51 protein-coding genes, 1 tRNA gene and 1 pseudogene (1 of these 53 running past the window's edge) are annotated in these 57671 nt (G+C 66.7%); 29 read left to right on the top strand and 24 right to left on the bottom strand.

The genetic code is table 11. The features are described 5' to 3' along the window. The 4 genes from QX121_RS25780 to QX121_RS25765 all read right to left on the bottom strand — a co-directional run. On the bottom strand, positions 1-305 hold the start of the coding sequence (locus tag QX121_RS25780; RefSeq protein WP_315775342.1) for an aspartate/glutamate racemase family protein. 424 nt of this gene lie to the left of the window's left edge; 305 of the gene's 729 nt are visible here — the first part of the coding sequence; it begins with the start codon at positions 303-305; its stop codon lies beyond the left edge, outside the window. A gap of 247 nt (positions 306-552) precedes the next feature. Continuing rightward, positions 553-1329, bottom strand: coding sequence for an ABC transporter ATP-binding protein (locus tag QX121_RS25775; protein ID WP_315775833.1), 777 nt, complete (start codon positions 1327-1329; stop codon positions 553-555). A gap of 2 nt (positions 1330-1331) precedes the next feature. After that, the gene (locus tag QX121_RS25770) at positions 1332-2141 is read right to left on the bottom strand and encodes an ABC transporter permease (RefSeq protein WP_315734084.1); all 810 of its coding nucleotides are present in this window, start codon (positions 2139-2141) and stop codon (positions 1332-1334) included. A 1-nt stretch (position 2142) separates the two neighbouring features. Then, complete coding sequence (locus QX121_RS25765; protein ID WP_315775835.1) at positions 2143-3150, bottom strand: ABC transporter substrate-binding protein; 1008 nt, start codon at positions 3148-3150, stop codon at positions 2143-2145. 200 nt (positions 3151-3350) lie between these two features. Here QX121_RS25765 and QX121_RS25760 point away from each other — a divergent pair, with 200 nt between their 5' ends. From QX121_RS25760 to QX121_RS25735, 6 genes are all read left to right on the top strand, one after another. Further along, positions 3351-4106 carry a GntR family transcriptional regulator gene (locus QX121_RS25760; RefSeq protein WP_315775343.1) on the top strand — a complete coding sequence of 252 codons (756 nt, stop codon included), beginning with the start codon at positions 3351-3353 and terminating at the stop codon, positions 4104-4106. Positions 4107-4177: 71 nt separating this feature from the next. Further along, on the top strand, positions 4178-4582 hold the full coding sequence (locus QX121_RS25755; protein ID WP_315734089.1) for a DUF350 domain-containing protein: 405 nt from the start codon (positions 4178-4180) through the stop codon (positions 4580-4582). A 2-nt stretch (positions 4583-4584) separates the two neighbouring features. Then, a complete protein-coding gene (locus tag QX121_RS25750; protein WP_315775344.1) occupies positions 4585-4977 on the top strand; it encodes a hypothetical protein in 393 nt (130 codons plus the stop codon). A 339-nt stretch (positions 4978-5316) separates the two neighbouring features. After that, entirely contained in the window at positions 5317-6480 is a 1164-nt protein-coding gene (locus QX121_RS25745) for a glutathionylspermidine synthase family protein (protein WP_315813356.1), read from the top strand. Positions 6481-6586: 106 nt separating this feature from the next. Continuing rightward, the gene (locus QX121_RS25740; RefSeq protein WP_315813355.1) at positions 6587-6823 is read left to right on the top strand and encodes a hypothetical protein; all 237 of its coding nucleotides are present in this window, start codon (positions 6587-6589) and stop codon (positions 6821-6823) included. A gap of 36 nt (positions 6824-6859) precedes the next feature. Continuing rightward, complete coding sequence (locus QX121_RS25735; protein WP_315813354.1) at positions 6860-7945, top strand: DUF2252 family protein; 1086 nt, start codon at positions 6860-6862, stop codon at positions 7943-7945. 140 nt (positions 7946-8085) lie between these two features. Here QX121_RS25735 and QX121_RS25730 read toward each other — a convergent pair whose 3' ends face one another. The 6 genes from QX121_RS25730 to chpT form a co-directional block, all read right to left on the bottom strand. Continuing rightward, positions 8086-8955, bottom strand: a complete 870-nt coding sequence (locus QX121_RS25730) for a protein-glutamate O-methyltransferase CheR (RefSeq protein ID WP_315757406.1) — start codon at positions 8953-8955, stop codon at positions 8086-8088. Further along, complete coding sequence (locus tag QX121_RS25725) at positions 8952-10142, bottom strand: chemotaxis response regulator protein-glutamate methylesterase (protein WP_315813353.1); 1191 nt, start codon at positions 10140-10142, stop codon at positions 8952-8954. The genes QX121_RS25730 and QX121_RS25725 overlap by 4 nt, the downstream gene beginning before the upstream one ends. A gap of 74 nt (positions 10143-10216) precedes the next feature. After that, complete coding sequence (locus QX121_RS25720) at positions 10217-10582, bottom strand: PleD family two-component system response regulator (protein WP_006613312.1); 366 nt, start codon at positions 10580-10582, stop codon at positions 10217-10219. Positions 10583-10650: 68 nt separating this feature from the next. Further along, the gene (locus QX121_RS25715; protein ID WP_172114528.1) at positions 10651-11121 is read right to left on the bottom strand and encodes a chemotaxis protein CheW; all 471 of its coding nucleotides are present in this window, start codon (positions 11119-11121) and stop codon (positions 10651-10653) included. Positions 11122-11147: 26 nt separating this feature from the next. After that, complete coding sequence (locus QX121_RS25710; RefSeq protein WP_315775350.1) at positions 11148-13943, bottom strand: hybrid sensor histidine kinase/response regulator; 2796 nt, start codon at positions 13941-13943, stop codon at positions 11148-11150. 242 nt (positions 13944-14185) lie between these two features. Beyond that, positions 14186-14848 (bottom strand): histidine phosphotransferase ChpT, encoded by a 663-nt coding sequence (chpT, locus tag QX121_RS25705; protein WP_315734106.1) that lies wholly within the window; start codon positions 14846-14848, stop codon positions 14186-14188. 236 nt (positions 14849-15084) lie between these two features. Here chpT and cysQ point away from each other — a divergent pair, with 236 nt between their 5' ends. Beyond that, a complete protein-coding gene (cysQ, locus tag QX121_RS25700) occupies positions 15085-15918 on the top strand; it encodes a 3'(2'),5'-bisphosphate nucleotidase CysQ (RefSeq protein WP_315757408.1) in 834 nt (277 codons plus the stop codon). Between the two features lie 14 nt (positions 15919-15932). On the opposite strand, the gene QX121_RS25695 is transcribed toward cysQ, so the two are convergent. Continuing rightward, positions 15933-16442: a YHS domain-containing (seleno)protein gene (locus QX121_RS25695; RefSeq protein ID WP_315775351.1), complete on the bottom strand. Its 510-nt coding sequence runs from the start codon at positions 16440-16442 to the stop codon at positions 15933-15935. A gap of 119 nt (positions 16443-16561) precedes the next feature. Here QX121_RS25695 and QX121_RS25690 point away from each other — a divergent pair, with 119 nt between their 5' ends. From QX121_RS25690 to QX121_RS25680, 3 genes are all read left to right on the top strand, one after another. After that, positions 16562-17206, top strand: coding sequence for a DUF1134 domain-containing protein (locus QX121_RS25690; protein WP_315734113.1), 645 nt, complete (start codon positions 16562-16564; stop codon positions 17204-17206). Positions 17207-17338: 132 nt separating this feature from the next. Next, positions 17339-18628, top strand: a complete 1290-nt coding sequence (locus tag QX121_RS25685) for a hypothetical protein (RefSeq protein ID WP_315775352.1) — start codon at positions 17339-17341, stop codon at positions 18626-18628. 242 nt (positions 18629-18870) lie between these two features. Next, positions 18871-18945, top strand: a tRNA-Val gene (locus QX121_RS25680). A gap of 130 nt (positions 18946-19075) precedes the next feature. On the opposite strand, the gene QX121_RS25675 is transcribed toward QX121_RS25680, so the two are convergent. After that, positions 19076-19393, bottom strand: coding sequence for a hypothetical protein (locus tag QX121_RS25675; RefSeq protein WP_315775353.1), 318 nt, complete (start codon positions 19391-19393; stop codon positions 19076-19078). 318 nt (positions 19394-19711) lie between these two features. On the opposite strand from QX121_RS25675, the gene QX121_RS25670 reads away from it, so the two are divergent. Beyond that, positions 19712-19912 (top strand): hypothetical protein, encoded by a 201-nt coding sequence (locus QX121_RS25670; RefSeq protein WP_315775354.1) that lies wholly within the window; start codon positions 19712-19714, stop codon positions 19910-19912. A 118-nt stretch (positions 19913-20030) separates the two neighbouring features. Here the strand turns inward: QX121_RS25670 and QX121_RS25665 are convergent, their stop codons facing one another. Continuing rightward, positions 20031-20546, bottom strand: coding sequence for a hypothetical protein (locus QX121_RS25665; protein ID WP_315734235.1), 516 nt, complete (start codon positions 20544-20546; stop codon positions 20031-20033). Between the two features lie 130 nt (positions 20547-20676). After that, a complete protein-coding gene (locus tag QX121_RS25660; protein WP_315796968.1) occupies positions 20677-22224 on the bottom strand; it encodes an acetolactate synthase large subunit in 1548 nt (515 codons plus the stop codon). A gap of 278 nt (positions 22225-22502) precedes the next feature. On the opposite strand from QX121_RS25660, the gene QX121_RS25655 reads away from it, so the two are divergent. Together QX121_RS25655 and QX121_RS25650 are read left to right on the top strand one after the other, a co-directional pair. Beyond that, complete coding sequence (locus QX121_RS25655) at positions 22503-23075, top strand: L,D-transpeptidase (RefSeq protein ID WP_315775356.1); 573 nt, start codon at positions 22503-22505, stop codon at positions 23073-23075. A gap of 122 nt (positions 23076-23197) precedes the next feature. Then, entirely contained in the window at positions 23198-23938 is a 741-nt protein-coding gene (locus QX121_RS25650) for a DUF2927 domain-containing protein (protein WP_315786067.1), read from the top strand. A gap of 212 nt (positions 23939-24150) precedes the next feature. Here QX121_RS25650 and QX121_RS25645 read toward each other — a convergent pair whose 3' ends face one another. The 3 genes from QX121_RS25645 to QX121_RS25635 form a co-directional block, all read right to left on the bottom strand. Next, positions 24151-25296, bottom strand: coding sequence for a M48 family metallopeptidase (locus QX121_RS25645; protein ID WP_315786028.1), 1146 nt, complete (start codon positions 25294-25296; stop codon positions 24151-24153). Beyond that, entirely contained in the window at positions 25271-26404 is a 1134-nt protein-coding gene (locus tag QX121_RS25640) for a DUF898 family protein (RefSeq protein WP_315786064.1), read from the bottom strand. Before QX121_RS25640 ends, QX121_RS25645 begins: the two co-directional genes overlap by 26 nt. 208 nt (positions 26405-26612) lie before the next feature. Next, on the bottom strand, positions 26613-27785 hold the full coding sequence (locus tag QX121_RS25635; RefSeq protein WP_315734243.1) for an isovaleryl-CoA dehydrogenase: 1173 nt from the start codon (positions 27783-27785) through the stop codon (positions 26613-26615). 218 nt (positions 27786-28003) lie between these two features. On the opposite strand from QX121_RS25635, the gene QX121_RS25630 reads away from it, so the two are divergent. The 10 genes from QX121_RS25630 (at position 28004) to QX121_RS25585 (ending at position 39376) form a co-directional block, all read left to right on the top strand. After that, complete coding sequence (locus QX121_RS25630; RefSeq protein WP_315786026.1) at positions 28004-29299, top strand: cytochrome P450; 1296 nt, start codon at positions 28004-28006, stop codon at positions 29297-29299. Between the two features lie 222 nt (positions 29300-29521). Further along, on the top strand, positions 29522-30793 hold the full coding sequence (locus tag QX121_RS25625) for a cytochrome P450 (RefSeq protein ID WP_315775359.1): 1272 nt from the start codon (positions 29522-29524) through the stop codon (positions 30791-30793). 288 nt (positions 30794-31081) lie between these two features. Next, on the top strand, positions 31082-31627 hold the full coding sequence (locus QX121_RS25620) for a thiamine pyrophosphate-binding protein (RefSeq protein ID WP_315786024.1): 546 nt from the start codon (positions 31082-31084) through the stop codon (positions 31625-31627). Further along, complete coding sequence (locus QX121_RS25615) at positions 31627-32208, top strand: thiamine pyrophosphate-dependent enzyme (RefSeq protein ID WP_315786021.1); 582 nt, start codon at positions 31627-31629, stop codon at positions 32206-32208. Before QX121_RS25620 ends, QX121_RS25615 begins: the two co-directional genes overlap by 1 nt. A gap of 162 nt (positions 32209-32370) precedes the next feature. After that, positions 32371-33537 (top strand): acyl-CoA dehydrogenase family protein, encoded by a 1167-nt coding sequence (locus QX121_RS25610; RefSeq protein ID WP_315786018.1) that lies wholly within the window; start codon positions 32371-32373, stop codon positions 33535-33537. Between the two features lie 9 nt (positions 33538-33546). After that, on the top strand, positions 33547-34659 hold the full coding sequence (locus QX121_RS25605) for a CaiB/BaiF CoA-transferase family protein (RefSeq protein ID WP_315813352.1): 1113 nt from the start codon (positions 33547-33549) through the stop codon (positions 34657-34659). A gap of 2 nt (positions 34660-34661) precedes the next feature. Beyond that, positions 34662-35510: a MaoC family dehydratase N-terminal domain-containing protein gene (locus QX121_RS25600; protein WP_315786014.1), complete on the top strand. Its 849-nt coding sequence runs from the start codon at positions 34662-34664 to the stop codon at positions 35508-35510. Positions 35511-35619: 109 nt separating this feature from the next. Next, a complete protein-coding gene (gene mdlC, locus QX121_RS25595; protein WP_315813351.1) occupies positions 35620-37242 on the top strand; it encodes a benzoylformate decarboxylase in 1623 nt (540 codons plus the stop codon). A gap of 33 nt (positions 37243-37275) precedes the next feature. Further along, entirely contained in the window at positions 37276-37566 is a 291-nt protein-coding gene (locus tag QX121_RS25590) for a hypothetical protein (protein WP_315775366.1), read from the top strand. A 4-nt stretch (positions 37567-37570) separates the two neighbouring features. Then, positions 37571-39376 carry a hypothetical protein gene (locus QX121_RS25585; protein ID WP_315813350.1) on the top strand — a complete coding sequence of 602 codons (1806 nt, stop codon included), beginning with the start codon at positions 37571-37573 and terminating at the stop codon, positions 39374-39376. Between the two features lie 428 nt (positions 39377-39804). On the opposite strand, the gene QX121_RS25580 is transcribed toward QX121_RS25585, so the two are convergent. Continuing rightward, positions 39805-41505, bottom strand: coding sequence for an outer membrane beta-barrel protein (locus QX121_RS25580; protein WP_315813349.1), 1701 nt, complete (start codon positions 41503-41505; stop codon positions 39805-39807). A 422-nt stretch (positions 41506-41927) separates the two neighbouring features. Continuing rightward, positions 41928-42725 carry an SDR family NAD(P)-dependent oxidoreductase gene (locus QX121_RS25575; protein ID WP_315813348.1) on the bottom strand — a complete coding sequence of 266 codons (798 nt, stop codon included), beginning with the start codon at positions 42723-42725 and terminating at the stop codon, positions 41928-41930. 86 nt (positions 42726-42811) lie between these two features. On the opposite strand from QX121_RS25575, the gene QX121_RS25570 reads away from it, so the two are divergent. Next, entirely contained in the window at positions 42812-43285 is a 474-nt protein-coding gene (locus tag QX121_RS25570; RefSeq protein ID WP_315734268.1) for a MarR family winged helix-turn-helix transcriptional regulator, read from the top strand. A gap of 786 nt (positions 43286-44071) precedes the next feature. On the opposite strand, the gene QX121_RS25565 is transcribed toward QX121_RS25570, so the two are convergent. Together QX121_RS25565 and trhA are read right to left on the bottom strand one after the other, a co-directional pair. Continuing rightward, positions 44072-44863, bottom strand: coding sequence for an SDR family oxidoreductase (locus QX121_RS25565; protein WP_315734269.1), 792 nt, complete (start codon positions 44861-44863; stop codon positions 44072-44074). A 24-nt stretch (positions 44864-44887) separates the two neighbouring features. After that, positions 44888-45583 carry a PAQR family membrane homeostasis protein TrhA gene (trhA, locus tag QX121_RS25560; RefSeq protein WP_315734270.1) on the bottom strand — a complete coding sequence of 232 codons (696 nt, stop codon included), beginning with the start codon at positions 45581-45583 and terminating at the stop codon, positions 44888-44890. Positions 45584-45774: 191 nt separating this feature from the next. Here trhA and QX121_RS25555 point away from each other — a divergent pair, with 191 nt between their 5' ends. Together QX121_RS25555 and QX121_RS25550 are read left to right on the top strand one after the other, a co-directional pair. Further along, entirely contained in the window at positions 45775-47238 is a 1464-nt protein-coding gene (locus QX121_RS25555; protein WP_315813347.1) for a YcjX family protein, read from the top strand. Then, positions 47235-48263: a TIGR01620 family protein gene (locus tag QX121_RS25550; RefSeq protein ID WP_315813346.1), complete on the top strand. Its 1029-nt coding sequence runs from the start codon at positions 47235-47237 to the stop codon at positions 48261-48263. Before QX121_RS25555 ends, QX121_RS25550 begins: the two co-directional genes overlap by 4 nt. 3 nt (positions 48264-48266) lie before the next feature. Here the strand turns inward: QX121_RS25550 and QX121_RS25545 are convergent, their stop codons facing one another. Beyond that, a complete protein-coding gene (locus QX121_RS25545; protein WP_315813345.1) occupies positions 48267-49772 on the bottom strand; it encodes a glycosyltransferase family 39 protein in 1506 nt (501 codons plus the stop codon). A 226-nt stretch (positions 49773-49998) separates the two neighbouring features. Between QX121_RS25545 and QX121_RS25540 the strand changes: the two genes are divergently transcribed. The 3 genes from QX121_RS25540 to QX121_RS25530 all read left to right on the top strand — a co-directional run bounded on the left by QX121_RS25540 (position 49999) and on the right by QX121_RS25530 (position 53641). Beyond that, entirely contained in the window at positions 49999-51726 is a 1728-nt protein-coding gene (locus QX121_RS25540; RefSeq protein ID WP_315813344.1) for an adenylate/guanylate cyclase domain-containing protein, read from the top strand. 253 nt (positions 51727-51979) lie between these two features. Next, a complete protein-coding gene (locus tag QX121_RS25535; protein WP_315734280.1) occupies positions 51980-52180 on the top strand; it encodes a cold-shock protein in 201 nt (66 codons plus the stop codon). Positions 52181-52432: 252 nt separating this feature from the next. Then, on the top strand, positions 52433-53641 hold the full coding sequence (locus QX121_RS25530) for a CoA transferase (RefSeq protein WP_315734282.1): 1209 nt from the start codon (positions 52433-52435) through the stop codon (positions 53639-53641). Between the two features lies 1 nt (position 53642). Here the strand turns inward: QX121_RS25530 and QX121_RS25525 are convergent, their stop codons facing one another. Continuing rightward, the gene (locus QX121_RS25525; RefSeq protein WP_315813387.1) at positions 53643-55163 is read right to left on the bottom strand and encodes a hypothetical protein; all 1521 of its coding nucleotides are present in this window, start codon (positions 55161-55163) and stop codon (positions 53643-53645) included. A 181-nt stretch (positions 55164-55344) separates the two neighbouring features. Next, positions 55345-55527: pseudogene (locus QX121_RS31685) on the bottom strand (hypothetical protein); the annotation flags it as partial. Positions 55528-57671 lie beyond the last annotated feature (2144 nt).

The raw sequence follows: 57671 nt of genomic DNA, 5'->3' as shown, positions 1-57671 counted from the left end.
ATGCCGGTCGCCGCGGTGATCTGCTCGCACAGCTTGACGTCGGCCTCGAAGCCGAGCCAGCCCGAGGAGGTGCCGTTCCAGCCGATCACGTCGACCCTGGCATGCGCGAGCAATTCTGCCGCGCGCAGGATGTTCGATGTGTCGAACTGCGCCAGCGCGTCGGTCGACAACGCGATCTCAGTGACCTTGAAGCGCGAGAAATGCGCTGACACGTTCGGCAGCCCGGCGACCATGGCCGAGGTGATCGGCTCCAGCGCGGTGTTCGACGACGGCGTCAGCATGCCGAGGAGAGTGCGTTTGGTCATTGGTGGTTTGCCTCTCTCGGCGCGGGCAGTTGGAGGTGGTCGGCGGGAAGACCTCTCCCGCTTGCGGGGGAGGTCGGATCGCATCGCAGATGCGATCCGGGTGGGGGAACTCTCTCCTCACGGGCAGCGTGCCGTGGAGCGCCCCCACCCCAGCCCTCCCCCGCAAGCGGGAGAGGGGGCGCACTGCGCATATCGAGCTGTCTCGGCTTCAACATGCATCGTTTGTGCGGGAGCAATCGGGCCATCCTCACACCCGCTCCCCCTGCTCCGCCCGCTCGCCGCGCAGCAGCGCCAGGATGTGGCGCTTCAGCGCGTTGAACTGCGGCGAGGTAATATCCCGTGGACGCGGCAGGTCGATCGGGATGATCTCGACGAGGCGGCCGGGACGTGCGCTCATCACCGCGACATGGGTGCCGAGCGTCAGCGCCTCGTCGATGCCGTGGGTGACGAACACGATCGTGCCCTGGTGCTGCTGCCAGATCCTGACAAGCTCGGTCTGCATGTCCATGCGGGTCTGCTCGTCGAGCGCGCCGAACGGCTCGTCCATCAGAATCACTTGAGGATTCATCAGCAGCGCCCGCGCGATGCCGACGCGCTGGTTCATGCCGCCCGACAGCTCCGACGGATAGTGGTTCTCGAAGCCGGTCAGCCCGACCATGTCGATATAGACCTGCGCCCGCGCGCGGCGCTCGGCCTTCTGGCCGCCGCCTAGCAGCAGATGAAAGGCGACGTTCTCCCACACCGGCAGCCACGGCATCAGATTGGCGTGCTGGAAGACGACGCCGCGATCGGCGCCGGGCGCCGTCACCGTCTCGCCGTCGACGGCGATGCGGCCCGCGCTCGGCTGCTCGAATCCGGCGATCATGTTGAGAAGGGTCGACTTACCGCAGCCGGACGGGCCGAGCAGGCAGACGAACTCGTTGCGCGCGATGCTGAGGCTGATGTCGGCGAGCGCCGTCACCTCGGCGTTGCGCTTCCTGTCGGTGAAGATCTTGGAGACGCTGGCGATCTCGATCGCGACCATGCTCATTCCCCGCCGCCCAAGGTGGTGTTGCGCTGCCAGTGCAGCACGCGCGCCATCACGAAGCGAATGGCGAGATCGCTGCAGAAGCCGAGCAGGCCGATGCTCGCCATCGCCGCCAGCACCAGATCGTAACGCAGGAAGTAGTAGGAATCCCACAGCACGTAGCCGAGCCCGCTCTTCACCGCGACCATCTCGGCCGTCACGGTGAGCATCCAGGCCGAGCCGATGCCGATGCGAAGCCCGGCAAAGATGCTCGGCATCGCCGCGGGCACGACGATGTAGCGCAACAGCTTGCGCTCGCTGCCGCCGACCATGGCGCCGGCGCGAATGAGATTGCGGTCGCAGGTCTTCACGCCGTGGATGGTGTTGAGCAGGATCGGGAAGAAGGCGCCGAGAAACACCAGGAAGATCGCCGGCTTGTTGGCGATGCCGAACCAGATGATGGCGAGCGGGATCCACGACACCGGCGGGATCGGCCTGAGCATCTGCAAGGTCGGCTCGATCACGATCTCGGTCTTGCGCGACCAGCCGATCGCGACCCCGAGGCCGACGCCGAGCAAAGTGGCGATGGCAAAGCCCGCCGCGACGCGCGACAGGCTCGCCAGCATGTCGGCGAGCCAATGCGCGCTGTAGGTCTGGGTGTTGCCGTCGGTGCCGACCAGCCAGTCCGCCCACGCCCACAGCACCGTCGACGGCGCCGGCAGCAGCGCCGCCGGCAGCGCGCCGGAGCGCGAGAACGCCTCCCAGCCCGCGAGCACCAGCACGGGCACGATGGTGCGGTCGAGCTTCCTGAGCTGGGCGAGCGCGGCCATCTCAGTAGCCGAGCTCGCTCTTCGGCTTGCCGGTCGCCGCTTCCAGGAAGCGGTAGTCGAGGTTCTTCTCGACCGCCGCCGAGACGTCCGAGTTGATGTATTTGAGGTCGCGCATCATCGTGGCGATGGCGAGCGCGGAAGCGCGGTACATCTTCGGATCGGGATCGAGATTCTCGACCGCGCCGGTGGCGATCGCCTTGTCCAGGCCGGTGATCTTGGAGATCACCTCGATCAGCGCCGGCTTGTCGGCCGCGATGTGCGCGTCGACCTTCACGACCGCGCGCACCACGCCCTCCAGCGCCTTCGGGTTGGATGCGATGACGTCGGAGCGGGTCAGGATCAGATTGGTCAGCTTGCCGGCGGCCTGGTCATAGGGGAAGCCGAAGAACTTCGCCGCCTTGGCCTGCATGATCTGGGTCGCGAACGGCTCGACGGTGCAGATCAGCTCGACCTCGCCACGGCGCAGCGCCTGCAGATGATCCGACGGGTTCGGGATGTTGATGAACTGCACGTCCTTATTGATGTCGATGCCCTGCTTGGCGAAGGCACCGCGCATGTGAATGTCCTGCGCATTACCGCGCGAGGCGGCGACGCGGAACGGCTTGCCGTCGGCCTTGAACTTGGCGATGACAGCCTTCAGCGCGGTCCAGTCGCCCGGCGCGATCTCAAGATCATTGCCGAGCAGGATCGCCGAGCCGCCATTGACCTGGCCGGAGATGGCGACGACATCGAAGCCTTTGTCGAGCGCGATGGCGTAGTGCAGATAAGTGACTTGCGCGACGTCGATGTTCTTCGACACCAGCGCGGTCAGCGCATCAGTGCCGGTGTTGAAGCTGACGGCGTCGATCGCGACGCCCTCCGCGAATTGCGGCGTCAGCGACATCGGCGTGCAATGCGCGCATTTGGCGTAGCCGAGTTTGATCTTGGCGGCGTCGTCGGCGAAGCTGAGCGAGGGCAGCGCGAGCGCGAGCAGGGCGAGAATGGGCAGCACGAAACGTTTCACATCCATCTCCAGGGCAGGTCGATCCACGGGATTGTCACGGCTTGTCCTCTCATTAGCAAACGACATGCCAACTGGATGCGATATGCAATATTGATTTTATATAATAAAATCAGTATGAAACAGCATATCAAACTTGGAGAACCTGCCTGATCCGCGGGCGCATCGCCCGAATTTCAGGCATCTCGCAGCGGAGCAGCCGCGCCCACATGACCCCACCAGCACCCCGGCCCAGACTGAAGACGCGCTTCAAGCCGGCGCGGCTGAAGCTGTCGTCCGACCACTCCCAGCGGCCGCTCGATCGGCTGTCGCTGCACGATCAGCTCGTCGCCAGGGTGCGCGAGATGATCGTGGACGGCGAGCTCGCCGCCGGCGCTGCCTTGCCCGAGCGCATGCTGTGCGAGACCTTCGGCGTCTCGCGCACGCCGCTGCGCGAGGCCTTCAAGATCCTCGCCGCCGAGGGCCTGATCGAGCTGCGGCCGCATCGCACGCCCGTGGTGACGCCGATCGACGCCCGCGAGATCGCCGAGATCTTCGACGTGATGGTGTCGCTCGATGCCACCGCGGGCCGCGCCGCGGCCGCGCGTGCGACGGCGGACGACCTCGCCAGGCTCGACGCCATGCATGCCGAGCTGGTGGCGCTGCATCGCGTCGCCGAGCGCGCCGCCTATTTCCGGCTCAACCAGCAGATCCATGCCGAGATCACCAAGCTCGCCGGCAACGCCGTGCTGCTCAACATGTGGAGCACCCTGCATGCGAGCGTGTTCCGCGCGCGGGCGGTCGCCAATTACGACGCGCGGCGCTGGGACGAGTCGATCGGCGAGCACGAGGCCTTCATGGCGTTGCTGCGGGCCCGAGACGGCGACGGCTTCGCCGAGGCGCTCTCCGAGCACACCCGCAAGACGGGCGATTCCGTGCTGCAGATGCTGGACCAGGCCAGGCTGGATCCGGCGAAAGACGGATAGACTTTGTTCACGTCGAACCGGGCATGCTGGCATCGCGACAGATGAGAGCTTCCACGCGTCGGGCCTGATCCATGATCCTGCAATCGCTCGCCGGCCTGCCGGCCTTTCTGGTGTACTTCTGTACCGCGCTGGTCGCGGTGACGGCCTACCTGTTCATCTACACCCGCGTCACGCCCTACAATGAATTCCAGCTGATCCGGGACAACCATCCGTCGGCTGCGATCGCGCTCGGCCTCAGCCTGCTCGGCTTCACCCTGCCGCTGGTCAGCGCCATCGCCCATTCCGCCAACGTGCTTGACTGCCTGATCTGGGCGCTGGTCGCGCTGATCGTCCAGGTGATCGTCTATTACCTCGTGCGCATCCCGGTGCCGGATCTCGCCCAGCGCATCGTCGCCGGCGAGCTGGCCTCCGCAATCTGGCTCGGTCTCGCGTCGCTCTCCGCCGGCGCACTCAACGCCGCCTCGATGATCATCTGACCATGTCCAAGCAACGCCGCGAATTCGGCAAGCGCCGGCCGATGCCGCCCCCGCCCGCGACGCCGCCGGTGAAGCGCTCCGGCCACGTCGCGCTGCTGCTGATGGGCACGCTCGCCGTCGGCAGCACCGCCTATGCGCTGATGCCGCGGCAGCAGAGCTGCCCGCAGCAGGGCACCGAGACGCCGACGATGGCCGGCCAGCCGCAGACGAGCGAATGCACGACGCGCCGCTCGAGCGGCGGTGGCGGCGGCAGCGGCTCCGGTCGCTGGGGATTTTCCAGCGGCGACAGCGATTCCAGAAGCAGCGGCTCGAGCCATGTCGCCGAGGCGTCCTCCGCGCATGTCTCGCGCGGCGGCTTCGGCTCGTTCGGACACGGCTTCGGAGGCGGCGGCTGATTTTCGTCGCGCCGGCGCCGTGAAAACACCGCGTTTGTGATGTTTCCTTGGATTCGGATCTTTGACACAGACTCAAAATCATAAAAAACTGGCCTACCGACTCATCGGAAGCGATCCGATGCAACGTCCGCACCCTAGGGTGCCGACGACTATGACGGCTGCGGTGGCCGCCGCCACCTCGCCGCGCTTTGGTAGCAAACAATCGTACGGTGCCGGGCGCGAGCTTGCGCCTGGACCGCGCGGACGACGTCATGGCCGCATCAGCGATGAGGGCCTCGGCTGTGCTGCGCCCCGTTGCCACGGGCACGGCATGATCGCCGCTGCGTTAGGCTGACGCCGATGCAGCGCATCCCATGCCCCGAGCGTGACGACTGGCGCGAGACCGCGGCACGATGCGGATTCGCCTTCTACGAACTCGACGGCGAGCGCTATTGGGACGAGCGCGCCTACTACGCGTTCACGATCGCCGAGATCGAGCTCGGCATCGAGGAGCCGACGGCCGAGCTCGAGCAGATGTGCCTCGCGCTGGTCGCACGCGTCATCGGCGACGAGGCGCTGCTGCGCCGGCTGAAGATCCCGCAAGCGGTCTGGCCGCTGCTGGCGGAGAGCTGGCAGCGAAGGGACGGCAGCCTCTACGGACGGTTCGACCTCAGCTATCAGGGCGGCCGCGCGCCGGCGAAGCTGCTCGAATACAACGCGGACACGCCGACCTCGATCTTCGAGGCTGCGGTGTTCCAATGGACCTGGCTGGAGCAGGCGATCGAACGTCGCATCCTGCCGGGGCGTGCGGACCAGTACAACTCGATCCATGAGCGCCTGATCGAGCGCTGGCGCGCCCTCGGCAGGCAGCGCCGCGTGCATCTGGCCGGCCTCACCGGCAACGCCGAGGACGCCGCGACCCTGGCCTATCTGGCCGACACGGCAGCCCAAGCGGGCCTGTCGACAACCATCCTTGATGTCGCCGACATCGGCTGGCGCGAGACCGGCGGCGGCTTCGTCGATCTCGACGACGGCGACATCGCGCTCGCCTTCAAGCTCTATCCCTGGGAATGGATGTTCCGCGATGCGTTCGGCGCCAAGCTCGCGCAAGCGCCGACGCAATGGATCGAGCCGCCCTGGAAGGCCATCCTGTCCAACAAGGGCATCCTGCCGCTGCTCTGGCAGATGCACGAAGGCCATCCGAACCTGCTGCCGGCCTATTTCGAGGACGATCCGAAAGCCGCCAGCCTCGGCTCGAGCTTCGTGCGCAAGCCGATCTACTCGCGCGAGGGCGCCAATGTCAGCCTAGTGTCCGACGGCGTCGCCGTCTCCGTGCAGGACGGGCCCTACGGCGCCGAGGGCTACATCCGCCAGGCGGTGGCGCCGCTGCCGGATTTCGGCGGCGCGTTCCCGGTGATCGGCAGCTGGCTCGTCGACCACGAGCCATGCGGCCTGTCGATCCGCGAGGACACGAGCCCGATCACCGGCAACCGCTCGCGCTTTTTGCCGCATGCAATCCTGTAGGATCTTGACGACAGCCAGCGAAAGCGCCTCGACACGCGGTTCCGGAGCACTAGATAGGACCGAGGGGAATTCCCTGCCGGATCGGCGCGCATAGTCGGGATGAGGCATGGCGACGGACAACTCCGAACTCGAAGGCCTGCGGATCCTGGTCGCCGAGGACGAGGGCCTGATTGCGCTCGAGCTGAAGATCGTCACTACCTCGGGCCATGACGATGCGACGCTGTTTCCGCCGGATATCCGCGGCCTGCCCCGGCTCGCCAAGCCGTTCGACAAGCCGTTCGACAAGCGCGCGCTGCGCGCGATGTGCGAGGCCACGTTCGTTCGGCATCAGCGCAACTCATAAGGCTTCGCTCGGGCCCGGCACATCCGGAGGCATCGCGTGTCCATCATCGAAGATACCGCGGCCTACGAGGCCTGGCTTCGCAGCCAATGCGCAGTGGTCGAGGACGACCTCCTCACCAAGCACGAGCGGATGCGAAAGAGCCCCTTCATCTTCCTGCGGGCGACGTACTACCGCTGGGCGCGGCGCATCGCCGAGACCAGCCCCGAGCTCACCGACGCACCAGCTGCGCTCTGCGTCGGCGACATCCATCTGGAGAATTTCGGCACGTGGCGCGACGCCGACGGGCGCTGGGTGTGGGGCGTCAATGATTTCGACGAGGCCGCGGTGATGCCCTACGTCCTCGATCTGGTCCGACTCACGACCAGCGTCGAGCTCGCGCCGAAAATGGAGATCGGCAACCGCGATGCGGCAGACGCGATCCTGGAAGGCTATCGCCACGGACTTCAAAGGCCAGGGCCGGCGCTGCTCGACGACCATGAGATGTGGATCCGCTCCTACGTCAAATGCTCGGATCAGTGCCGGCGAAAATTCTGGGACGAGATCGACGGATTGGCGCCGGCGGATGCAATTCCTTCCGCCGTCCATAAGTTGCTCCTCGGCAGCCTTCCCGGGACAGGCGAGACGCCGAGATTCTTCCGCCGCGCCGCGGGCGGCGGCAGCCTGGGACGTCCACGCTTCGTCGTCGTCGCAACATGGCGCGGCGGCCGTGTCGTGCGCGAAGCGAAGGCGTTGGTCCCTTCGGCCTGGACCTGGGCGAAGGACAAGCCGCAACGGAAGCCGGCGCCTCAGCACAGGTTCATTGAACTCTCGAATGGAGCCCATCGCGCGCCCGATCCATTCCTCCGCGTTTACCGGACCGACGAGGGGGACTACGTCGTTCGGCGATTGTCGGCCGATGCGCGCAAGATCGACCTCGGCAAGGAGGCCGGCGCCGACCTCAAGCTCGTCCTTCTGCGCGGCATGGGCGCGGAGCTCGCCTCCGTCCATGCGGCTGACGGTCGCGTCAGCAGCACCATCGCGGCGGATCTCAGGAAACGCGGTTCGGGCTGGCTGCGCAGAGCTTCCCGCGCCGCACGCGAGGCGACGGAGAGGGACTACGACGTGTGGTGCCGACGGGCCTGAGTTCAGCGCTCGACGTGAGGGCCGATACGGCGAGGACGAGGAAGCACCGACCGGAGCGCGACCTTCACCACGCACCGGTCAGTCCGGCCGCGCGGCCGACGCCGGCGGTTCCGACGATGTCTCCGCGCCCAGCGCAAACGTCAGCGAGCCGCGACCACCTTGAGGCCGGGCAGCAGCGCAGCGCCACCGCGCGGACTGCGCACCGGATTGATCTGGTACAGACCCCGCCGCTCCTGGTTGGGCCTGAACGCGTCGGTGATGCCGACGACCGATTCGGCGGCTCCCAGCAACAGCGTGCCGTCCGGCTCCATCACCTTGGCCATCCGCTCGAAGATCGAGGCCTTGGTCTCCTGGTCGAAATAGATCAGCACGTTGCGGCAGAAGATGACATCGAACTTGCCGAGATGCGAGAAGTCCTGCAGCAGATTGAGCTGGCGATGCTGGACCATGCCGCGGATGTCGGCGCTGAGCTGCCAGAGCTCGCCGAGCTGCGTGAAATATTTCACCAGCAGCTGGATCGGCAATCCACGCTGCACCTCGAACTGGCTATAGAGGCCGGCCTTCGATTTCTCCAGCACCTCCTGCGACAGGTCGGTGGCAATGATCTCGATGCGCCAGCCCGCCAGAGCGGGACCGAATTCGCGCAGGCACATCGCGATCGAATACGGCTCCTGTCCGGTCGAGCAGGCGGCCGACCAGATGCGCAGGGAACGACGATTGGCGCGCGACTGGATCAGCGCCGGCAGGATGCCCTCACGGAGATGATCGAACGGAATCTTGTCGCGGAAGAAGAACGTCTCGTTGGTGGTCATCGCCTCGACCACCTGGGTCGTGAGCTGCTCCGCGCCGCTCCTGATCTTCTGCACCAGCTCCGGGATGCCCGGCAGGTTGGCGCGGCGGGCCAGCGGCAGCAACCGGCTTTCGACCAGGTACTGCTTGTCGGCCGACAGGTCGAGGCCGGAGCGATCCTTCAGGACCTTACGCAAGAACTCATAGTCCAGGGGTGTCACGAACGGTCTCCAGCAAACAGACGGACCAGCTTCGGTCCGATCTGGTTCAAGGGAAGGACGGCCGCGCAGATGCCGGCATTGGCGGCTGAGCCCGGCATGCCCCAGACCACGCTGGTCGCCTCGTCCTGCGCGATCACGCTGCCACCGGCGGCGACGATGTCCTTGCCGCCGCGCATGCCGTCGGAACCCATGCCCGTCAGGATCACGGCCAGGGTCGAGCCCTGCCAGACCTCGATCGCCGACATGAACAAGGGATCGACGGCGGGCTTGCAGAAATTGATCGGAGGACCGTTGTCGAGCGCGATCACCACATCGGCGCCATGGCGCGCCACACGCATGTGGCGGCCGCCGGGGGCAAGGTAGATCTGACCCGGCTTCACCACCTCACCGTCGACGGCCTCGTGGGCCGGTCGGCGACTCGAGCGCGCCAGATGCTCGGCGAGGATGGTGGTGAAGGTCGGCGGCATATGCTGGGTGATCAGCACCGGAAAGCGGTCGATCACGGGACCGAGCTCGGTCACCAGCGACATCAGCGCCTGCGGGCCGCCGGTCGACGATCCGATCAGCAGCACCTTCGGCATCTGCGTGCTGAAGGAGCGGCGCGCCAGCTGGGTCGGCACGGCGGGCGCCACGGGGGCGACAATCGACCGCGATGCAAGCGCAGGCCGGAGCCCCTGGACTTGCGGAACGATCGGCGATGCGGCCGGCGCATGCGGAGCAGGAGCGGCGCGGCGCGCCTTGGCGCCAAGATTGCGGATCTTCTGAATCAAATCGTAGTGGAAATTGTCGGCCGCCGAGGCCTCGCGCGTGCTCTCGGGCTTCGGGATGTAGTCGGCCGCGCCGAGCGACAACGCCTTGAAGCTGATCTCCGCGTTGCGGCGGGTCAGCGTCGACGCCATGATGACGGCGAGGTTCTTCTTCTTGGCAAGCAGCTTCGGCAGGGCGGCAATGCCGTCGAGCTCGGGCATCTCGATGTCGAGCACGGCGACGTCGGGATTGACGCGATCGATCTGGTTCACGGCTTCCAGGCCGGTGCGCAGCGACGCCGCCACGACCATGTCGGGCTCAGACGCGATCCAACGCGAGATCATGCCGCGGATGACGACGGAGTCGTCCACGACCATCACCCGGAGAGGTTCCTGCCTGATCGAACTCGGGATCGAAGAACTGGCCAACGCGACGCTCATAGTTCACCAACAGGACAGAGGCACGGGGTGACGGCAAGCCCGGACGACCACGGGACCGCCGCACGCAACGGAGATCAGATCAGCCCGACTTCCTGAAACTTCGCGGTCACGATGTCCTTGTCGAAGGGCTTCATGATGTACTCGTTGGCGCCGGCGTGCAGCGCGCGCGCGATGTGCGCGACATCGTTCTCGGTCGTGCAGAACACCACCTTCGGCGCGTCGCCACCGGGCATGCGCCGGAGATTGCCGAGAAACTCATAGCCGTCCATGACGGGCATGTTCCAGTCGAGCAACACCGCATCGGGAAGGCCCCGCTTGCAGATCTCCAGAGCCTGCTCGCCGTCCTCCGCTTCCACGATCTGGAAATCCAGACCTTCCAGAATGCGTCGCGCCACCTTTCGAATGACGCTGGAATCGTCAACTACCAGACACGTTCTCATATCAGCCTCACGAGGTCAGGATCCAATGCAACGACGCCTGATGCGCCGCCGCCCTCAAATTGCAGTGTTCAGGCCGCCATCTTGTCTGCTGCGAGCTCGAGCACGCGATCGACATCGAGGATGACCATCAGCTGACCGTCGAGGCGGTGCACGCCGCCGGCGAGCTTCGCCATGCGCGGGTCGAGATTGACCGGGTTCTCCTCCCGGCTCTCCTCGGGCAGCCGCAGCACCTCGCCGATCTGATCGATCAGGAGACCATAGGACTCGCCACGCAGATCGACGCCGACCGCCATCGGCGGCTTGCCGTCCTCGGCGCGGGCGAGGCCGAGCCGCGCCCGCATGTCGACGACGGTCACGATGCGGCCGCGCAGGTTGAGGACGCCGGCGATCTCCGCCGACGACAGCGGCACCCGCGTCACCCGCTCCGGCATGAACACGTCCTGCACCCGGGAGATGGGCAGGCCGAACAGCTGGCCGCCGATCATCGCAGTGACGTATTCGACGGCGGCGCCTTCGGTGGTTTCGATCTTGCTGCTCATCGCACGCTGCTCCTGTCCGCTTGCTGTCACGCGGCCCGCCGGTTGGCTTCGGCGCGCGCCCGTTCCTCGATCTGTTCCTTCAGCGCCGCGATCAGGCCGGGCCGGTCGAACTTGGCGATGTAGTCGTAGAGCCCGGCCTGGCGGCCGCGCTCGATCGCCGCCGGCGACACCAGCGACGACACCGCGATGACCGGCATCTGGTTCAGGTTCTGGTCGGCGCGGATCGCCTCGGTGAACTCGAAGCCGTTCATCTCCGGCATCTCGATGTCGGTGACGACGATGTCGAAGCTGTGCCCGGAACGCAGCGTGGCGAGGCCCTCGATCGCCGACGCCGCCGTGCGCACCTTGTAGCCGGCCGACTTCAACACCGGCGCCAGCATGTTGCGGAAGAACGGCGAGTCGTCGACCAAGAGCACCGACTGCGTCTGCGACTCGGTCGCCATCTCCTTGCGGATGAACCAGTCGGCGAACGCCATCGGCAGGAAGTGGCCGACGTCGATCACTTCCGTCGCCTGGCCCTTGATCACCGCCGAGCCGAGGATGCCGTCCTTGGCGCCGGAGACCTGGATGTTGAGCCGCTCCTCGACGATGTCGATGATCTCGTCGACCACGAGGCCCATCGCCCGGGTCTCGTCGGCGAACACCAGGATCGGCTGCGAGCCCGACGTCTGCACCGACACGCCTTCCATCTGCACCAAGGGCATCAGCTGGTCGCGGTACTGCACCATGTAGCGGCCGTTGGAGATCTCGATCTTGTCGGCCGCGATCTCCTCCAGGCGCGTGACCAGCGCCAGCGGCACCGCCTTGGGCTGCGCCGTGCCGGCGCGGAACACCAGCAGCGAGGTGAGCTGCTCGCCACCGATCGCGTGATGCGCGGCGTGTTCGTCGGATACCGCCTGCGAGGCCGAGCCGGCGGCGCCGAGCGCCTTGGCAATGCCGTTCGGATCGATGATCATGATCACGGCGCCGTCGCCCAGGATGGTGTTGCCCGAGAACATGTCGATGTGACGCAGCTTGGTCGACATCGGCTTGACCACGATTTCCTCGGTGTGGAACACGCAGTCGACCACGATGCCGAAGGTCTGGTTGCCGACCTGCGTCACCACGATGAAGCCGTTCTCCGGATCGGTCGACGAGCCGTCGTCGATCTTCAAGAGCTTCTTCAGATGCATCAGCGGCAGCAGCTTGTTGCGCAAGCGCAGCACCGCGGTGTCCTTGATGCGCTCGATGCGGTGCTCGGAGTTGGCGCGCGCGCGCACCAGCTCGACGACCGACAATTGCGGGATCGCGAAGCGGTCGCCACCGGCTTCGACGATCAGCGCCGAGACGATCGCGAGCGTCAGCGGGATCTTGATGGTGACCGAGGTGCCCTCGCCGAGCACCGACTTGATGTCGATGGTGCCGCCGATCTGGTCGATGTTGGTGCGCACCACGTCCATGCCGACGCCGCGGCCCGAGACCGAGGTGACGGCGGCCGCGGTCGAGAAGCCCGGCTCGAAGATGAACTTGTGGATCTGCGCTTCCGTCATCTTCTCGAGCTCGGCCTCGGTGACGAGGCCGTTCGCCAAGGCCTTGGCCTTGATGCGCTCGGTGTTGAGGCCGCGGCCGTTGTCGGCGATGCAGATGATGATGTGGCCGCCTTCATGATAGGCGGACAGCCGGATGGTGCCCTGCTCGGCCTTGCCGGCCGCGGCGCGCTCGGCCATCGTCTCCAGGCCGTGATCGGCGGAGTTGCGCACCATGTGGGTGAGCGGGTCCTTGATCAGGTCGAGCACCTGGCGGTCGAGTTCGGTGTCGGCGCCGTGCATCTCGAGCTCGATCTGCTTGCCGAGCTCGGTGGCGAGGTCGCGGACGATGCGCGGCAGCTTCTGCCAGGCATTGCCGATCGGCTGCATGCGCGTCTTCATGACGCCCTCCTGCAGCTCGGCGGTGACGTTGGACAGCCGCTGCAGCGGCACCTTGAACTCAGTGTCCTCGTTGCGGCGGGCGATCTCGAGCAGCTGGTTGCGGGTCAGCACCAGCTCCGAGACCATCGTCATCAGATGTTCGAGCGTGTCGACGTTGACGCGGATCGACTGGTTGGCGACCTTGTCGTTCTCGTGCACCTCGCCATCGGCATTGGCCTTGGCGCGCGCCGCCTTCTTCGGCGCCTCGGCCTTGGCCTCTGCTTCCGCCTTGGCAGGCCCGGCCTTGGCGACCGGCGCCGGGGCAGCGGCTTTGGGCTCAGGCGCCTTCTCATGCGCGGGCGGCAACTCGATCGCGGTCTCGCGGAAGGCGCGCTCGAGCTCGTCGAGCGACACTTCGCCCGGACGCAGCGGACGCTCCAGCGTCTGGTCGATCAGCGAGCCGTGCGTGACCGCGGGCGCGGCCGGCGCTGCAGGCGCAAGCGGTGGCGCGGTCTCGCCGGCTATCGCGATCGGCTCCGCCGACGCGGCCATTGCCGCCATGCCGCGCTCGACCATGGCTTCGAGCTCGCTGATGAGATCGCGGTCCTCGCCCTCGGGCTCGGCCTCGTTGGCCTCGAGCTGTCCGAGGATGTCCTTGATGCGGTCGATGGTGGTGAGGATCAGCGTCACGGCCTCGCCGGTGACCGGCATGCCGTCGCGGAACTTGCCCATCAGGGTCTCGGCGGCATGCGCCAGCGCTTCGAGCCGCGGCAGGCCGAGGAAGCCGCAGGTCCCCTTGATCGTGTGCACCAGCCGGAAGATGTTATCGAGGATCTTGGCGTTGTTCGGCTCCTGCTCGAACCGCACCAATTGATTATCGACGGTGTCCAGGCTCTCGCTGGTCTCCGTCAGAAACTCACGCAACAGGTCATCCATGAAACTGGCCTTCGCACGCAACGGAACGCGACATGACGCGCCCTTCAAACCGCGGCCAGTTTCGGTGCAAAGCGTTTAATATTAGTTGAGTAAGCGCAAATGAACGGACTCAACAAAGAGATAAGATGCATCCGGACAAATTCGGACCCATCGGCAAGGCTTGATTAACCATGGTGAACGGATTGTTGCGCCTGTCCCACGACACGAGGTCGCAGGACTGACGCGGCAGGACGTCTGCCAGATCAGGCCGCCTGCACGACCATCGCGTTGCCGTCGGCGGTGAGCGTCACCTTGAGGCCGCAGGCATCGGCGAGCAGACGGGTGTAGTAGGGCTGCACCGCGTGGGCATCGATGGTCGACTGCAATTCGCCGCCAAGCAGATTGACGATGTTCTGCGGCAGGCGGGCATTGAGCCCGGTGGCAGCGACGCGGAAGCTCATGGACTCGCCGTCGCCGATCGGGTCGACGGTCAGCATGCCGCCGCGCGGGATCGTCTGCTGCGCCACCACCATCATGTTGAGCAGCAGCTTGACCCGGTTCTTGGGCAACAGCAGCCGCGGCAGATTCCAGGTGATCGAGGTCTTGGCGTCCTCGATGTGGCCGCGCGCCATGGTCTGGGCGTCGCCGAGATCGATCTGCGCGCCCGCAGAGCCGGCCGCACCAAAGGCGAGGCGGCAGAACTGCAGCCGCGCAGACGCCGTCTTGGCGCTCTTGCGGATCAGCTCCAGCGCGAAGTCGCGATCCTCCGGCTTCGGATTGTCGTCGAGCACCTCGAGCCCATTGACGATCGCGCCGACCGGACTAATCAGGTCGTGGCAGACCTTCGAGCAGAGCAGAGCGGCAAGTTCGAGCGTATCGGGAGCGGGAATCGGATTGGCGATCTCGGGAGAGGACGTGCCGGACATTCGATGTTCCTGAAATCCGCGAACCTGGGCGAATCATGCTTGCGTTAACGCTTGATACACTGCGAAAGCATGGACCGCCACCGGACTGAGGGCGGGACACGGGAAAGTACGTAGCGGTTTTCCCGGCAGCCGCAGCTCAATGAACGTGCGAACGGCCGTACCCGGATGCGCCGGCGCCAGAACAAGGATACGATGATGCAAGCTGCGTACGGAACGGCCGGAAGGAGCACCGCGCAATGACGACGGCACCGACTGCAGGAACCGTCGAGGTCGAGGCCGCCGCCGCGCTGATGACGCCCCTGACGGAGCTCGTCGTCGAGGCGGCCTACGCGATCCTCGCCGTCAACCGCCGCGCCATGGCTGTCACCGACAAATCCGACGGCTCGCCGGTCACCGAGGCCGATCTTGCCGCCGACAGGGTCATTGCCGAAGGGCTGGCACGGCTGGCGCCCGCGATTCCCGCGCTGTCGGAGGAGCGGGTCGGGGCGAGCGCAGGACCGTTCAATGGCAGCTTCTTCCTGATCGATCCGCTCGACGGCACCAAGGAGTTCGTCGCCGGGCGCGGCGAGTTCACGGTCAATCTGGCGCTGGTCACCGGCGGCAGCCCGCTGCTCGGCATCGTCTGCGCGCCGGCCATCGGCCAGATCTGGCGCGGCCTGGTCGGCCGTGGCGCCGAGCGGCTGTCGTTCACCGAGGCGGGTTTGGCGGCCGCCGAGCCGATCCGCACCCGGCCGATGCCGCCGCAGGGCGCGGCATGGGTCGCCGCAGTCAGCCGGTCGCATGGCGATGCCCGCACCGAAGCCTTCATTGCGGCCCGTCCAGGCGCGGTGCGCCTGCCGCTCGGCTCGGCCGTGAAGTTCGGCCGGCTCGCCGAAGGTCTGGCCGACATCTATCCGCGGCTCGGCCCGACCTCGGAATGGGACGTGGCGGCAGGCCATGCCGTGGTCGCAGCCGCCGGCGGCACCGTCACCAGCGAGACCGGCGCGCCGTTGCGCTATGGCGAGCGCCCCGACGGCTTCATCGTGCCGTCCTTCATCGCCTGGGGCGACCCGGCTGCGGTGAGGATTTGAGACAGCCCTGCCGCCTACTGCGGCAGATCCTCCTCGAGCGCCGGCCAACGAGCTTCCGCCCGCGGCAGATAGCGGCTCGGGTCGGCCGCGAAGGCGTCGCGGCTTTCCTCGCGGTTGAACAGGAACAGCCGTTCCTCGACCACGACGAAGAAGCGCGGGTTGCCGGCCACCGTCACGCCGCGAGCCACATCGGTCGGGTCGTAGCCGCCGAATTGCGGGCCGTAGACCTTCGGATGGGCCAGGAAGGAGGCGCGATTGCCCTCGTTGCGAAACCGCCAGACCACCCCACCCTGGGACGCCTCGAAATCCGGCAGTCCCAGCAGGGCCTTGCCATCCACGAAATAGGAAACAGGGTCGAAGCCGTCGATCGCCAGCCCGCTGAAGCGGTCGGAGATGATGCGCTGCGTCGTGGCCGCCGGCGCGCCGACCGGCAGCAGCAGCGCAGCGAGCGCGATAGCGGCAATTACAGGGCGAAACAGCGACTTTGATCCGGTCTGGTTCGGTTGTTGCCGTTGTGCGGTCATAGTTGGTGCCGATAACATGGGAGTCGCAGGGGCATCGCCCCTCGCTCGACAATCGCCCGATGGGGTTGGCGTCAGGTTAAGGCGAGGCTCGGGCAGCCGATAGCAGGGGATTTCCATCGATGAGTTTCGCATCACGCCTTGCCGCCGCCACGCTAGCGGCCGTGCTGGCCATGACCGCGTCGGTCGCCGCGCAGCAGGCGCCCCCGCCTGCTGCGCCGCCCTACCAGGCTGCGCAGCCGTATCAGCAGCCCGCACCGCCGCCGCGCCCTGCGCCGAGCCCGGACAGCTTCAATCCGGACGAGCTCGTCAATGCCGGCCACCGCTTCTTCGGCAACGTCTCGCGCGGCCTCGCCTCGGTCATCGAGCGCGCCGTCAGCCAATGGGGCCTGCCGAACGGCTATATCCTGGGCGAGGAAGGCGCCGGTGCTTTCGTCGCCGGTCTCCGTTACGGCGAGGGCACGCTCTACACCAAGAACGCCGGCGACCTCCGCGTCTACTGGCAGGGCCCCTCGCTCGGCTTCGACTGGGGCGGCGACGGCGCCCGCACCATGACGCTGGTCTACAACCTGCCGGCCACCAGCGCGATCTATCAGCGCTTCGTCGGCATCGACGGCTCGGCCTATATCGTCGGCGGCTTCGGCATGACGGCGCTGACCGCCAACAACATCGTGCTGGTGCCGATCCGATCCGGGATCGGCCTGCGGCTCGGCGCCAATGTCGGCTACCTCAAGTTCACCCCAAGTGCGACCTGGAACCCTTTCTGAGGTCGCCGGCTGGTACCGCTAGGACACGTTCTCCCGCGACGGATCAAGGTTAACACGGCATTGGGCTGGCGTTGAATCAGCCCGCCGTGCATTGTGATTCCGTTAATCATTTTGGACCGGGAGTTGTGCGTCATGGTCGAGCCGATCATGTATTTTGCGATCGGTTTTCTGATCGCCATGCTCTGTGCGCTGATGATCGTGCCGCTGGTGCACAATCGTGCGGTGCGGCTGACGACGCGCCGGCTCGAGGCGGCGACGCCGCTGTCGATGGCCGAGATCCAGGCCGACAAGGACCAGCTGCGCGCGGAGTTCGCGATGTCGGCGCGGCGGCTGGAGATGAGCGTCGACGCGCTCAAGAACAAGGCCACCGGCCAGCTCGCCGACCTCGGCAAGAAGACCGACGCCATCAACCGCATGAAGATCGAGCTCGGCGAGAAGAACGCTGCGATCTTCGCGCTGGAGGCGCGCGAGAAGGCGCTCAAGGACCAGCTCCGCGCCACGGAAGAGGAGTTCGCCGCCAAGACCGAGGCGCTGCGCGCCGCCGAGCAGGCGCTGAAGGAGAAGCAGGCCGAGCTGGTCCGGCTGAGCACCGAGCTGAACGACAAGGCGCTGCTGGCGGACAGCCGCCAGGTCGAGTTGGTGTCGGTCAGGACCCAGGTCGAGGAGCTGCGCAGCCGCGTGGCCGACGCCGAGAAGGAATTCTCCGCGACCCAGACGCGGCTGGCGCTGGAGCGCGACGAATCCGACACCGCGACCAAGGCGCTCAACGACGCCCGCGCGCGGGTCGAGAATCTCAGCCAGCGCGTCACCGAGCTCGACCGCCAGCTGATCGTCCAGGTCAAGGAAGCCGAGATGCTGGCGACCCGCGTCGCCGACCTCGAGAGCCGGCTGTCGACCCAGGGCAAGCTGCTTGCCGAACGTGATTTCGAGAACAACCAGTTGCGCGAGGCCAACGTGGCCGCCGACCGCGCCTTGAAGGAGCTGCGCGAGGAGCTGGCCGGCTTCGGCAGCGGCAAGTCGGCCGCATTCGAGCGGCTCAAATCCGAGAAGGCCGCCCTCGAAGAGCAATTGCAGGCCGCCCGCGACGAGCGCACCAAGCTGCAGCGCGAGATGAACGCGATCCAGCAGCAGGCCGAGAGCACCTGGGCCCAGGAGCGGATGGAGAACGCGCTCTTGCGTGAGCGCATCAACGACATCGCCGCCGAAGTGGCCAAGCTCGCAATGCAGATCGAGGGCCCGAACTCGACCATCGAAGCCATGCTGGCCGCCGAGCCGACCCCCGCCAAGCCGGCCAACGCCAATGGCGTCGCCGCGGCTCCGGCCGCTGCAGCCGGCGCAGGCGGTCCGCAAGGCGGCACCCTGGCCGACCGCATCCGCGCGCTGCAGTCTCATGCCTCGCGAGCACGGCAGCTCGGGGCCTGAGGCCGCCGGATCGGCGCCGAGTGCGGCGGATATCTGCCCCTCGCTTCAGCATGGAGGCCGGCCCGCGAGAGGGCCGGTTTCGGCCCCTATCGAGGACGGGCCACCGCACCCCGGCAGTTTTCCTCGCCAGCGGCGCCGCAAATCCTTGACACCCCCTGCCCGCGCTTCGTAAATCGCGGGCTCCGACGGACTGCTTCGGCAGCTGCCTCTTACGGCCCCACGGCCGGCAGCCACCAGGATCCGGGCGCATAGCTCAGCGGGAGAGCGTTCCCTTCACACGGGAGAGGTCCAAGGTTCGATCCCTTGTGCGCCCACCATTGACCTCTGAATTTGCGCGTCAGTTCCGTGTTTACTACCGTCCATCTGGGGCCCATACCGCCATCGCATGATGACGATCGGGGCACCGCCAGCGGACGCTCGGCGAGCTTGACCTTGCATTGGCCGAGTTCACATTCCGGCAGGCTGAAGCGGCCGATGTCGACCGGTAGTCCGAGCTGCTTCCCTGGCGAGAATGTCGGCGTCCTCGTCGTGAGATCGCGCGATCTCCATGAGAATCCCGGCCGCGACGTCCCGCGGCAGGCAGATATGATCGACCACCCACAGCAGCACCATGGCCGCTTCGCGCTGACAGGTCTGCGCCTTCCGCAACGGCGCGAGCTTCTGCAACGCCTGCTCGCGACGCTCCGCCCGAGCGTCGGCGACTGCATCGCGCGCGAGCGTCTCGATCTCCTCGGAAGAGCGGACCGCGCTCAGGTTGTTCGACATTCCGTTCTCCCCCCATGAAGCCCGAAGCTATTCCATTTGGACCAGAGGCCGACGTCGCAGCAACGGCCGCGGCTACGCATCGAATGTGCATCGAGGCAATTGGATCGCCGCACCCGGCCATTTTGACCTCGTTCGTCCGCGCATGGGCGCCCTGCATCCAGCACATCAGTCACAGAATGCACCTGCTACCTCCGCGGGGACGGCGCAAGGCGGCTTTTGCGGGGCGGAGCTCTCACGTTTTCCTGATTCCTGCGTCAGAACGCCGCGCTCGAATTCGCCTATGGTCCGGCGCGTTTCCAACCCTCGGAGGTTTTCCGCATGCGTAAACTGATCATCGCCACCGCCGCCCTCGCGTTCGTCTCGACGGCCGCTCTTGCCCAGTCCACGGAGAAGCCGATGACGACCACCGGCCAGTCGGCGAAGAGCGGCGACGCCATGGGCGGGGGCGACGACATGAAGATGAGCAAGACGAAGAAGAAGTCGGCGAAGAAGTCGTCCGGCGACGCCATGTCGAAGTAGGGCGTGGGCGCGCCTGTCCGCAGGCTCCACATGCGCGACGAGATCGGGCCGCTCCTCTCCGGGGCGGCCCTTGTTCATTCGCGTCGACCGCGATCGCGCACCTCTTCTGCGAGATGTCTCAGCCGGCGGCGAGTCCCATCTGCTGCAATCGCCCCGCGAACCAGGCCGACAGTCCCGGATCGATCCGGGCGCCGACATAGACCTCCGGCGTGATCACGCTGCGGCGGTCGAGAATCACCAGCACGCCGATCCAATAGGCGAACCACAGATGCGGATCGGTCAGCGCCATCAGCTTGTGGCGGTCATGCGCCAGCGGCTGGTGGTTGCCGGCCTTGCGGACCTCGATCGCCAGCAGATTGTCGGGCACGGCACGCTTGTGCACGACGATGTCCGGGTAGACCGATTTTCCCAGCTCATCGTCGGTCGAGACGATGGTGCCACGCGGCAGCAGCATGGCGCGGTCGCCGAGCCGATTGTAATCGCAATCGACGTCCCACCCCAGGAAGTTGCGTTCGAGATGCACCGCCAGCCGATGCGTCAAGGCGCGCTCGCCGAGATCACGGTCGAGGATGAAGCGCTCGCGCGCATAGAACTCCTGCAGCGCAGAGATCAGCCGGTTCAATTCACTGTGCATGCCGTTCAGATACAGGAGAGAAGGACACCTCACCATCAACACGCGATCGGCGTGAGTCGCCAACCCCATAAATGAGGCGATGCGCCTTCCCTCGGCCCGCGGCCGTTTTGCGGCCGCCAGCGTTGCGGATTTACATCTGCACTTCGATCAGGCGCGGGCCATATTCGGCATTGGCCTCGGCCAGCGCGGCATTGAACTCGTCAGCCGAGGTGACGGCGCGGCCGGGGACGCCCATGCCCTTCGCCATGGCGACGAAGTCGAGCGTCGGACGGTCGATCTTGAGCATGTCCTGGGCGCGCTGGCCCGGCTCGCCGGCGCCGACGCCGTCGAACTCGCCGCGCAGGATCTGATAGATCCTGTTGGCGAACACCACCGTGACGACGTTGAGGTTCTCGCGCGCCTGGGTCCACAGCGACTGGATCGTGTACATCGCGCTGCCGTCGCCCACGAGGCACATGACCTTGCGGTCCGGGCAGGCCACCGCGGCGCCGGTCGCGACCGGGGTCGAGAAGCCGATCGAGCCGCCCATGTTCTGCAGCCAGTCATGCGGCTTGGCGGCCGCCGTCGGCGGGAAGAAGCCGCGGCCCGTGGTGATGGATTCGTCGACCACGATCGCATTCTCGGGGATCGCATAGGCGATCGCCTGGGCGATGGTGGTATGGTTCAGCCCGCCGGTGGGCTTGATCAGCTCGGCGAGCGGCTGCGGCTTGACGTCGGCGGCCTTGGCGCCGAGATGGCCGGCGAGCGCCTCGAGGGCGGCGGCCGAGTTCTCGCCCCAGGCGGTCATGCGGTGCACCTCGGTGCCCTCGGCCTTGAGCATGCTCGGCTTGTTCGGATAGGCGAAGAAGGCGACGGGGTCGTTGGCCTCGACCAGCACGATATGCTTGTAGTTCTTCAGGATCGGCAGCGCCTGCTCGATCACGTAGGGGATGCGGTCGATCGAGAACCGTCCGGCGCCGCGCGCCATGCGCGGGTGATAGGTCTGGCCCATCACGCGGCAGCCGGTCTTGCCGGCGATCTGCTGGGCGAAGGTCAGAGCCTGCTCGGTCAATGCGCCCGCTGTCATCAGCACCAGCGTCTCGGGGCCGTGGGCGTGCAGGATCTTCGCGGCCTTCTCGACCGCGTCAGCCGAATAGCTCGGGCGCTGCGCCTCTCCCGGAACCTGGGCAATGCCGTCGGCCTCGTTCCAGGCGGTGTCGGCGGGCAGGATCAGGGTGGCGATCTGCGGCGGCGCGCTCTTGGCGGCGGCGATCGCGGCGGCGCCGTCGGCGGCCACGGCCTTGGCGCTCGGCGAGGTCCGCACCCAGTCGGACATTGGCCGCGCCAGGCCCTCGATGTCCGAGGTCAGCGGCGCATTGAAGCCGATGTGGTAGGTCGCGTGCTGGCCGACGATGTTGACGATGCCCGAGCGCGCCTTCTTGGCGTTGTGCAAATTGGCAAGGCCGTTGGCGAGGCCGGGGCCGAGATGGAGAAGCGTCGAGGCCGGCGTGCCCTTCATGCGGAAATAGCCGTCGGCGGCGCCGGTCACCACGCCCTCGAACAGGCCGAGCACGCAGCGCATGCCCTCGACCCGATCGAGCGCGGCGACGAAGTGCATTTCGGAGGTGCCCGGATTGGTAAAGCAGACGTCAACGCCCCCTGCGACCAGGGTCCGTACCAGGCTTTCCGCACCGTTCATCATCTTCTCCTGCTGATTCCGCGCGCCATTTGCAATGCCGGGCAGATCAATCATTGTTCGCCCGCGGCGTCAAAGGGGCTGGCCGCATTGCTGCCATCGCCACGGTGCTCATGCGCGGGCTTGGCTAACAGGATGTTGGTCCAGGACGCGCGCGATTGTCCGTGGGATTTGGGTCACGGACCGTCGCCACATACCGGCCTCACGCCGCCGTGGGTTGCGTAGTGCAACCGTTTATGGCCTGTCTGCGAACGGAATTTGATGTTTGCCAGGGGACGGAAATGAAGCGCTGTTTGGCTTTGGGAATTGCTGCGGTCGCGTCGGTGGCAAGCGCCGGGATGGCGCGGGCGGAAATGTTCGACACCAGGGACCTCTTCGGCGGCGGGCCGAACTTCTATCAGAGCGGTGTCAGCCCGATTCCGCGCCAGACCGTGATGTTCCAGAGCCAGTATGCGCCAGGCACCATCGTCGTGAGCACCAGTGAGCGCCGGCTCTATCTGGTCCTGCCGGGCGGCCAGGCGCTGCGCTACGGCATCGGCGTCGGCCGTGACGGGTTCCGCTGGAGCGGCGTGCACCGCATCACCGCCAAGAAGGAATGGCCGGCCTGGACCCCGCCGTCGCAGATGCTGCGGCGCCGGCCCGACCTGCCGCGCCACATGGCCGGCGGCATCGAGAACCCGCTCGGCGCGCGCGCAATGTATCTCGGTTCAACGCTGTACCGAATCCACGGCTCGAACGAGCCCGAGACGATCGGCCAGGCGGTATCGTCGGGCTGCTTCCGCATGACCAATGACGACGTCGCCGACCTCTACGACCGCGTCTCGGTTGGCACGACCGTGATCGTCAAGAACTAGAGCCGCACTCGACCACGACGATGAGGCAATGTCACAGCGCGCATCCTCGCCACGAGCATCCGTGCTCCTGGCGCCCCCTGCGGAGCGCGGTGGCGGCCGCGCTGGCTGCGCTTGTGACCGCGATGGTCCCGCTGCCGGCGTCGACCACCGAAATTCCGGCGATCGCCGCCCGCCAGCGCATCGAGAAGAAGAGCTTCACCGACGCCGAGATCACCGACGGCTTCTTCAAGACCGCGTTCGGCGCCGAGTATCACCTGGCGGGCCGGGTCGACCGCATCCGGAAGTACAGCGCACCGGTGCGGGTGTTCGCCGATGGCCGCCGCGCCGATCGCAAGGCGCAGCTCGCCAAGGTCGTCAGCGACATCGCCGCGCGCATCCGCAACCTCGACATTGCGATGACCGACACCGACGGCGACGCCAATGTCCGCGTCAAGCTGGTGCGCGACCGCGATCTCTACCACACCATCAGCCAATCCTATGGCAGCGAGCGCGCGCGCGAGATCAAGACCTCGCTGGATCCGCAATGCCTGTCCGGCTTCCGCAAGAACGAGGCGTTCGAGATCGAGCATTCCGACGTCATCCTCACCGTCGACAACGGCGATTTCGTCTTTCTCGACTGCGCCTATGAGGAGCTCCTGCAGTCGCTCGGGCCGATCAACGACACTTCGAGCGTGCCCTGGACCATGTTCAACGACAACGTCTCGATGGGCTATTTCGACGTCTACGACCAGTACATCCTCAATCTGCTGTACGATCCGCGCGTCAAGGCCGGCATGACGCTCGCCGAGGTCAAGGCCGTGCTGCCGGACGTGCTGACGGATGTCCGCGCCTGGGTGAGGAAGACGAACAATCTGGCGGAATAGGTGTCGGCGCTGCCATCTCACCAGCAGTACCGTCGCTCACCCCGCATCGAAGCTGACGCGCACCATTCTCACCCCGTCATTGCGAGCGCAGCGAAGCAATCCAGAATCTTGCCGCCGCGGACCTCTGGATTGCTTCGCTGCGCTCGCAATGACGGATGAGAGAGGGTCGATCGTCCCGACCAGCCGTGCGTGAGGCGCCGGATCGCCGGCGGCTACTTGCAAATCCCCTTCAGCGCCCGCCACTCCTCCGCACTCAGCAGCGGCGGGCCGCTCGGCGGCCGGTCCTCGGCGCGCATGCGGGCGAGACGGTCCTCGCTGAGCGGATGGCTGGCCCACAGCGACGGGCGCTTGCCGTCCTCCTTGCCGGTGATGCGAAACAGCAATTCGCCCATCGGGCGCGTCGGCCGTCCGAGCTTGTGCATCACGTCGATCGCGAAACCGTCCGCCGCCGCCTCCGCCTCGCGCGAATAGGACGCATTGATCATGGCCCGCGAGGCGAAGATCGCCGCGCCCGCGCCGGTGACGTCGCCGAACAGCAGGCCGATCAGGAATGAGCTGCCGCCATTGTGGATCAGCTGCCGCAGGTTGTCGCGGTGCTTGAGGTGGCCGAGCTCATGCGCCAGCACACCGGCGACCTCGTCGGGGTCATTGGCCTTGTCGAGCAGCCCCCTGAACAGGAAGAATTGCCCGCCCGGCAACGCGAAGGCGTTGGGGATCGGCGTATCCAGCACCTGCGACGCGATGCTGTCGTCGAGGCCGGCGGGGCGGCGCAGCGCCGACACCAGCTTGGCGAACGCGGCCTGCCCGGCCGCCTCGCCGCAAAGCTTGTCACCGAACACGGTCTGGATCTGCACCACGGCGGCCTCGCCGAGATGCCGCTCCATGGTCGGCGGCACCAGGGGCGTCAGCCGATCGGATGCGAACGGAATCACCACCAGCACGACGGCGACGATCGAGGCGACGGCGGCCAGCGACCAGCCGACGATGCGCGCGATGGCGCCGCGGGTCATCCTGTTCTGGTCGATATGGCTGCAGCGCGCGATCAGCTCGGCCGACAACGCCGCGTCGCGGATCTCCAGCCGTGCCAGCGGCGATGCCGACAGGCAGCTCACGCGCAGCGTGCCGCTCGGGCCGTCGACGCGGCGGATGTCGGCATAGGGCCAGGAGACGAAATTGTCGGCGCTGCGCATCACGAGCTGATTGGCGAAGCCGATCGTGACCGTCTGCCGCCGGTTGGACAGGCCGTCGAAATAGACCGCAGGGCCGCCGAGCGGAGCGGCCGGCTCGACCGGCGTGGCGGCGGCCGGCGCAGCAGCGGCCACCTGCCCGGGATCAGAATCCGGCGACGTCGAGTCCATCGGCAAATCCTTCGCCGAGCGCGCTGGCCAGATCGCCCCTGGCGGCGACATTGGCCATGGCCTCGATGCCATGCACTTGAACCGACTGCAGCACGGTCGCCCACATGTCGCGCACCAGATAGAGCCGCATCACGACGTTGAGCGCCAGGATCCAGGCGATGTAGCCCAATCCGACCAGCACCAGCATCGGCACGTTGTCGGACAGCGCCTGCGCCTGAGGCCGGCCGTCACTCCCCGGCCCCAGCAATCTGAGCATCAGCGCGGCGACACCGCCGAAATAGGCGCTGGAGGCGATCGACAGCAGAAACCACCAGCCGATCACCTTCCAATAGAGACCATAGAACGCATTGCCGGGCAGGTCCGATTCCAGACGCACGCCGCCGAAGCGAATGCCCGACAGCCACCAGCGCCACTCGATCGCTTTGAACTGCGCATAGACGAACGGAAACAACGGAAACAGCACGAGCGCAAACGGCGCGATGACCCACAGATACCAGGCGCGCTTGAAGAACTCCCAGCCGCGTCCCTCGAAGTCGCCGCTGAGATCGCCATAGTGCGAATGTCGCATCTTGTAGCGCTCGAGCGCGGCGGCGCGCCACGGCCAGGCCAGCCCGAGCGTGACCACCGTCAACAAGGTCCACAGCATGGCGCGCCCGGCATAGGCCCAGCCCGAACCCGTCATCCAGAACCGAATGCCGCGCCAGACCGTGCGCGTCAGCCGGTAGCGGCGCGCGCGGAAGATGGCGAACTGGCCGAAGGCGTAGAAGGCGATCACCAGCGGCACGCTGGCGAAGCCCTGGTAGCGCTCGGCCTCGACGCCGATGAGGAAATAGGCGAGATAGATCGGGACCAGGATCGCCATCGCGAACAGGAAGCCGATCAGGAGCTCCTTGCCGCGCCCGGTATATTCTGCGGCATCACCGTCGACAGCCGTGTTGACCCAGAGATGCCGGCGGATGTCGGTCGCGAGCCAGAACCGGTAGAAGCCCAGTGTGATCAGTTCGATGGCCGCCCCGCGGCTGACCAGCCGGAAGAACTCGCCACGCGCACCTGAGAAGGTGGCGGTGAGAGGCGGAAGCGGCGGCAGCTGCTCCGGAACGTAACTCATCTGGTTCACGGCTCAGGGCCTCCGACACACGCAAAAGATCTACAATATACCTCGATTGTTCGTCGCCGGGACGACTCCGAGGTTCGACGTATTTTCTACGCAAGTCGGCCGGAAAAAAACACCGGCCTCGACGAGGATGACTAAAATATCTGCATCCGGCCGGTTGGCGAACGCATGTCCCGCATGCGCCAACCGCTTGGTCGGCACCTCAAGACGTCTTGTCGAACAATTCCCGCCCGATCAGCATGCGCCGGATCTCGCTGGTGCCGGCGCCGATCTCGTAGAGCTTGGCGTCGCGCAGCAGCCGCCCGGTCGCATAGTCGTTGATGTAGCCGTTGCCGCCGAGCAGCTGGATCGCATCGAGCGCACATTGCGTCGCCTTTTCGGCGGCGAACAGAATCGCGCCCGCCGCGTCCTCGCGCGTGGTCTCGCCGCGATCGCAGGCCTTGGCCACCGCATAGACATAGGCGCGCGCGGCGTTCATCGTCGTGTACATGTCGGCGACCTTGCCCTGCACGAGCTGGAAGGTGCCGATCGGCTGGCCGAACTGCTTGCGCTCATGCACGTAAGGCAGCACAGCGTCCATGCAGGCCTGCATGATGCCGAGCGGACCTGCGGCGAGCACCGCGCGCTCGTAGTCGAGGCCACTCATCAGCACGTTGACGCCGCGGCCGACCTGCCCCAGCACGTTCTCCTCCGGCACCTCGCAATCCTCGAACACCAGCTCGCAGGTGTCGGAGCCGCGCATTCCGAGCTTGTCGAGCTTCTGCGCGGTCGAGAAGCCCTTCATGCCCTTCTCGATGATGAAGGCAGTGATGCCGCGCGGCCCGCCCTGCGGATCAGTCTTGGCATAGACCACCAGCGTTTCCGCGATCGGACCGTTGGTGATCCACATCTTGTTGCCGTTGAGGACGAAGCGATCACCCTTTTTGTCGGCGCGCGTCTTCATCGACACCACGTCGGAGCCGGCCTGCGGCTCGGACATCGCCAGCGACCCGACATGCTCGCCCGAGATCAGCTTGGGCAGATATTTGCGCTTCTGCGCCTCGTTGCCGTTGCGGCGGATCTGGTTGACGCAGAGATTGGAGTGGGCGCCGTAGGACAGGCCGACCGAGGCCGAGGCGCGCGAGATCTCCTCCATGGCGATGCAGTGCTCGAGATAGCCGAGACCCGCCCCGCCATACTCCTCCTCGACGGTGATGCCGTGCAGGCCGAGCTCGCCGATGCGGGGCCAGAGGTCGCGCGGAAACTGGTTGGAGCGGTCGATCTCGGCGGCGCGCGGCGCGATCTGCTCCTGCGAAAAGCTCGCCACCGTCTCGCGGATTGCGTCCGCAGTCTCGCCGAGATCGAAATTGAACATGCGCTGCGCGTTGGCGATCATGGGGCGGCCTCCTGCTAGTCTTCTGCTTTGCAACAATCGCTCAAAGCCATATTCCGTGACGTGGCGCTTGTCACGCCCGACGTCCGGACAAATACCAGCGTTGCGACGCAAGACCGGCCCGGCGGCCCAAACTCCGCGCTTGCCCCGCGCTCCCGGGCAGGATGTAATCGCGCCCGACATCGCCGGACAGCTAGAATCCGGCCATCAGGGAGACGTCCATGCACGGGACCACCACGACGGCCGAGGCACAGCGACACGCCGCAGCAGGCGAGCGCGTCAACGACGCGGCCGCCAGTCGCGCCGCATCGTTGCCGCTCGCCGAATTCGACCCCGGTCATCCGGAGTTGTTCCGTACCGACACGCACTGGCCCTATTTCGACCGGCTGCGTCGCGAGGATCCGGTGCACTACTGCAAGGAGTCCATGTTCGGCCCCTACTGGTCGATCACCCGCTACGACGACATCATGGAGATCGAGACCAACCACGCGGTGTTCTCCTCGGCGTCCGCGCTCGGCGGCATCACCATTCGCGACGTCGACCCCGACCTGCGCCGTGAGAGCTTCATCGCGATGGATCCGCCGCGCCATGCCGCGCAGCGCAAGACCGTGGCGCCGATGTTCACGCCGACACATCTCGACGAGCTCGCGATCAACATCCGCAAGCGCTCCGCCGAATGCCTGGACAATCTGCCTGTTGGCGAGGTGTTCGACTGGGTCGATCGTGTCTCGATCGAGCTGACCACGCAGATGCTGGCGGTGCTGTTCGACTTCCCCTGGGAGGACCGCCGCAAGCTGACGCGCTGGTCGGATATCGCGACCACCATCCCGGGTCCGGACGGGCTGGTCGCGACCGAGGATGAAAGGCAGGCCGAGCTGATGGACTGCGCGCGCTATTTCGCGCGGCTCTGGCAGGAGCGCGTCAACCAGCCGCCGAAGAGCGACCTGCTGTCGATGATGGCCCACAGCGAGGCGACGCGGAACATGGATCCGAAGAACTTCCTCGGCAATCTCGTGCTCCTGATTGTCGGCGGCAACGACACCACGCGCAACACCATGTCCGGCAGCATCTATGCGCTCAGCCAGAACCCGGATCAGTACCGCAAGCTCAAGGATAACCCCGCGCTGATCGACAGCTTCGTCCCCGAGGTCATCCGCTGGCAGACCCCGCTCGCCCACATGCGCCGCACAGCGCTTTTCGACATCGAGTTCCGTGGCAAGCAGATCAAGAAAGGCGACAAGGTCGTGATGTGGTATGTCTCGGGCAACCGCGACGAGGCCGCCATCGAACGCCCCTACGACTTCATCATCGACCGTATCAGACCGCGTCAGCATCTGTCGTTCGGCTTCGGCATCCACCGCTGCGTTGGCTTGCGATTGGCCGAACTGCAACTCAAGATCATCTGGGAGGAAATCCTGAAGCGATTCGATCATATCGACGTGATGGAGGAGCCAAAGCGGGTCTATTCGAGCTTCGTGAAGGGATATGAGGCATTGCCGGTCAGGATTGCGGCTTAAGTTGTATTGAAGACGAATCGGGTCCGACACGAACGGTCCCGTAGGGTGGGCAAAGGCGGTCGCGCATAGCGCGAACGCTGTGCCCACCATCTTTCGATTGGCGCGAAACGCGGTGGGCACGCTTCGCTTTGCCCACCCTACGCGTCCTGCTCGCGACGACAGGCGAGCAGACTTATGACTTGTCTCGATTGTCGAGCGACTGTTTAGCAAAGGACGCCCCCCATGACCGCCCAGGCCGCGCTTCGCTCCGATAAGGCCGATCTGCTGCGCGACGCGCGCCTCGAGGCCTATTCCACCCCGATCGAGGACTTCCATCCTGGCGCACCACGGCTGTTCCAGAACGACACGATCTGGCCGTGGTTCGAGCGGCTGCGCAAGGAGGCGCCGGTGCACTACTGCACCAAGGCGCCAATCGAGCCCTATTGGTCGGTGACGCGCTATCACGACATCATGCATGTCGACACCAACCACGCGATCTTCTCCTCGGACGTCAGCAATGGCGGGATCATGATCCGAGACGTGCCGCCCGGATACGAATGGCCGAGCTTCATCGCGATGGACGAGCCTGTTCATGGCGAGCAGCGCAAGACGGTGTCGCCGATGTTCACGCCCGACCATCTCGACCAGATGGCGGTGCTGATCCGCGAGCGCTCGGCCAAGGTGCTGGATTCGCTGCCGCGCAACGAGACCTTCAACTGGGTCGAGAAGGTCTCGATCGAGCTGACCACGCAGATGCTGGCGACCCTGTTCGATTTCCCGTTCGAGGAACGCCGCAAGCTGACGCGCTGGTCCGACGTCTCGACCGCGCTGCCCAAAAGCGGCATCGTCTCGTCGGAGGAGGAGCGCCGCCGCGAGCTCGGCGAATGCGCCGAGACCTTCGGCCGGATGTGGAAGGCGCGCCAGGCCGAGCCTGGCCGCGACCTGATCTCGATGATGGCGCATAGCGAGGCGACGCGGCACATGACGCCGGACAATCTGATGGGCAACCTGATCCTGCTCATCGTCGGCGGCAACGACACCACGCGCAACACCATGACGGCATCGGTGCTGGCGCTGAACGAGAACCCGGCCGAGTATCAGAAGCTGCGCGACAATCCGGCGCTGATCGAGACCATGGTGCCTGAGGTGATCCGCTGGCAGACGCCGCTCGCCCACATGCGCCGCACCGCGCTGGTCGATACCGAGCTCGGCGGGAAGACGATCAAGAAGGGCGACCGCGTCGTGATGTGGTACGTCTCGGGCAACCGCGACGGGGAGGTGATCGAGAATCCGGACGCCTTCATCATCGACCGCAAGCGGCCGCGCATCCATTTGTCATTCGGCTTCGGCATCCATCGCTGCGTCGGCATGCGGCTCGCCGAGCTGCAGCTGCGCATCGTCTGGCAGGAGATCCTCAAGCGCTTCGACCGTATCGAGGTCGTGGGCGAGCCGAAGCGGGTCTATTCCAGCTTCGTGCGCGGCTACGAGAGCCTGCCGGTGCGGATTCCCGGGTGAGCTCCAGTCGACCTCTTCCAAATGGACACTCGTTCAGTCGACCGAATTCGGGCCTCATGGTTCGAGACGCCGCTACGCGGCTCCTCACCATGAGGGTGAAGGCCCGCCTGGATGAGCGAGGCTCCAGACCCTCATGGTGAGGAGCGCCGCTTGCGGCGCGTCTCGAACCGTGGGGCCTTAGCTGCCTATAACGGCATGGCTGGGTCCACCGGGATTCAATGGGCTTCGACGGTCGTTTCTGGCTAAATCATCCGCTGCACCACGGGTGCACACGAACCACAGGACGCCATGGCCGCTTCCGATACACCAAGCCCCAGCCCCGACTGGCCGCTCGCCATCTACCAGGCACTGAAGGCGGCTGACGTCCGGCAGCTCTGCTACGTCCCCGATGCCGGCCATTCCCGCCTGATCAGCCTCGCCCATGACGATCCCGCGATCGCCACCACGGTCCTCACCACCGAGGAGGAAGGTATCGCGCTCTCCGCCGGCGCCTGGCTCGGCGGCCAGCGCGCAGTGCTCCTGATGCAGTCGAGCGGCGTCGGCAATTGCGTCAACATGCTGTCGCTGCTGGCGAGCTGCCGCTTCCCGTTCCTCAGCTTCGTGACCATGCGCGGCGAATGGGCCGAGTTCAATCCGTGGCAGGTGCCGATGGGCAAAGCGACGCAGGCGGCTTTCGAGATCATGGGCGTCACGGTGTTCCGGCTCGGGCGTCCCGAGGACGCCGGCGAGATGGCGGCCGCTGCAGCGAGGCTCGCGTTCGACAGCGACCAGCCGATCGCGGTGCTGATCTCCCAGCGCATGATCGGCGCCAAGAAATGGACGGAGAGCAAGTGATGAGCGCACCGCTCGATCGTCGCGCCGCGGTGACGGCCCTGCTCGCTGACCGCGGCGACCTGCTGGTCGTCAGCGGTCTCGGCTCGTCTTCCTACGACGTGTTCGCCGCCGGCGATCATCCGGCGAACTTCTATCTCTGGGGCGCAATGGGCGGCGCCGTCATGATCGGCCTTGGCCTTGCGCTGGCGCAGCCGTCGCGGCCGGTCGTCGTGATCACCGGCGATGGCGAGCAACTGATGGGGCTCGGCAGCCTCGCGACCTCGGCGGCGAAGCAGCCGAAGAACCTCTCGATCGTCGTGCTCGACAACGCCCATTTCGGCGAGACCGGGATGCAGATGAGTCATTCCGGGCTCGGCGCGAAGCTGGAGCTGATTGCCGCGGGCGCCGGCTTTCCCTCGGTGAGCACGATCGAAACGCGTGCCGCACTCGACGCCTTCCGGCCGAAGCTGCGCGATCGGCAGGGTCCGCATTTCGCCCGCGTGACGATCTCGACCGATCATGTCGACCGCGCGTTGCCGCCGCGCGACGGCGTTTTCCTGAAGAACCGCTTTCGCGGCCATCTCGGATTTCCCGTCAGCTAGAACGCCATCGCGGCGCGGGCGCGCCATGCCGCTGTGGCGGGGCCGGACGCGCGCGGCGTGGTCATTCCCTGCTTGCCAAGGCTGGCATGCTTCGTCATAGGCTATGACGAACAAGCATAGGGAGACCGCGGGGCCGCGCGACAGCGGTCCGCGGAGCAGCGCATGACCGAACACCATCCGCACGACGATTATGCCGACATCCGCGACGCGGTGGCAAAGCTCTGCGCCCAGTTCCCCGGTGAGTATTGGCGCAAGCTCGATCGCGAGATGGCCTACCCGTCCGCCTTCGTGGATGCGCTGACACAGGCCGGCTATCTCTCCGTGCTGATCCCCGAGGAATATGGCGGCGCCGGCCTGAAGCTGTCGGCGGCGGCGGCGATCCTCGAAGAGATCCAGCGCGCCGGCTGCAATGGCGGCGGCTGTCATGCCCAGATGTACACGATGGGCACGGTGCTGCGTCATGGCAATGCCGAGCAGAAGGCCAAGTGGCTGCCAAAAGTCGCGAGCGGCGAATTGCGGCTGCAGGCGTTCGGCGTGACCGAGCCGACCTCGGGCACCGACACATCGTCGCTGAAGACCTTCGCCAGGCGCGACGGCGACAGCTACGTCGTCAACGGCCAGAAGATCTGGACCAGCCGCGCCGAATATTCCGACCTGATGATCCTCTTGGCGCGCACCACGCCGAAGGACCAGGCGCAGAAGCGCACCGACGGCCTCTCCGTCTTCATCGTCGACATGCGCGAGGCCAAGAAGGCCGGGCTCGCCATCCGCCCCATCCGGACCATGATGAACCACGCCACGACGGAAGTCTTCTTCACCGACATGCGGGTGCCGGCGGAGAACCTGATCGGCGAGGAAGGCAAGGGCTTCCGCTACATCCTCTCCGGCATGAACGCCGAGCGCATCCTGATCGCGGCCGAATGCGTCGGCGATGCCAAATGGTTCATCGCCAAGGCCACCGCCTATGCCAAGGAGCGCGTCGTGTTCGGCCGCCCGATCGGCCAGAACCAGGGCATCCAGTTCCCGATCGCCAAGGCCTATGCGTCGATGCGCGCGGCCGAGCTGATGGTCAAGGAAGCGACCCGCAAATACGAGGCGGGGCTCGATTGCGGCGCCGAGGCCAATATGGCCAAGATGCTGGCGGCCGATGCGTCGTTCGAGGCGGCCAATGCCTGCATCCAGACCCATGGCGGCTTCGGCTTCGCCGAGGAATACGACGTGGAGCGCAAATTCCGCGAGACGCGGCTATATCAGGTGGCGCCGATCTCGACCAACCTCATCCTGTCCTACGTCGCCGAGCACGTGCTCGGCATGCCCAGGTCGTATTGAGGTCCTGCCATGCTGCCGCTTGAAGGGATCATTGTCGTCGCCGTCGAGCAGGCGGTGGCCGCGCCGTTCTGCTCGTCGCGCCTCGCCGATGCCGGCGCCCATGTCATCAAGATCGAACGGCCCGAGGGCGATTTCGCCCGAGGCTACGACGCCGCCGCCAAGGGCCAGAGCAGCTACTTCGTCTGGCTCAACCGCGGCAAGGACTCCGTCATCGTCGACCTTTCAAAACCGGAAGGTCGCGCCGAGCTGGAGAAGCTGATCGCCGGCGCCGACGTTCTCTTGCAGAACCTCAAGCCCGGCTCGATGGACAGAATGGGCTTCGCCCGCGAGCGGCTGCGCCAGGACTATCCGAAGCTGATCTGCTGCACCATCACCGGCTACGGCGACTCCGGTCCCTATGCCGACCGCAAGGCCTATGACCTGCTGATCCAGGCCGAGAGCGGACTGGCCTCGATCACCGGCGGCCCCGACGGTCCGTCGCGGGTCGGCATGTCGATCGTCGACGTCGCGACCGGCGCGACGGCGCATGCCGCGATCCTGGAGGCGCTGATCAGGCGCGGCCGCACCAATGAGGGCGCCGATATCAGGATCTCGATGTTCGACGTGATGGCCGACTGGCTCACCGTGCCGCTGCTCAACGCGGAAGCCGGCAACGCGCCGAAGCGCATCGGCCTCGCCCATCCCTCGATCGCGCCCTATGGCGTGTTCACCTCGAAAGACGGCAAGGACATCCTGATCTCGATCCAGAGCGAGCGCGAGTGGAAGACGCTGTGCGCCAAGGTGCTGGACCAGCCGGCCCTGCCCGACGACCCGCGCTTCGCCAACATGGTCGAACGCGTGCGCAATCGTGCGCTGACCGACGGCATCGTCGCCGAGCGCTTCGCGGCATTGTCGCGCGACGCGCTGCTGGCCAAGCTCGCCGCGGCCGACATCGCCTTCGCCGAGGTCAATAGCATGGCGGATCTCTCGGTCCATCCGCATCTGCGGCGCATCGAGGTGAACACGCCGAACGGCGTCGTCAGCTATCCCGCGCCGGCGGCGATCGTGGTCGGCGAGGACAGGCATTACGGCGCCGTGCCCGCGATCGGCGAGGCCGCTTCGCCCCATCAGCGCAAGGGATGATCATGACGGACACGCTCGATCTCGACCATCTCCGGCAATGGGTCGGCCGCAGCGCCGAGGCGACCGACATCGTCACCGCGCAGCTCACCAAGGGCCTGCGCGCGACGCTGTTCCAGGACATCGGCGAGCCGACAACCGGCGACATCGCGCCCTACACGGTGCATTGGTGCCTGGGCCAGCCCGTGTTTCCGCACGATCAGCTCGGCCCCGACGGCCATCCCACCCGCGGCGGCTTCCTGCCGCCGGTACCCTTGCCGCGCCGCATGTGGGCGGGCGGCGAGGTGCAGTTCATCGATCCCTTGCGCGTCGGCGATGTCGCCACCCGCGTCTCGACGATCTCAGACGTCACCCTGAAGAGCGGTTCGACCGGCCAGCTCTGCTTCGTCGCCGTCGAGCACGTCGTGACCACGCCGCGCGGCGTCGCGATCCGCGAGCGCCAGGACATCGTCTATCGCGACATGGGCGGCGCGCAGGCTGCGCCGGCAAAAGCGCCGCCGCCTCCACCGGTCGCGCAGCACAGCGAGACGCGTATCTCCGATGCCGTGCTGCTGTTTCGCTATTCCGCCCTGACCTTCAACGGCCATCGCATCCATTACGACCGCGACTACGTCACCAGGGTCGAAGGCTATCCGGGCCTGATCTTCCACGGACCTTTGCAGGCCGCGCTGCTGGTCGAGTTCGCCGCTAGGCTCAAGGGCAAGCCGCCGGCCAAGTTCGCCTATCGCGGCGTGCAGCCTTTGTTCGAGGGCAGCGCGTTCTCGGTGAATGCGAATGACAAGGATGGCGGCCTGGAGCTGTGGACCGCCAACGCCGAGCGCCAGCCGACGATGAAGGGCACCGCGAATTGGTGAAGTCGGTCTCGTCATTGCGAGCGAAGCGACGCAATCCAGAGTTCCACCCGCGACTCTGGATTGCTTCGTCGCTTCGCTCCTCGCAATGACGGTCATTCGAGGAAACGCCGTGCCAAAAACCACAAGAACAACAACCAAACCCGTCACCGTCAAGCAGGCCACGTTCGAACTGCTGCGCGCGTTCGGCATCAAAAAAGTCTTCGGCAATCCCGGCTCGACCGAGCTGCCCTTCCTCAGCGACTGGCCCGACGACATCGACTACGTGCTCGGCCTGCAGGAGGCCTCGGTGGTCGGCATGGCCGACGGCTATGCCCAGGCGACGCGCAATGCCGGCTTCGTCAATCTGCATTCGGCGGCCGGCGTCGGCAACGCGCTCGGCAACATCTACACCGCGCATCGCAACCAGACGCCGCTGGTGATCACCGCCGGCCAGCAGGCGCGCGCGATCCTGCCGCTGCAGGCCTTTCTCTATGCCGAGCGTCCGTCCGAATTCCCGCGCCCCTACGTCAAATACAGCGTCGAGCCGGCGCGGCCGCAGGACGTGCCCGCTGCGATCGCCCGCGCCTACTACACCGCGATGCAGCCGCCCTGCGGGCCGACCTTCGTCTCGATCCCGATCGACGACTGGATGCATCCGGCGCAGCCCGTTGCCGCGCGCAAGGTCAGCCGTGAGCTCGGCCCCGATCGCGCCGCGATGGACGAACTGGCGGGCGCGCTCGCCGCCGCGAAGAATCCCGCGCTCGTGGTCGGCCCCGGCATCGACCGCGCCGGCTGCGTCGAACTGATGGTCGAGGTCGCCGAGAAGGCCAAGGCCGCGGTCTGGGTCAGCCCGTTCTCGGCGCGCTGCGCGTTTCCCGAGCGCCATCCGCAATTCCAGGGCTTTCTGCACGCCTCGCCCGGACAATTGTCCGACGCCCTGAAGCCGCACGACCTCGTCGTCGTGATCGGCGCCCCGGTGTTCACCTTCCATGTCGAGGGCCATGCCGCGATCTTCGACGGCGCCACCACGCTCTATCAGGTCACCGACGATGCCGAAGGCGCCGCCGTGCCGCCGATCGGCACCAGCATCATTGCCACCATGCGGCCGGCGCTGGAGCTGTTGCTGGAGTTGCTGCCGGAGACCAGGCGCGCGGCGCCGAAGGGCCGCGTGCTGCCGGCCGCGCCGAAGCGGGCCGATCCGATCCCGGTCGACTATCTCCTGCATACGCTGGCGCAGGCGCTTCCGGCGGGCAGCGCCGTGGTCGAGGAGATCCCCTCGCATCGGCCGCTGATGCACAATTACATGCCGATGCCCGGCGCGGATTCGTTCTACACGATGGCGAGCGGCGGGCTCGGCTACAGCCTGCCGGCGGCGGTCGGTATGGCGCTGGGGCGCACCGCGGGCCGCACGGTGTGCCTGATCGGCGACGGCTCGGCGATGTATTCGCTGCAGGCGCTGTGGACCGCCACGCAGCGCAGGCTGCCGCTGACGGTCGTCGTCATCAACAATTCCGGCTATGGCGCGATGCGCTCGTTCAGCCAGGTCATGCAGGTGCGCAACGTGCCCGGGCTCGAGCTGCCCGGCCTCGATTTCGTCAAGCTCGCGGAAGGCATGGGCTGCGATGCAGTGCGCGTGAGCAATGCCGCCGAGCTCGCCAGTGCGCTGACGCGAGCCCTCGCACATGCCGGCACGAGCCTCGTCGAGGTGATGGTCGACGCCGCGGTCCCGCTGCTCTACGCCCGGAAGGGCTGATCCGACGTTCGCACAGCGGACGACTTGTCAATCATGACATATGCGACAATGCGTCGCATCTTCAATGGCGGCAGCATGGCTCGCCGCGAAATGCTCATCGGCCCGCCGCAACCGTGCAACCGGCGTACCGACGGCAACCGCTTGTTTCAAAAGCTTTCTGTTCCCCTGCGCCATCTCGTCGCGGCCGGCTCGCCGCAAACATCGCGAAATCCTGCCGTCAGCTTGCAGGCGGACGCCTTGCTGCTTGCAAGGTCCGACCATGCTGCAAGCCAAAATCATTTTCAAAAGGTTCCATCATCCAATCCAGCGTACCAAGGGAGTTGAGCTGATGGCGGACAAGAAGAACCTTCAAACCGCAGCGTCGAGGACCGATCTCTATCGCCATGTCAGCGTGCTGGCCCTGATGACCGCCCTGACGATGATGGCGCTGCCGCATCAGGCCAATGCGCAGGCCATGACCACCGCCCTTGCCACTTCGGCCACCACGAACGCCGCCGCGAAGGCGGCGCAGGATGCGGCGGCGAAGGCCGCAGCCGCTGCCGCCGCCAAGGCGGCGCAGGACGCCGCTGCCAAGGCTGCGGCGAAGGCGGCGAGCGATGCCGCTGCAAAGGCGGCAGCTAACGCCGCTGCAAAGGCTGCAACCAACGCCGCCGCCAAGGCCGCAGCCGACGCCGCTTCAAAGGCCGCCGCCAACGCCGCCGCAAAGGCCGCGACCAGCGCCGCCGCCAAGGCGGCCACCACGGCCGCAGCAACGGCAGCCGCCACCGCAGCGAGCACGGCAGCCAAGACCGCCGCCGCAACCCCGACGGCCACGGTTGCAACGGCCAGCACCGCGGCCAAGCCCGTCGCGGCCACCACTACGGCGGCCAGCACAGCCAAGCCCGCCGCGGCCGCCACCGCGGCAACGACGACGACTGGCACGGCCAAGACTGCAACCGCGACCACCACGGGCACGAGCACGAGCGCTGCCAAGCCGGCCGCGGCCGCCGCAGCGGCGGCAACCACCACTGTCGCCCTCGCAAAGGCCACCGCCACGCCTGCCGCCGCAGCAACCCCGGCCAAGGCGGCTGCCGCGGCGTCGAGCAGCACCGATGCCGTCGCCAAGGCCAACGCGGCGGCCGCGGCCGCCGCGCAGACCGCCGCCGCCGCCGAGGCGCAGGTCGCCGCCGACCGCAAGGCGATCGATGTCGCGCGTCAGGCCGAGCAGAACGCACGAGGCGCCGCGATCGAGGCCCAGGAGCAGGCCGAGAAGAACCCAACCGCGGCCAACCAGGCGGCGGCGACGGCGAATGCCGCGAAGCTGACGGCCGCCTCGGCCGCGCTGCAGGCGGCCTTCCAGAAGCTCGACAAGGACATCGACGTCTCCAACGAGGCCAAGGAAGCCGCCAACGCCGCCAAGGACACGGCGCGCGAGACCGCCGAGGCCGCCGCGAAGGCGGCCCAGCAGGCCGGCCAGGCCGCCGGAAACGCCAACAATGGTGGCAACGCCAACAATGGCGGCAATGCCAACAATGGCGGAGCGGCGGCCGGCAACGGCGGCAACAACAACAATAACAACAACCAGCAGAACCAGGCGGCCCAGGAAGCCGCCGAGCAGGCCGCGCTGCAGGCGGCGTTGAAGACCGGCGAGCAGGCCCGCGCGGTCGCCCAGCAGAAGACCCAGGCCGCGCAGGCGGCTGCGACCCAGAACCAGAAGACGGTCGAGGCCGCGCTGAACCAGAAGATCGGCACGATCGATGCGACGGTGGAAGCGGCCGAGCAGAAGGTGAATGCCGACCGGCAGGCCCTGGAGCAGGCGCGTCAGGCGGCACAGCAGGCCAAGCAGGATGCGCAGGAGGCCGCCGAGGTCCTCGAGCGTGCCAACAATGCGGCCAACCAGGCCGCGCTGGCGGCGGCCCAGGCCAAGGCGCAGACCACCGCCAACGCCTTCAACCAGGCCAATGCGACGCTGAACGCCGACAACCAGGCCCTGACCCAGGCGCGCGAAACCGGCGAGCAGCAGGAGGGGGCGCTGCGCGCGACGGCTCAACAGCAGATCCAGGCCGGCTACACCGCCGCTCAGCAGGCGACCCAGGCCGCCTGGGCCGAGGCGCAGCAGATCGGCAACGCTGCGCTGGCCGCGCTCGAGCAGTAACGCGATTGCGGTCCGCGTCGCCGACCGGCAGCGCGGACCCGCTCATAACAACAAGACCATCACCAGCCACATGCCGAACCGATCGGGGACGGCGCACGCGTCGGCGACCTGACCTCACCCCGCCGCGTGAGACGCGCCCCGGTCCCCCCCACCGCCCGGCATGCCGTGCCTTGAGCCCCGCCCCCCTGCGGGGCTTTTTTTGTGCGCGACCGAGCGATCATGTCGCGGCCATCCTTCGAGCGCCGGTATCGGAGCCAGACCTCATGGTAAGGAGCGCCGCTCTTCGGCGCGTTCAGGCGATGCTCTGCATCGCCCTGAGAACCATGAGGCCCGGGACGGCGCCGCCATGGGAAGGCCATCTGCAATAGCCCTGTGGGTCGGCGGTGGTGTTGGCGACGACGGTCAGCCAAACGACCCCCATCACACGCTCAGTACTGGACACGCACGCCGACGACGCCGACCACCGCCATGAAGTTGTTGAGCGCGATGTTGGAGCGGGTCCATTCGGTGCGGACCTCGCTCTTCAGCTGAACGTTGCGGCTCATCTTGTAGGTGCCGCCGGCGGCGACGAACATGCGCTGGTCGACGCGGCCGATGCCGACGAACTGATCCTGGCCATAGCCGCCGCGCAGCGTTCCGATCAGCCACGGCTCGAACTGATGATCCATCTGCAGGATCACGTCGCGGGACAGGATGCCCGAGACGTTCATCGCCGGCGTCTCCGAGGCCTGCGAGCGCGCCACCAGCACGAAGGTCGTGGTGTCGGTCGCGGCCCATGCGAGCGTCGCATCCGCGATCACGCCGCTGACGTTCGGCATCAGCGGCGAGTCCATGCGGCGCGTGAGATAGCCGACCGAGGCTTCGCCGGTCAGCGATCCCATGTTGACGACGGCGCCGCCACGCGCGGTGATGCCGCTGGAATCGCGGCGCTGGCCGTTGAAGTCGACCTGCAGATCGTGGTTGCGCCGATCGAAGCTCATGTCGACGAACGGCGAGATGTTCGGCGTCAGCACATAGGTGACGCGGACCTGCGCGCCCGGCTGGGTGTAGTTGCGGTCCTGCGTCCGCAGCGGCACGTTGGCCGTGATGACAGCATCGTTGAAGACGACCCGGTCGGCCGATCCCTTGAACGCGATCTCGGCGGGACCGATCTTCTGCAGCACGCCGGCGCTGCCGCCGAAGCTGGTGGCCCGCGGCAGCTTGAGCGCGCCCGGAAGCGTCAAGGCGTCGTTGACGAAACGCGCCTCGCCGGTGACGGCCGTGCCCTCGGTGACGTCGTAACGCCCTTGCGCCCGCGCCTCGAAGGTCGGATGGCTGATGGAGCGGACGTTGGTGTCCTCGGTATAGGCGCCGCGGAAATCGGCGTTGAGCTGATGCCGCTCCCATTGCGAGCGGACCGCGACCTCCGTCGCCACGATCGCGACCGGCGAGCCCTGCCCACCGTTTCGCCGGGTGGGATTGGTGTCATAGCCGGCCTGGATCTCGACGGCCGGCTTCACCAGGAACGACCCGACCGTCATCCCCGTCGGATCGTAGGGCTTCGCATCGGCGGTCACCGGTTGCGGCTTCACCGTGTTCAGATTGCGATCGGGAAGAACGTCGCGGTTGCGCAGCACGGCCGCGGGCTGGGCGGCTGCCACGGTCTCGTCCGGCTTGGCCGGCGGCGCCTCGGCGGCTGCAGCGGGCTTTGCCGCGATCTGCCGTGCGGCCGGTTGCGGCGCGGCGCGTTGAGCGTCTCGCGCCGGCTCGGCCGTGGCCACGAGCCTGCCACGGGCTGGCTGAACCGCCGCGAATCCAAATCCGAAGCTGCCGACCGGAGCGCCGGGCTTGCCTGGCGCGGCCAGCGACGGCGCGCCGGCCTCCCGCACCGGACGCAACAATGCGCTCACGCCACGCGGGTCCTGGCGCATCATCAGCGTCCGGCTGTCGTTGGTGATCCGCGGAACGTTGTAGTAGATGCTGCGCGCCGTCACGTGACGGAAGAACAGCCGATCGGCGCGTCCCGGGACGACGTCCGTCGGCTTGGCCTTGATGGTCTGCTGTCCGGACGCGGCATCCACCACCATCACGGTCAAGAGCAGCACCTCGACGAGCGCGAGCGTGACCCCGCGGTGGGATCGCGTCACCATGAGCCGCTTGGTCCGCACCGCGAACGCGCCGGTCTTTTGTCGTGAATGAGCCTGCAAAGCAATGCCGGAGAGTATGCCAATATCACGCGACGACGTCAGGTCGGGGCGCCGCCGCAACGACTACGCAGCGCATGCTCGCGACGAGCTCCCCTTGCCTTGCAGATAGCCGGCAAACGTCGGCGGAAGTTTTGCCGAGCTGGGACGATTTCAGGCGAGATTGAGAGGTGTTCGCAATGAACCGCCGCGAAGCGGCGCCGCGGCATCTCCGCGTTCGCAGACAGCACTAATTAGTTGAAACGAGGACGATCGTTGCGCGGCTTCGCCAAAGTCGGCGAAATTCGGACTTCGGCATGATGTCGTTTCGACGATCATTCGCCCGAGACCGGCTTCGGCGATCGCGGGTCTTGCGCCGTTGCCGCCGTTCAGGAAGCCAAGAAGCCGCCATCGGCCGCCAGAACGTGGCCTACGACGTAGGACGACGCGTCCGACAACAACCACAGCACGGCCTCGGCGATGTCCTCAGGCTGCCCCATCCGGCGCAGCGGCAGGCCGGCGGCGACGGTCGCGACGTCGCCGACACCGGCGCGCAGCATCATGTCGGTGACGACACGTCCGGGCGCAATCGCGTTGATCCGGACGCCGCGCGGTGCCGCCTCCATCGCGGCCGATCGCGTCAGCGAAATGACGGCGGCTTTCGAGGCCGAATAGAGCGCAAGCCCCGCATTCGGATTGCGCACGCCGCTCACGGAGGCGTTGACCACGATGCATCCCCGGCCGCGCGCGTACATGATCGGCAACTGCGCGCGCAGGCACAGAAACACCGAGCGCACATTGGCGTCGAACACGTCCGCATAGACGCCGTTGCCCTGCTGCTCGATCGGCGCCCGGCGCTCCTGGACACCGGCATTGTTGAAGGCCGCATCCAGCCGGCCGTAGCGCTCCAGCACTGCCTGTACCAGGCTCGCCACGTCGTCCTCGCGCGTGACGTCGGCTTTCACCGCGAGGGCCTCGGCCCCGAGCGCCCGGCATCGTGCCGCCGTATCGGCCAGCTCGGCCTCGCGCCGCCCGGCGACGACGACCGCCTCCGCGCCGTCGGCGGCGAGCTTCAAGGCGGCGGCGCGGCCGATGCCGGAGCCGCCCCCGGTGACGAGGCAGACCTGCCCCTGCATGCGCGACGCCGCGGTCAAGCGTGCCTCGGCCGTGAGCTGCGTATCACCCATCTCCGACCCTCCGGCGATATGGCGTCGTCGATGCCACGTTGCATCGGCTATTTGTTGTATGATACAACTATATGGCAGGAGTCAAGATGCCGGATCCCGATCTCACGCTCGTCGACGACATCCGCGCCGCCTCGCGCCTGATGGTGCGCGAGCTCGGCTTCATGGAATCGACGCTGGCCGCCACCGACCTTCCGCCGTCGGCGGTCCACACCATCCTGGAGATCGGCCTGCGCGGCCCGCTGACCGCGATGCAGCTCGGCACGATCCTGCATCTCGAGAAATCCAGCATCAGCCGCATGGTCCGCAAGCTGATCGACAGCGGCGAGTTGCAGGAGACAATCGATTCCGGCGACGCCCGCATCAAGCCGCTCTGCCTCACCGCGAAGGGACGGAAGACGCTCGGCACGTTGCACGCCTTCGGCCGCCAACAGGTTCGCGGCGCCCTGTCGTCGCTGTCGAAAGCCGAGCAGCGCACGGTGTGCGAGGGCCTGTTGCTGTACGCCCGCGCGCTCGAAGCCTGGCGCGCGGCAGAGCAGGACATGCAGCCGTCGGAGCCATGAGCGCGCCCGACGGGCAGATTGCGCATACGCACCATGACGAAACTGCCCGTCGTGTTGAAATGCCGCAGCATGCGGCCTTGCGTCGTCGGGCAAATCAGGACGATCTTTCCGCGCATCCCGCCTCACCACGGAGGGGCGTTGCGCGCGATCGTCACGACACGCGAGGCGGGATGCGATGGCCGTGGCCATGCCGCAGCGTAGCTTGCTACGCGGACGAACGGCGTGGCCGCGGACGTGAAGTCGCAGCGTCCTGACACCCCGATGCTGGTGTTACGTTCGCGATGGCGCTGATGCGCCGCGCGGACAATGGTGGCCAACAGCCCGGCGCACCAGGGAGACTGCGTATAAGCGTGAAGACCATCGCGCAGGGAATGCCGGTGATCGGCTGCACCTGTGGTACCTGCCGCCTGCATTTTTTGCTGCAGGCGGGCCATGGGTGAGGCCTTCACCCGGCATTCCCTGCGCCCTCCCATGTGTTGGAGGGTCGTGTCGACCGAACCACTCGGGCGTGATCCGCCGCGAGGCCGTAAGGTCGTGTCAGAAGCTGTTTGAGATGTGAATCGGGCGAGCCTGAGCGACACTGCCGTAGGGTGGGCAAAGCAGCCGCCCGCAGGGCGGTCGCGTGCCCAGCGTCGATCTCCGCACGCGGAGCAAATGGTGGGCACGGCGCGCGAGGGAGCGCGGCATGATGCACACAGTATCGCCCGCGCGCCTTTGCCCACCCTACACGCTTAGAATTCGCAAGCTTATGCGCGGTGCAAGTGAATGCGCCCTCTCCCCTTGGACCTACTTAAATTCCTCGCGCATCTTCGCCTGGATCTTGGCCATGCCGCCGAGCCAGCGGTCGTAGTTCTCGGTCTTCTTGCGCATGTAGCCGAGCACCTGCGGATGCGGCAGGATCAGGAAGCTCTCCTCGGCAAGGCCCTTCAGCACGTCCTGCGCGACCTGCTCCGGCGTCAGATCGCCGTCGCCGGATTGCGGGCCCTTCGGGATCGCGCGCAGCATGTCGGTGTCGACGCCCTGCGGACACAGGATCGAGACCTTGATGTTGTCAGCCTTGTGCGAGATCGCGAGGTTCTCGGCAAATCCCACCGCGGCATGCTTGGTGGTGGAGTAAGGCGCGCTGCCGACCTGCGACAACAGGCCGGCCGCCGAGATCGTGTTGAGGAAATAGCCGCCGCCGCGCGCCTTGTAGCGCGGGATCAGATGCCGCGCCGCATAGACATGAGCCATCACGTGGATGGCCCAACTGCGCGCCCACGGCTCGTCGGAGGTGCCGCCGGCATTCACCGACAACGGGTCGAAGCCGCCGCCGATGCCGGCATTGGAGCAGAACAGCGCAATGGGTCCGAACTGCCGCTCGGTCTCCTCGATCACGTGCCGGATGTCGGCTTCCTGGGAGACGTCGCATCTGAAGGCTGCGCCGCCGATGCCATCAGCGACGGCCTTGGCTCCGGCTTCGTCGAGATCGGCCACGATCACCTTGGCGGCACCGGCCTTCGCAAAGGCCTCGCACAGCGCCTTGCCGATGCCGCGGGCTCCGCCGGTGACCACAACAATCTTGCCGGTCACCTGCATGCAAAGCCCTCCTCGTGGAATTTTCTAGGTCAAGACCAGATCGAGCACCGCGGTATAGTGAAAGCCGGCGCCCAGCAACACGAAACCATGCCAGATCGCGTTCTGGAAGCGCAAGCGCCGCCACGAGTGGAAGATGACGCCGAGGCTGTAGAGGATGCCGCCGGTGAGCACGCAGGCCAGGACCGAGGCCGGCATCACCGAGATCACCCGGTCGTACATCATCACGCCGCTCCAGCCGAGCGCGAGATACAGGCCGATCGAGAGCGCATCGAAGCGCCCGGGCCAACGCAGCTTCAGCACGATGCCGAAGATGGCGACGCCCCAGACACCGAGCAGCAGCGCCGCAGAGAATACCGTATCCTTCAGGGCGGCGATGAACGGCGTATAGGTGGCTGCGATCAGGACGTAGATGGCGGAGTGGTCGAAGCGGCGCAGCACCCATTTGGTCGGCGACACCGGCCACAGATTATAGGTTGCCGACAGCGTCAGCATCGAGAGCAGTCCCGCGACGTAGATCGACACCACCACGATGTCGACGGCGCTGGCATAGATCGAGGTCAGCACGACGAGCACGGTTGCGGCGACCAGCCCGGCGGCGATGCCGACGACGTGGACGACGCCGTCCGCGATCATCTCGACCCTGTCGTAGTTCCAGCGCATTGCGCCGGTGGCGGCATGGACGGAGGTCGAGGCGAACTGCTTCAGTTGAAATACGGTCATGTCAGAACCTGGTGCCGGTTTTCCGGGACAATTGTGCCGGAAGGATTATGGTTTCCAGTGGTCAACGTTCCGTTCAAAGTCTGGTTCTATCCGGAAACGGGCCGGAATTGTGAGCTTGAATCCGGCGTTTTGCATCGCCACCTGTCAAAAATCGCTCACGCCCTTTTCAACTGCGAATTCCCCCTCCTCCCATGGTGACCTTTTCCGAACTCGTCGAGGAAGCGCGGCTCTCGGCCCGTGCCCTGCTCGATTATGGCGAGAGCTTCCTCAACCCGACCATCCGCCTCGGCGTCACCGGGCTGTCACGGGCCGGCAAGACCGTGTTCATCACGGCGCTGATCCACGACCTCGTTCGCGGCGGGCGCATGCCGGTGTTCGAGGCCTTGGCATCGGGCCGCATCGCCCGCGCCTATCTGACGCCGCAACCCGACGACGGCGTGCCGCGCTTTGCCTATGAGAGTCATTTGCGGGCGCTGGTCGCCGAGCGGCGCTGGCCGAGTTCGACCGTCGACATCAGCGAGCTCAGGCTGGTGATCGAATTCCAGCGCGCCAACGGCGCCGAGCGGACGCTCACGCTCGACATCGTCGACTATCCCGGCGAATGGCTGCTCGACCTGCCGCTGCTGAACAAGAGCTATGAGCAGTGGGCGCAAGAAAGCCTCGCGCTGTCGCGCAGCGAGCCGCGCGCGCATGTCGCCAAGGACTGGCACGCGCATCTGGCGACGCTCGCCCCCGAAGGCCAGGAGGACGAGCCGGCGACGCTGGAGGCGGCGCGGCTGTTCACCGAATATCTGCGCACCTGCCGCGACGAGCGCTTCGCCATGAGCCTGCTGCCGCCCGGCCGCTTCCTGATGCCGGGCAATCTCGCGGGCTCGCCGGCGCTCACCTTCGCGCCCCTCGACGTGCCGGCCGAAGGCCAGGCGCCGAGCGGATCGCTGTGGGCGATGATGGCGCGGCGCTACGAGTCCTACAAGGACATCGTTGTCAGGCCGTTCTTCCGCGACCACTTCGCCCGGCTCGACCGCCAGATCGTGCTGGTCGACGCGCTGGCGGCGTTCAATGCCGGCCCCGAGGCGCTGCATGATCTCGAAGCCGCGCTGACCGGCATTCTCGATTGCTTCCGCGTCGGGCGCGGAAACATGCTGACGGCGCTGTTCCGGCCGCGCATCGACCGCATCCTGTTCGCGGCGACCAAGGCCGACCATCTGCATCACACCAGCCACGACCGGCTCGAAGCGGTGCTGCGGCGTGCCGTCAACCATGCCGTCGCGCGCGCCGAGAGCACGGGCGCTGCGATCGACGTCGTGGCGCTGGCCGCGGTCAGGGCGACGCGCGAGGCGCTGGTCGCCCGCGGCCGCGACAAGCTCCCCTCGCTGCTCGGCACCCCCGCCGCCGGCGAGAGCGCCAATGGCGAGATCTTCGACGGCAACACCGAGGTCGCCACTTTTCCGGGCGAGCTGCCGGCCGATCCGGAGGAGCTGTTCAAGGGGGGCGCCTATCGCGGCCTGTCGAGCGCCGCCGCCGACGGGACCGATTTCCGCTTTCTTCGCTTCCGCCCGCCTTTGCTGACCCCAGATGCTGGCGCCGAGCCCGCTTTGCCCCATATCCGCATGGACCGCGCCCTTCAGTTCCTGATCGGAGACCGGCTGCAATGAGCGAACGCGCCAAGCCACGTCGTCCCCAGACCTTCCGGCTCGACGATCCCGACGTCGTCGTGGTCGATGCCGAAGAGGCCACCCGGCCGGGCCGCGGCACCATCCAGATCACGCCGGAGGCCGATCCGGCGCAATTGCCGGTGCCGGTCGAGACCGTCCTGCCGGCGCGGCGCGGCTTCGGCTGGGGCGCGCTTTTTTGGGGCTCGGTCGCCGGCCTCGTCCTGCTCGGACTCGGCCTCGGCGTCGTCAGACTGATCGAGGATCTGTTCGCCCGCAGCGAAGCCCTCGGCTATGTCGGCGCGGGGTTCGCGGCCGCAGCCGCGATTGCATTGGCGGCCGTCGTTGCCCGTGAGACCTACGGGCTGGTGCGTCTCGCCACCATCGAGAAGCTGCATCAGCGCGCGGCCGCGGTGCTGCTGTCCGACGATCGCGCCGAGAGCCGCGAGGTGGTCGCCGAGCTGCTGCGGATCGCACATGCCAATCCCCGGCTGGCGCGTCCGCGTGCCGCGCTTGCCGGCCACGCCGACGACATCATCGACGGCGGTGACATGATCAAGCTCGCCGAGCGCGAGCTGATGGCGCCGCTCGACATCGAGGCACGGCGGCTGGTGTCGGTCGCGGCGCAACGGGTTTCCGTGGTCACGGCCGTGAGCCCGCGCGCGCTGATCGACGTGCTGTTCGTCTTCGTGGCAAGCTTGCGGATGATCCGTCAGCTGGCGCGGCTCTATGGCGGCCGTCCCGGCGCGCTCGGCATGATCAGCCTGTTGCGCCACGTCGTCGCGCATCTCGCCATCACCGGCGGCATGGCCGCGAGCGACAGCCTGATCCAGCAGGTGCTGGGGCATGGCATCGCGGCCAAACTGTCGCAGCGGCTCGGCGAAGGCGTGCTCAACGGACTGCTCACGGCGCGGCTCGGCCTCGCGGCCATCGACGTGACGCGGCCGATGCCGTTCGCCGCGCTGCCGCGGCCGGCGCTGGCGGATCTCGCCAAGGATCTCCTGCGCAAGCAGGAGGACCAGGCATGAAGCTCAGGCCCGCGGCGTGTGATCGGGGTCACCGGCGAGCCAGCGCCATGGGTACAATGGCGAGTCCGGTGGCGGCGCCAGCTCCGGCGTCCAGCCCGTCAGCTTGCCGAACGCGTAAGTGTCCATGACGTGGCCGCGCCAGCTCCGCTCGACATGTCCGAGCGGCTCGCGGTGCGCGGTCGTGTCCGCCAGCAGCGGGCCGGCATTGTCCGGCTCGCGCACGACATAGAGGCCGGCATGTCCTGCGATCAGGTCCATGCCGGGATCACGGAAGCCGATGAAGCGGGCACGCTCGTTGATCTGGACCACCGGCACGCGGCCTCTGAAGAACCACCGCATCATTGCGTAGGTGCGGTAGTCGGAGGTTGCGATCCAGGTGGCGCCGGTGTTTGCCAGTTCCTGCTCAACGCGCGCCGCAACCTGCTGATAGCCCGCCTCGGCGCCGATCGGATCGGCTCGTCCGAGGAAATTCCAGGGCGCTGCGACGTAGTAGAGGAAGATCAGGACCACCATGGCAATGCCGCTGACGACGGCGATGCGCGCCCAGCGCATCGTCGATCGGACGAACCAGGCGGGCGCGCCGTCCTGCGGCATCTTGACGATGTTGATCGCGACCGCCGCAAACCCGATCGGCCACATGAACATCGGCCAGGTGTCACCGATCCGCAAAGTGAGCGACTTCCAGAGGAAGTAGAGGAACGGCACCAGCACCGCCGTCGACAGCAGAATCGCGACCGGCTCACGCGTGCGACAGCCGCGCCAGGCCTTGAGCGTCAGCGCCGACAGCGTGACCGGCAGCAGGACGAAGCCGACCTGTCCGAATTGCAGTCCGATGTAATCGCCCAGCGTCCGCAACGAAAAATCATGCGGCGCCGTGGCGCGAACGAACTGGAAGCGGAACGAGGCCCAGTCGTGCTGAACGTTCCAGATCAGCACCGGCGAGAACACGGCGAGCGCGATCAGCGCCCCGCACCATGGATAGGGACTGAGAAGCCAACGGCTGCGCCAGGCCGGAACGAGCAGGAACGCCGCCACGCCCGGCAGCAGCATGACCACCGTGAATTTGGACAACAGCGCCAGTCCACCGAACAGTCCGGCGGCGAGCCACCAGCGGCCATCGTCGCTCTCGGCGAGGCGAACCAGCGCCCAGATCATCGCGAGCGCAAACGGGATCGCCGCGACATCCGGCGCCACCTTGGCCATCAGCAGGCCATAGTAGAGCGCCGCCTCGGGCAGCAGCACCGCGAGGATCACGGCCCGCATATCGTGAGTGGTACGGCGAACGATGTCGGCGAGCAGGAGCTGCGTCACCCCCATCGCGAGGATGCCGGCAAAGCGAACACCGAGATTGGTATCGCCGAACAGGGCAGTGCCCAGCCGGATGAACCAGGCGATCATGGGCGGATGATCGAGGAAGCAGAGCTGCAGCTCCTTCGACCAGGTCCAGTAATAGGCCTCGTCGGTGCGCAGATCGAGCGTCCCGGCATAGACGATGCGGATGATCGTCATGCTTGCGATCACGGCCGCAGCCATCAGCCACGCAGCGCGCGTGGACCGAGACTCTGGGCTGTCGATGCCTGGGGAAATGGCCGTCACGCGGTGCTTTTCCCCGACTCCGCCGGGCGAGTCAACGTTCCCGCGCACAGCTCGCGCCGCCGGATGACCGCCGTCACCAGCCCTCTAGGACAACAGGGAATAAATCTCTAGCATTGCCGCTCCAGATCATACGGACCACATGACCATTTCGATTTACCATCGTTTGCAGTCCGCCTGTCGCGGCATCGGTGTGCGGCAGGTGCGGCTGATCTGCGGCTTCATACTCTTCAGCTACCTGCTCAGTCACTTTCTCAACCATGCGCTCGGCAACATCTCGCTGCAGGCGCTCGCCGAGGGCGTGTCCTATCATGTGGCGTTCTGGCAGTTTCTTCCGATCGCCGTGCTGTTCTATGCGGCCGTTCTTACCCATGGCGGGCTCGGCGTGTGGGCGCTTTATCAGCGCCGGCAATTCAGCCGCAGCACGATGGAGCCGCTGCAACTGCTGCTCGGCCTGAGCATTCCGGCGCTGATCTTCAGCCACATCGCCGGCGTCCGCATCGGGCAGACCCTGTACGGACAGGAGAAGCTGTACCCGCAGGTCCTGTACTCGTATTGGACCGGCCCGTCCTGGCGGATCTGGTTGATGTCGGCAGCCCTGCTGACGTCATGGGCGCATGGCTGCATCGGGCTGCACTTCTGGCTGCGGCTCAAGCCGTTCTACAAGCGCGCGGCGCCGTGGCTGCTCGCCTGCGCCGTGCTGCTCCCGGCGCTGGCGCTGCTCGGCTTCTACCGTGGAGGCCGAGACGTCATCGCCGCCAACGCAACACCGCAGTGGCGTGCCGAAAATCTTTCATTGAAGCAGACCGGCACGCCATCTGAACAGGCGGCGCTGGAGACCATCATGAACGGCTTTCTGGTCGGCTATGGCGGCCTGATCGGCTTGGCGCTCGCCGCGCGCGGCGTGCGAGCGGTCCATGAGCGACGTGGCGGCATGGTCACGCTGTCCTACAACAATGGCCGCTCCATCCGGGTGCCAAAGGGTTTGTCCGTGCTCGAGGCCAGTCTGCGCAACAACGTACCGCATGCCAGCATGTGCGGCGGCCGCGCGCGCTGCTCGACCTGCCGCATCAGGGTGATCGGAGATCCCGGCGCGCTGCCGCCCCCCTCGCCTCGCGAGGCCTTCGTGCTCGCGCAGATCGGCGCGGCGGACCCGTCGGTCAGGCTGGCCTGTCAGTTGCGCCCCACCGACGATCTTTCATTCTTTCAACTGTTCATGCCGAACCCGACACCCGGCGAGCGCGGCAGCTCGCGTGCCGGAATCGGGCAGGAGCGCTACCTCGTCAGCCTGTTCGTCGACATGCGCGGATCGACCGGCCTCGCTGAGAAACGGCTGCCGTTCGACGTGGTGTTCATCGTCAACCGCTTCCTCAGCGCCGTCTCCCAGGCCGTGCTGGCGAATGGCGGGCAGCCCAATCAGTTCGTCGGCGACGGTATGCTCGCGCTGTTCGGACTAGCCGCCGATTCACATGTCGCCTGCGGCCAGGCGATCCAGGCGGCGCGTGACATCGCGGCCAACATCGCCGAGCTGAACGCGTTCCTCAGCCATGATCTGCATGAGCCGATCCGCTTCGGCATCGGCATTCACGGCGGCGAGGTGATCGTCGGCGAGATCGGCTATCGCGACCACATGGTGTTCACCGCGCTGGGCGACGCCGTCAACGTCGCATCACGACTGCAGGACATGACGAAGACCCTCGGCTGCCAGGTGATCATCTCGGACGAGGTCTACGCGCGGGCGCGACTCGCCTCCGACATGCTGCCGCAGCGCGAGGTCGAGATTCGCGGCCGCGCTGAGCCGATGCGCGTCAGGACGGCCGTGGATGCCGCCGAACTCGCTATGCTCTCGGACGAGGGGGCCGCGGCATGACGCGTTGCGTTGAACCTGTTTGCAGCCTGCGCTGTCATACCGAGAACGGTTGCAGCGGGTCCGCGGTGACTGGCGGAACGGTGGCGCTACGGTCAAAAGCCGCAAAGCCGCCACGATATCGATCATTTCGGGCCAAAACCGCCCGCTGTTTGCGCTATCACGCCTGTCGCAACCGCAGTAGTCTTGAATTTCGGGCCTGACGGTTTGCGGGGACCGCCGGCTCGTACTCGGATTGGTCCCGCGGAGGCGACGTATGGCTAAAGGTACGGTCAAGTGGTTCAACCCGACCAAGGGCTATGGCTTCATCCAGCCCGCGGCCGGGGGCAAGGACATTTTCGTTCACATCTCCGCAGTGCAGAAGGCCGGGCTGACGACCCTCAACGAGGGCCAGACGATCGAGTACGACGAGATTGCCAACCGCGGCAGGAGTTCGGCCGAGAACCTGAAAGTGTAGCGGACCAATTGGCGCGCCATTCCGCCTCGCGGCTTTTCGGCGCGATCGTTTCCCTCACCAAGCCAGCATGATTGTCGACACGTCGAAATAGACAGGAGCGGTGCCCGCTCCTGATCACATCTTTACGTTTGTTTGTAGTTTCGGCTCCCTCCCCGCCATTGCCTCGCTCGCCCGACCTGGGTCAAATGCGCCTCGAACCGCGCCGTCAGCAGAATTCCAGCGCGCGGAAACAAGCGACGGGAGCGACGCATCATGGACGACAAGGGCATTTTCCATGGCCTGAAGGTGCTGGACTGCGCGAGCTTCATCGCAGCCCCTGCAGCCGCCACCGTCCTTTCCGATTTCGGCGCTGACGTCATCAAGATCGAGCCGCCCGGCGCCGGCGATCCCTACCGCAACCTGCCGAACCTGCCGGGCTATCCGCGCAGCGAGCATAACTACGCGTGGTATCTCGAAGCCCGCAACAAGCGGAGCCTCGCGCTCGATCTTTCGAAATCCGAAGCTCAAGCCGTGCTGCAGCGGCTGGTGAGTGAAGCCGATGTCTTCATCACCAACTTCCCGCCGTCGGTCCGCGCCAAGCTCGGCCTCACCCACGAAAAGCTGGCGCCGCTCAATCCGCGGCTGATCTATGCGTCGTTCACCGGGTATGGCGAGAAGGGCGAGGAAGCCGACAAACCCGGCTTCGACAGCAATGCCTATTGGGCGCGCTCCGGACTGATGGACCTGGTCCGCGCCGACGAGAGCACGACACCCGCCCGCTCCGTCGCCGGGATGGGCGACCACCCCTGCGCGATGGCGTTCTATGGCGCGATCGTCACGGCGCTTTACCAGCGCGAGAAGACCGGCAAGGGCTGCCATGTCGCCTCCAACCTGATGGCGAATGGTGTCTGGGCGGCCTCCGTGCTTGCTCAGGCCAAGCTTTGCGGCGCGACCTTCGTCGAGCGGCGGCCACGCGAACGCGCGCTGAACGCGGTCGCCAATCACTACAAGTGCCAGGACGGCCGCTGGATCATGCTGTCGCTCCTCAATGAGGAGAAGCAGTGGCCGATCCTCGCCCGTTGCCTCGGCCGGGAGGAGCTGATCGATGATCCGCGCTTCGTCACCAAGGCCGATCGCCACGCCCGCTCGGTCGAGCTGATCCACGAATTCGACGTGGTGTTCGCGACCAGACCGTTGGCCGAATGGCGCCGGGTCCTCGACGGCAGCGGGCTCGTGTTCGGGGTGGTCGGAATTCTCGACGACATTCCAAACGACAGGCAGATGATCGAGAACGAGGTGCTGGTGCCGTTCGAGAACGACACCATGCTGACCGTCAACAGCCCGATCTTCATCGACGGCCAGCGCAAGGTCACCCCGCGCAAGCCGCCCGGCATAGGCCAACACAGCGACGAGATCCTGCGCAGCGCCGGCTTCGACGACGAGACCATCCGCGACCTGCGCGCGCGCGGCGCGGTGGCCTGAGCTAGCGGGTCGCGATGAAGCACATGCCGAACCGCGTCGCCGGGCCGGTCTGACAGGACAGGTTCGCGGCGCAGGTCCAGGTCGAGAAGCTCTTGTCGTTGTCCGCGGCAGCGGCGTGGCTCGCGTAGCAATGCCCGCCCCAGCCGTCATTGTAGACCGTGCCGGCGAGCTCATCGCTGCCGCGCAATTGCGGGCGGCTGGCGAAGCCGCGCGAGAAATCCGGAGTCCGCCCCTCGGCAAAGGCGTTGAGGATGTCGCGCCGGCGGACCTGGTCGCCAAAGAAGTGCGGCGAGCCCGGCACCACGACGGTGTTGGACGGCTTCTCCGCCATCCAGTCGACGCCGGGAAAGTGAAAGCCGCCGATGCCGCGGGTCTGATGGCAGCCGCCGCAGCTCGAATCGTTGAGGCGGCGCTCGAAGCCCGCGACCGACCGGATGTTCTGCAGCACGATGCCCTGCGCGGCCGCCTTCTCCAGCGCACCGACCACGTCGGCCTCGGTGAACACCGCGCCCTGCCCGGCCGCGCTCCCCTGCACCAGCCCGTAGGCCGGCAGCAGATCGGAATTGACGAATCCGACCGGGGTCGGCGCCACCGCAACCTTGGCCAGGAACTGCTCGGGGATCACCGCGGTGCCGCGGTCGAGCTCGCCGAGATGGACCGGGTCGAGCAGCCAGGCCTTGAACTCGCGCGCCAGCGCGGCATCCGCCAGCAGCCGGTCGCGATCGACCTGATCCTCCAGCACCGCCTCCTCGAACGTCCCGCTCGCGGCCTGATAGTCGAACACCTTCATCATGTAGTCGGTGCGGAAATCGCGGATCGCCGATTTCGGCGCATGCGCGATCTGCAGGTTGGTCTCGATGCGGTGGATGTTCTCCGGCCGGATCAGCGGCAGCGGGCCATCGGGAGCCATCAGCCTCGCTGCGAGCTCGGTGCCGGTCAGCTGCAGATCTGATGTCGCCAGCCAGCGCTTGGCGATCTCGGCGCAGCTCGGTGAATTGCGCTTGGCCTCATCGTCGCTGCGCGCCTTGAGCACGATGTTGAGCGTCATCGGCAGCCGCGGCGAGGCGACCTCGCCATCTTTGGCCTCGGGCGGCGTGGTCCGCGTCAGGCGGTACAGCAGCCGCACCTCGCCGCAATGGTCGGGATCGACGAAGGCGCGATCCATGCGATTGACAACGCCGGCCAGCACGAAGCGGGCATCGGGCGAATCGAGCACGGTGCGGTCGAACAGCTGGAACGCGTAGGACGTGCCGACGCCGATGCTCTCGTTCGGCAGCGTGGTCTTGTGCTTGTCGACATAGCGGTCGAACTCCGCGTCGAGCGCCTTGCGCACGGGAATCATCGACGGCAGCGCAAACAATGCCGCGTCGGTCAGCGGCGCATCGCTCGCGCGCGCAAGCATCTTCCCGAGGCCGAACGCGCCGTTATCGAGCTCACGCAGCGCGAACGGCTCGAGGATGGCGGCGCCGCGCTCGATCGGCGCGCTCTCGTCCGCATGAGCGAGCGAGCCGCAGCACAGCATGACAAGGCCCAATACCGACAGTCGCAAGACGCGCCTCCTTGCTTCCACGAACACGCAATTGACGGCCTGCTAGCCCTCGAAGATAGCCGAAAGGCGGGCGGCTTCGGACAATTGTGCGACGAGGCGCCTCACGTCGCGGTGAGGCGCCTCGTCAGATTCGTCTCCAAAAACAGATGGTCCGTCAGCGCGCGACGACAAGCCCCTTGGTGGTGACGACCACCCAGCGACCGTCCTGCTTGCGGATCGCGTCGACCTTGCCGAGGCCCGGCACGGGATCGCCGGCATAGACCTCGTAGAGGCCACCGCGGCCCTCGATCAGCGCGCCACCACGACCGACGTCGCGCAGCACCCAGCCCTCGACGACCTTGGGCTTGGTGGCCTCCGCGCGGCTCGGCTCGGGGCGAGCGGTCTCCGCCCTCGCCCGCTCGGCCCGGCTCGCCTCTGCCCTTGCTGCTTCGGTCCTGGCTGCCTCGGTGGTCCCCGCGTCGGCCCGGCTCGCCACGCCCGCGGGCGGCGCCGCCGCATTGATCGCGCCCACCGCCTGCGGCACGGACGCGGCGCTGTCTCGCGCGGGGGCCTGCGCGGTCGCGGACGCCTGCGCGGCGCGCAGCCGGTCCACGGCCTCGCTCAGACGCTGCAGCTCGCTCGGCTTGGCCGACGATTTCGTCGACAGGTCACCCAGGATCTTCTCGAGCCGGTCGAGACGCTCGGCGGACTTGTTGAGCTCGACGAGGCTGGTCTGATTGGTCTGGTCGAGGCTCGCCTTCAGCGCGGCGACATCATTGTCGATCCGCGCCACGGTCGCGCCAAGCGTGGAGTCTGTAGCCTCGCCTGCCGCCGCATCGGCCACGTCACCGCCGCCGGAGCGCGTGACGAACTTGGCCGTGACCAGACCACCGGCAACGCCGCCGACAATCATCGACAGCAGCAGGATCGCAGCCATGGCCGGCAGGCCGAGCCTGCCGTTTACGGCATGCGGCGGCGGGGTCTGGCCCGGCTGCGGAGGTGGCGGCGTCGCTCCGGCAGCGGTCTTGCTGGCCGCCGTTGCGGCAGCGGCCGCCGGCTTGGACGCCGCATTGAACTTGAAGGGCTCGGTCTTGAACTTCGCTTTGGCCCAGGCCGCGGCCTTGTCGACCGCGGCAAAAGCACCCGCCCTGGTCGCCGGTCCGGCATCCGCCTGGACTGGCGTGACCGGGCGCGTCGCGGACACCTCGGGTTTGGCCGCGGATGCCTGCTTGGCAACGGGCTCCGACTTGGCGACAGTCTCTGGCCTGGCAACAGTCTCCGGCTTGGCAGCCGGCTCTGGCCGGACGACGGCTTCTGTCTTGCTGGCAGCCACGGACTTGATCGGCGCGTCCGGCTTGATGGCCGTCTCCGGCTTCGGCGCAGCCGCCGCCATCGGGCCGACTTTCGGCGCATTGGCCGCGAGCATCGACAGCTTCGGTGTCTCGACCTTGAGGAGCTCATCGGCCGCAGCCGTCTTGATCGGCTCCGACTTGACCGGCTCCGTCCTGATCAGATCCAGGATCGTCGAGGGAGATTTCGCAGTACTCGAGCTCGCTGCGGCTTCGACTTTGCCCGTCGCCGCAAGGTTGCCCCCCGCCGCCTGGGCCTTGGTCAGCTCGGGCTTGACCTTGTCGGATTTGCCCTTGTCGGACTTGACCAGGTCGAGCCGCGCGGGCTCTGGTTTGGCTCGCTCCGGCTTCGCCGCTTGGATCTTGGCGGGCTCGATCTTTTCCGGCTCGGCCGTAAGGGCTTCGACCTTGACCTGTTCGGGCTTGACCGGCTTGACGCTGATCGTCCCAATCTCGGTGTCGGCCGTCATCTCGGTCTTGATCTCAGACTTGTTGGCCTCGGCCTGCGGCTCGGGCGCGGTCACCGCTTCCACGATCGCCGCCTTAGGGTCAATGCCCGGACGGTCAGCCGCAGGCGCTTCGTGATCCGGCGCGATCATGGGCGGGGCGACGGTCGCGATCGCAGGCACGGCCAGGTCGACTGCATCGGGGAACGCGGATGTCTTCGGCATCAGGTCGACACTCGCACTGGCCATGCCAGTCGTATCGGCCACGCCAAGGCTGGCCCGTTCGGGCTTTTGGTCGCTCACGTTCAGAGTCTCCGCATGACGTTGAGCACTTGGTAACCTTAGTTAGCGTTCGATTGATTGCCAAAATCTTACTTTTGGAAGGCTTACCTGAGTTTTAGGGATTCATACTGGGCGGATTTGCGCCAACAAAGTGGAGCAGATGTGGCGGGCGGTGCCCGAATATTCAGCTCTGGGCGGCATCGCCCGGTGTCAGCAGGCTCCGATCGGCTCGCGGCGCAGCGCGGTCGACGCGGAGACGAACGGAGCCGCTCTCGCGGCGCGATTGCGCCCGAGCTTTGACGATCATTCCCTCCTCATTAGTCGGAGGGCGCAGGGAAGGCCGGGTGCCGACTGGCTGACCTTGCCCCCAAGTTTTATCCAGATCTGAGTTCGTTCGGGCGGTTGGATGTGCCCATCCGGGCGGT

It is taken from the genome of Bradyrhizobium sp. SZCCHNR2028 (genome assembly GCF_032380995.1).
Taxonomy (GTDB): domain Bacteria; phylum Pseudomonadota; class Alphaproteobacteria; order Rhizobiales; family Xanthobacteraceae; genus Bradyrhizobium.
Note: the sequence above shows the minus strand (reverse complement) of the source record. Positions and strands in the feature narration are given on the sequence as shown.

Coding starts and splice junctions, on each gene's coding strand:
- QX121_RS25775 (WP_315775833.1), bottom strand. CDS start 1,329: ATGGTCGCGATCGAGATCGCCAGCGTCTCCAAGATCTTCACCGACAGG.
- QX121_RS25770 (WP_315734084.1), bottom strand. CDS start 2,141: ATGGCCGCGCTCGCCCAGCTCAGGAAGCTCGACCGCACCATCGTGCCC.
- QX121_RS25765 (WP_315775835.1), bottom strand. CDS start 3,150: ATGGATGTGAAACGTTTCGTGCTGCCCATTCTCGCCCTGCTCGCGCTC.
- QX121_RS25760 (WP_315775343.1), top strand. CDS start 3,351: ATGACCCCACCAGCACCCCGGCCCAGACTGAAGACGCGCTTCAAGCCG.
- QX121_RS25755 (WP_315734089.1), top strand. CDS start 4,178: ATGATCCTGCAATCGCTCGCCGGCCTGCCGGCCTTTCTGGTGTACTTC.
- QX121_RS25750 (WP_315775344.1), top strand. CDS start 4,585: ATGTCCAAGCAACGCCGCGAATTCGGCAAGCGCCGGCCGATGCCGCCC.
- QX121_RS25745 (WP_315813356.1), top strand. CDS start 5,317: ATGCAGCGCATCCCATGCCCCGAGCGTGACGACTGGCGCGAGACCGCG.
- QX121_RS25740 (WP_315813355.1), top strand. CDS start 6,587: ATGGCGACGGACAACTCCGAACTCGAAGGCCTGCGGATCCTGGTCGCC.
- QX121_RS25725 (WP_315813353.1), bottom strand. CDS start 10,142: ATGAGCGTCGCGTTGGCCAGTTCTTCGATCCCGAGTTCGATCAGGCAG.
- QX121_RS25720 (WP_006613312.1), bottom strand. CDS start 10,582: ATGAGAACGTGTCTGGTAGTTGACGATTCCAGCGTCATTCGAAAGGTG.
- QX121_RS25715 (WP_172114528.1), bottom strand. CDS start 11,121: ATGAGCAGCAAGATCGAAACCACCGAAGGCGCCGCCGTCGAATACGTC.
- QX121_RS25710 (WP_315775350.1), bottom strand. CDS start 13,943: ATGGATGACCTGTTGCGTGAGTTTCTGACGGAGACCAGCGAGAGCCTG.
- chpT (WP_315734106.1), bottom strand. CDS start 14,848: ATGTCCGGCACGTCCTCTCCCGAGATCGCCAATCCGATTCCCGCTCCC.
- cysQ (WP_315757408.1), top strand. CDS start 15,085: ATGACGACGGCACCGACTGCAGGAACCGTCGAGGTCGAGGCCGCCGCC.
- QX121_RS25695 (WP_315775351.1), bottom strand. CDS start 16,442: ATGACCGCACAACGGCAACAACCGAACCAGACCGGATCAAAGTCGCTG.
- QX121_RS25690 (WP_315734113.1), top strand. CDS start 16,562: ATGAGTTTCGCATCACGCCTTGCCGCCGCCACGCTAGCGGCCGTGCTG.
- QX121_RS25685 (WP_315775352.1), top strand. CDS start 17,339: ATGGTCGAGCCGATCATGTATTTTGCGATCGGTTTTCTGATCGCCATG.
- QX121_RS25675 (WP_315775353.1), bottom strand. CDS start 19,393: ATGTCGAACAACCTGAGCGCGGTCCGCTCTTCCGAGGAGATCGAGACG.
- QX121_RS25670 (WP_315775354.1), top strand. CDS start 19,712: ATGCGTAAACTGATCATCGCCACCGCCGCCCTCGCGTTCGTCTCGACG.
- QX121_RS25665 (WP_315734235.1), bottom strand. CDS start 20,546: ATGCACAGTGAATTGAACCGGCTGATCTCTGCGCTGCAGGAGTTCTAT.
- QX121_RS25660 (WP_315796968.1), bottom strand. CDS start 22,224: ATGAACGGTGCGGAAAGCCTGGTACGGACCCTGGTCGCAGGGGGCGTT.
- QX121_RS25655 (WP_315775356.1), top strand. CDS start 22,503: ATGAAGCGCTGTTTGGCTTTGGGAATTGCTGCGGTCGCGTCGGTGGCA.
- QX121_RS25650 (WP_315786067.1), top strand. CDS start 23,198: ATGGTCCCGCTGCCGGCGTCGACCACCGAAATTCCGGCGATCGCCGCC.
- QX121_RS25645 (WP_315786028.1), bottom strand. CDS start 25,296: ATGGACTCGACGTCGCCGGATTCTGATCCCGGGCAGGTGGCCGCTGCT.
- QX121_RS25640 (WP_315786064.1), bottom strand. CDS start 26,404: ATGAGTTACGTTCCGGAGCAGCTGCCGCCGCTTCCGCCTCTCACCGCC.
- QX121_RS25635 (WP_315734243.1), bottom strand. CDS start 27,785: ATGATCGCCAACGCGCAGCGCATGTTCAATTTCGATCTCGGCGAGACT.
- QX121_RS25630 (WP_315786026.1), top strand. CDS start 28,004: ATGCACGGGACCACCACGACGGCCGAGGCACAGCGACACGCCGCAGCA.
- QX121_RS25625 (WP_315775359.1), top strand. CDS start 29,522: ATGACCGCCCAGGCCGCGCTTCGCTCCGATAAGGCCGATCTGCTGCGC.
- QX121_RS25620 (WP_315786024.1), top strand. CDS start 31,082: ATGGCCGCTTCCGATACACCAAGCCCCAGCCCCGACTGGCCGCTCGCC.
- QX121_RS25615 (WP_315786021.1), top strand. CDS start 31,627: ATGAGCGCACCGCTCGATCGTCGCGCCGCGGTGACGGCCCTGCTCGCT.
- QX121_RS25610 (WP_315786018.1), top strand. CDS start 32,371: ATGACCGAACACCATCCGCACGACGATTATGCCGACATCCGCGACGCG.
- QX121_RS25605 (WP_315813352.1), top strand. CDS start 33,547: ATGCTGCCGCTTGAAGGGATCATTGTCGTCGCCGTCGAGCAGGCGGTG.
- QX121_RS25600 (WP_315786014.1), top strand. CDS start 34,662: ATGACGGACACGCTCGATCTCGACCATCTCCGGCAATGGGTCGGCCGC.
- QX121_RS25590 (WP_315775366.1), top strand. CDS start 37,276: ATGACATATGCGACAATGCGTCGCATCTTCAATGGCGGCAGCATGGCT.
- QX121_RS25585 (WP_315813350.1), top strand. CDS start 37,571: ATGGCGGACAAGAAGAACCTTCAAACCGCAGCGTCGAGGACCGATCTC.
- QX121_RS25580 (WP_315813349.1), bottom strand. CDS start 41,505: ATGGTGACGCGATCCCACCGCGGGGTCACGCTCGCGCTCGTCGAGGTG.
- QX121_RS25575 (WP_315813348.1), bottom strand. CDS start 42,725: ATGGGTGATACGCAGCTCACGGCCGAGGCACGCTTGACCGCGGCGTCG.
- QX121_RS25570 (WP_315734268.1), top strand. CDS start 42,812: ATGCCGGATCCCGATCTCACGCTCGTCGACGACATCCGCGCCGCCTCG.
- QX121_RS25565 (WP_315734269.1), bottom strand. CDS start 44,863: ATGCAGGTGACCGGCAAGATTGTTGTGGTCACCGGCGGAGCCCGCGGC.
- trhA (WP_315734270.1), bottom strand. CDS start 45,583: ATGACCGTATTTCAACTGAAGCAGTTCGCCTCGACCTCCGTCCATGCC.
- QX121_RS25555 (WP_315813347.1), top strand. CDS start 45,775: ATGGTGACCTTTTCCGAACTCGTCGAGGAAGCGCGGCTCTCGGCCCGT.
- QX121_RS25550 (WP_315813346.1), top strand. CDS start 47,235: ATGAGCGAACGCGCCAAGCCACGTCGTCCCCAGACCTTCCGGCTCGAC.
- QX121_RS25545 (WP_315813345.1), bottom strand. CDS start 49,772: ATGACGATCATCCGCATCGTCTATGCCGGGACGCTCGATCTGCGCACC.
- QX121_RS25540 (WP_315813344.1), top strand. CDS start 49,999: ATGACCATTTCGATTTACCATCGTTTGCAGTCCGCCTGTCGCGGCATC.
- QX121_RS25535 (WP_315734280.1), top strand. CDS start 51,980: ATGGCTAAAGGTACGGTCAAGTGGTTCAACCCGACCAAGGGCTATGGC.
- QX121_RS25530 (WP_315734282.1), top strand. CDS start 52,433: ATGGACGACAAGGGCATTTTCCATGGCCTGAAGGTGCTGGACTGCGCG.
- QX121_RS25525 (WP_315813387.1), bottom strand. CDS start 55,163: ATGCTGTGCTGCGGCTCGCTCGCTCATGCGGACGAGAGCGCGCCGATC.